This is a genomic window from Streptomyces viridochromogenes (assembly GCF_001270495.1).
GTDB lineage: Bacteria > Actinomycetota > Actinomycetes > Streptomycetales > Streptomycetaceae > Streptomyces > Streptomyces viridochromogenes_A.
The window spans coordinates 1-57671 of sequence record NZ_LGUR01000094.1 but is presented as its reverse complement, the minus strand read 5'-3'; the positions used below and the strand labels follow the sequence as shown (position 1 = coordinate 57671).

General features: G+C 70.5%; 46 protein-coding genes and 1 pseudogene (1 of these 47 running past the window's edge). 23 read left to right on the top strand and 24 right to left on the bottom strand.

Annotation, left to right across the window (positions count from 1 at the left end; all coding sequences use genetic code 11):
* Positions 1 to 475 carry the 5' portion of a protein kinase domain-containing protein gene (locus tag ADK36_RS10305; RefSeq protein WP_053197054.1) on the bottom strand. The gene continues 1172 nt to the left of window position 1, outside the view, so the window shows 475 of its 1647 coding nt (coding positions 1-475); the start codon lies at positions 473 to 475; its stop codon lies beyond the left edge, outside the window.
* 352 nt (positions 476 to 827) lie between these two features.
* Here ADK36_RS10305 and ADK36_RS10300 point away from each other — a divergent pair, with 352 nt between their 5' ends.
* From ADK36_RS10300 to ADK36_RS10285, 4 genes are all read left to right on the top strand, one after another.
* Positions 828 to 2399 (top strand): protein kinase domain-containing protein, encoded by a 1572-nt coding sequence (locus ADK36_RS10300; protein WP_078916193.1) that lies wholly within the window; start codon positions 828 to 830, stop codon positions 2397 to 2399.
* Positions 2400 to 2869: 470 nt separating this feature from the next.
* The gene (pdhA, locus tag ADK36_RS10295) at positions 2870 to 4045 is read left to right on the top strand and encodes a pyruvate dehydrogenase (acetyl-transferring) E1 component subunit alpha (protein ID WP_048581389.1); all 1176 of its coding nucleotides are present in this window, start codon (positions 2870 to 2872) and stop codon (positions 4043 to 4045) included.
* A gap of 1 nt (position 4046) precedes the next feature.
* Positions 4047 to 5024, top strand: coding sequence for an alpha-ketoacid dehydrogenase subunit beta (locus tag ADK36_RS10290; protein WP_048581388.1), 978 nt, complete (start codon positions 4047 to 4049; stop codon positions 5022 to 5024).
* 10 nt (positions 5025 to 5034) lie between these two features.
* Positions 5035 to 6456: a dihydrolipoamide acetyltransferase family protein gene (locus ADK36_RS10285; protein WP_053197052.1), complete on the top strand. Its 1422-nt coding sequence runs from the start codon at positions 5035 to 5037 to the stop codon at positions 6454 to 6456.
* Positions 6457 to 6537: 81 nt separating this feature from the next.
* Here the strand turns inward: ADK36_RS10285 and ADK36_RS10280 are convergent, their stop codons facing one another.
* Together ADK36_RS10280 and ADK36_RS10275 are read right to left on the bottom strand one after the other, a co-directional pair.
* Positions 6538 to 7560 (bottom strand): BRO-N domain-containing protein, encoded by a 1023-nt coding sequence (locus tag ADK36_RS10280; protein ID WP_053197050.1) that lies wholly within the window; start codon positions 7558 to 7560, stop codon positions 6538 to 6540.
* A gap of 217 nt (positions 7561 to 7777) precedes the next feature.
* Positions 7778 to 8656, bottom strand: coding sequence for a D-alanyl-D-alanine carboxypeptidase family protein (locus tag ADK36_RS10275; protein WP_048581385.1), 879 nt, complete (start codon positions 8654 to 8656; stop codon positions 7778 to 7780).
* Positions 8657 to 8887: 231 nt separating this feature from the next.
* Between ADK36_RS10275 and ADK36_RS10270 the strand changes: the two genes are divergently transcribed.
* Positions 8888 to 9559, top strand: a complete 672-nt coding sequence (locus ADK36_RS10270; protein WP_053197113.1) for a GntR family transcriptional regulator — start codon at positions 8888 to 8890, stop codon at positions 9557 to 9559.
* The gene (locus ADK36_RS10265) at positions 9556 to 10851 is read left to right on the top strand and encodes an MFS transporter (RefSeq protein WP_048581384.1); all 1296 of its coding nucleotides are present in this window, start codon (positions 9556 to 9558) and stop codon (positions 10849 to 10851) included. Before ADK36_RS10270 ends, ADK36_RS10265 begins: the two co-directional genes overlap by 4 nt.
* 14 nt (positions 10852 to 10865) lie before the next feature.
* Here the strand turns inward: ADK36_RS10265 and ADK36_RS10260 are convergent, their stop codons facing one another.
* The gene (locus ADK36_RS10260) at positions 10866 to 11645 is read right to left on the bottom strand and encodes an SAM-dependent methyltransferase (RefSeq protein ID WP_053197048.1); all 780 of its coding nucleotides are present in this window, start codon (positions 11643 to 11645) and stop codon (positions 10866 to 10868) included.
* Between the two features lie 86 nt (positions 11646 to 11731).
* Positions 11732 to 12556 (bottom strand): maleylpyruvate isomerase family mycothiol-dependent enzyme, encoded by an 825-nt coding sequence (locus tag ADK36_RS10255; protein WP_048581382.1) that lies wholly within the window; start codon positions 12554 to 12556, stop codon positions 11732 to 11734.
* 194 nt (positions 12557 to 12750) lie between these two features.
* Between ADK36_RS10255 and ADK36_RS10250 the strand changes: the two genes are divergently transcribed.
* Positions 12751 to 13548 carry a carbon-nitrogen family hydrolase gene (locus ADK36_RS10250; protein WP_048581381.1) on the top strand — a complete coding sequence of 266 codons (798 nt, stop codon included), beginning with the start codon at positions 12751 to 12753 and terminating at the stop codon, positions 13546 to 13548.
* 142 nt (positions 13549 to 13690) lie between these two features.
* Here the strand turns inward: ADK36_RS10250 and ADK36_RS10245 are convergent, their stop codons facing one another.
* A complete protein-coding gene (locus tag ADK36_RS10245; protein ID WP_048581380.1) occupies positions 13691 to 14188 on the bottom strand; it encodes an LURP-one-related/scramblase family protein in 498 nt (165 codons plus the stop codon).
* 118 nt (positions 14189 to 14306) lie between these two features.
* Between ADK36_RS10245 and ADK36_RS10240 the strand changes: the two genes are divergently transcribed.
* Positions 14307 to 16151, top strand: coding sequence for an NHL domain-containing thioredoxin family protein (locus ADK36_RS10240; RefSeq protein WP_048581379.1), 1845 nt, complete (start codon positions 14307 to 14309; stop codon positions 16149 to 16151).
* Here the strand turns inward: ADK36_RS10240 and ADK36_RS10235 are convergent.
* The 4 genes from ADK36_RS10235 to ADK36_RS10220 all read right to left on the bottom strand — a co-directional run bounded on the left by ADK36_RS10235 (position 16139) and on the right by ADK36_RS10220 (position 20849).
* Complete coding sequence (locus tag ADK36_RS10235; RefSeq protein WP_048581378.1) at positions 16139 to 16390, bottom strand: DUF6458 family protein; 252 nt, start codon at positions 16388 to 16390, stop codon at positions 16139 to 16141. The two genes, ADK36_RS10240 and ADK36_RS10235, sit on opposite strands and share 13 nt — an antisense overlap.
* Positions 16391 to 16450: 60 nt before the next feature.
* The gene (locus tag ADK36_RS10230) at positions 16451 to 17749 is read right to left on the bottom strand and encodes a M18 family aminopeptidase (protein ID WP_048581377.1); all 1299 of its coding nucleotides are present in this window, start codon (positions 17747 to 17749) and stop codon (positions 16451 to 16453) included.
* Positions 17750 to 18042: 293 nt separating this feature from the next.
* Positions 18043 to 19869: an acyl-CoA dehydrogenase gene (locus ADK36_RS10225; protein WP_048581376.1), complete on the bottom strand. Its 1827-nt coding sequence runs from the start codon at positions 19867 to 19869 to the stop codon at positions 18043 to 18045.
* Positions 19870 to 20003: 134 nt separating this feature from the next.
* Positions 20004 to 20849, bottom strand: a complete 846-nt coding sequence (locus ADK36_RS10220) for an intradiol ring-cleavage dioxygenase (RefSeq protein ID WP_053197046.1) — start codon at positions 20847 to 20849, stop codon at positions 20004 to 20006.
* A gap of 178 nt (positions 20850 to 21027) precedes the next feature.
* Between ADK36_RS10220 and ADK36_RS10215 the strand changes: the two genes are divergently transcribed.
* Positions 21028 to 21504: an SseB family protein gene (locus tag ADK36_RS10215; protein ID WP_048581374.1), complete on the top strand. Its 477-nt coding sequence runs from the start codon at positions 21028 to 21030 to the stop codon at positions 21502 to 21504.
* A gap of 46 nt (positions 21505 to 21550) precedes the next feature.
* Here ADK36_RS10215 and ADK36_RS10210 read toward each other — a convergent pair whose 3' ends face one another.
* Positions 21551 to 22285, bottom strand: coding sequence for a TetR/AcrR family transcriptional regulator C-terminal domain-containing protein (locus ADK36_RS10210; protein WP_053197044.1), 735 nt, complete (start codon positions 22283 to 22285; stop codon positions 21551 to 21553).
* 140 nt (positions 22286 to 22425) lie between these two features.
* Between ADK36_RS10210 and ADK36_RS10205 the strand changes: the two genes are divergently transcribed.
* The 3 genes from ADK36_RS10205 (at position 22426) to ADK36_RS10195 (ending at position 26503) form a co-directional block, all read left to right on the top strand.
* Entirely contained in the window at positions 22426 to 24060 is a 1635-nt protein-coding gene (locus tag ADK36_RS10205; protein ID WP_078942656.1) for an MFS transporter, read from the top strand.
* Positions 24061 to 24250: 190 nt separating this feature from the next.
* Positions 24251 to 25231 (top strand): pirin family protein, encoded by a 981-nt coding sequence (locus ADK36_RS10200; protein ID WP_048581372.1) that lies wholly within the window; start codon positions 24251 to 24253, stop codon positions 25229 to 25231.
* 168 nt (positions 25232 to 25399) lie between these two features.
* Positions 25400 to 26503, top strand: a complete 1104-nt coding sequence (locus tag ADK36_RS10195; RefSeq protein WP_048581371.1) for an AI-2E family transporter — start codon at positions 25400 to 25402, stop codon at positions 26501 to 26503.
* A 426-nt stretch (positions 26504 to 26929) separates the two neighbouring features.
* Here the strand turns inward: ADK36_RS10195 and ADK36_RS10190 are convergent, their stop codons facing one another.
* Complete coding sequence (locus ADK36_RS10190; RefSeq protein ID WP_048581370.1) at positions 26930 to 29098, bottom strand: SpoIIE family protein phosphatase; 2169 nt, start codon at positions 29096 to 29098, stop codon at positions 26930 to 26932.
* A gap of 191 nt (positions 29099 to 29289) precedes the next feature.
* Between ADK36_RS10190 and aspS the strand changes: the two genes are divergently transcribed.
* A complete protein-coding gene (gene aspS / locus ADK36_RS10185) occupies positions 29290 to 31053 on the top strand; it encodes an aspartate--tRNA ligase (protein ID WP_048581369.1) in 1764 nt (587 codons plus the stop codon).
* 289 nt (positions 31054 to 31342) lie between these two features.
* Entirely contained in the window at positions 31343 to 32674 is a 1332-nt protein-coding gene (locus ADK36_RS10180) for an MFS transporter (protein WP_048581368.1), read from the top strand.
* A 54-nt stretch (positions 32675 to 32728) separates the two neighbouring features.
* On the opposite strand, the gene ADK36_RS10175 is transcribed toward ADK36_RS10180, so the two are convergent.
* Entirely contained in the window at positions 32729 to 35851 is a 3123-nt protein-coding gene (locus ADK36_RS10175; RefSeq protein WP_053197042.1) for an FG-GAP repeat domain-containing protein, read from the bottom strand.
* Between the two features lie 130 nt (positions 35852 to 35981).
* Positions 35982 to 36659, bottom strand: a complete 678-nt coding sequence (locus ADK36_RS10170) for a nucleotidyl transferase AbiEii/AbiGii toxin family protein (RefSeq protein ID WP_053197040.1) — start codon at positions 36657 to 36659, stop codon at positions 35982 to 35984.
* 213 nt (positions 36660 to 36872) lie between these two features.
* Here ADK36_RS10170 and ADK36_RS10165 point away from each other — a divergent pair, with 213 nt between their 5' ends.
* On the top strand, positions 36873 to 37220 hold the full coding sequence (locus tag ADK36_RS10165) for a DoxX family protein (RefSeq protein WP_048581364.1): 348 nt from the start codon (positions 36873 to 36875) through the stop codon (positions 37218 to 37220).
* Between the two features lie 59 nt (positions 37221 to 37279).
* Here ADK36_RS10165 and ADK36_RS10160 read toward each other — a convergent pair whose 3' ends face one another.
* Both ADK36_RS10160 and ADK36_RS10155 read right to left on the bottom strand, forming a co-directional pair.
* Entirely contained in the window at positions 37280 to 37645 is a 366-nt protein-coding gene (locus ADK36_RS10160) for a PH domain-containing protein (RefSeq protein ID WP_048581363.1), read from the bottom strand.
* An 85-nt stretch (positions 37646 to 37730) separates the two neighbouring features.
* Complete coding sequence (locus ADK36_RS10155; RefSeq protein ID WP_048581362.1) at positions 37731 to 38207, bottom strand: hypothetical protein; 477 nt, start codon at positions 38205 to 38207, stop codon at positions 37731 to 37733.
* 228 nt (positions 38208 to 38435) lie between these two features.
* Between ADK36_RS10155 and ADK36_RS10150 the strand changes: the two genes are divergently transcribed.
* A complete protein-coding gene (locus tag ADK36_RS10150) occupies positions 38436 to 39788 on the top strand; it encodes a pectate lyase family protein (RefSeq protein ID WP_053197038.1) in 1353 nt (450 codons plus the stop codon).
* Between the two features lie 75 nt (positions 39789 to 39863).
* On the opposite strand, the gene metG is transcribed toward ADK36_RS10150, so the two are convergent.
* Entirely contained in the window at positions 39864 to 41480 is a 1617-nt protein-coding gene (gene metG, locus ADK36_RS10145; RefSeq protein WP_048581360.1) for a methionine--tRNA ligase, read from the bottom strand.
* Positions 41481 to 41564: 84 nt separating this feature from the next.
* On the bottom strand, positions 41565 to 43256 hold the full coding sequence (locus tag ADK36_RS10140) for a VWA domain-containing protein (RefSeq protein ID WP_053197037.1): 1692 nt from the start codon (positions 43254 to 43256) through the stop codon (positions 41565 to 41567).
* Between the two features lie 601 nt (positions 43257 to 43857).
* On the opposite strand from ADK36_RS10140, the gene ADK36_RS50935 reads away from it, so the two are divergent.
* Positions 43858 to 43986, top strand: a complete 129-nt coding sequence (locus ADK36_RS50935; protein WP_267887397.1) for a hypothetical protein — start codon at positions 43858 to 43860, stop codon at positions 43984 to 43986.
* Positions 43987 to 44193: 207 nt separating this feature from the next.
* On the top strand, positions 44194 to 46272 hold the full coding sequence (locus ADK36_RS10135) for a PhoX family protein (protein ID WP_048581358.1): 2079 nt from the start codon (positions 44194 to 44196) through the stop codon (positions 46270 to 46272).
* Between the two features lie 15 nt (positions 46273 to 46287).
* Here the strand turns inward: ADK36_RS10135 and ADK36_RS10130 are convergent, their stop codons facing one another.
* A complete protein-coding gene (locus ADK36_RS10130) occupies positions 46288 to 47232 on the bottom strand; it encodes a LysR family transcriptional regulator (RefSeq protein ID WP_053197035.1) in 945 nt (314 codons plus the stop codon).
* A gap of 172 nt (positions 47233 to 47404) precedes the next feature.
* Here ADK36_RS10130 and snpA point away from each other — a divergent pair, with 172 nt between their 5' ends.
* Positions 47405 to 48058, top strand: a complete 654-nt coding sequence (snpA, locus tag ADK36_RS10125) for a snapalysin (protein ID WP_048581356.1) — start codon at positions 47405 to 47407, stop codon at positions 48056 to 48058.
* A 174-nt stretch (positions 48059 to 48232) separates the two neighbouring features.
* Here snpA and ADK36_RS10120 read toward each other — a convergent pair whose 3' ends face one another.
* Together ADK36_RS10120 and ADK36_RS10115 are read right to left on the bottom strand one after the other, a co-directional pair.
* The gene (locus ADK36_RS10120) at positions 48233 to 50188 is read right to left on the bottom strand and encodes an FUSC family protein (protein ID WP_048581355.1); all 1956 of its coding nucleotides are present in this window, start codon (positions 50186 to 50188) and stop codon (positions 48233 to 48235) included.
* A 40-nt stretch (positions 50189 to 50228) separates the two neighbouring features.
* On the bottom strand, positions 50229 to 51239 hold the full coding sequence (locus ADK36_RS10115; RefSeq protein WP_048581354.1) for an endonuclease/exonuclease/phosphatase family protein: 1011 nt from the start codon (positions 51237 to 51239) through the stop codon (positions 50229 to 50231).
* 183 nt (positions 51240 to 51422) lie between these two features.
* On the opposite strand from ADK36_RS10115, the gene ADK36_RS10110 reads away from it, so the two are divergent.
* Positions 51423 to 51809, top strand: a complete 387-nt coding sequence (locus ADK36_RS10110) for a hypothetical protein (protein WP_048581353.1) — start codon at positions 51423 to 51425, stop codon at positions 51807 to 51809.
* A 21-nt stretch (positions 51810 to 51830) separates the two neighbouring features.
* Here the strand turns inward: ADK36_RS10110 and ADK36_RS10105 are convergent, their stop codons facing one another.
* Entirely contained in the window at positions 51831 to 52622 is a 792-nt protein-coding gene (locus ADK36_RS10105) for an alpha/beta fold hydrolase (protein ID WP_048581352.1), read from the bottom strand.
* A gap of 108 nt (positions 52623 to 52730) precedes the next feature.
* Here ADK36_RS10105 and ADK36_RS10100 point away from each other — a divergent pair, with 108 nt between their 5' ends.
* Complete coding sequence (locus tag ADK36_RS10100; RefSeq protein WP_048581351.1) at positions 52731 to 54062, top strand: PLP-dependent aminotransferase family protein; 1332 nt, start codon at positions 52731 to 52733, stop codon at positions 54060 to 54062.
* Here ADK36_RS10100 and ADK36_RS10095 read toward each other — a convergent pair.
* Together ADK36_RS10095 and ADK36_RS10090 are read right to left on the bottom strand one after the other, a co-directional pair.
* Positions 53965 to 54909 (bottom strand): hypothetical protein, encoded by a 945-nt coding sequence (locus ADK36_RS10095; RefSeq protein WP_053197033.1) that lies wholly within the window; start codon positions 54907 to 54909, stop codon positions 53965 to 53967. The genes ADK36_RS10100 and ADK36_RS10095 overlap by 98 nt on opposite strands.
* A gap of 219 nt (positions 54910 to 55128) precedes the next feature.
* A complete protein-coding gene (locus ADK36_RS10090; RefSeq protein ID WP_048581349.1) occupies positions 55129 to 55593 on the bottom strand; it encodes a hypothetical protein in 465 nt (154 codons plus the stop codon).
* A 109-nt stretch (positions 55594 to 55702) separates the two neighbouring features.
* Here ADK36_RS10090 and ADK36_RS10085 point away from each other — a divergent pair, with 109 nt between their 5' ends.
* Both ADK36_RS10085 and ADK36_RS10080 read left to right on the top strand, forming a co-directional pair.
* Complete coding sequence (locus ADK36_RS10085; RefSeq protein WP_048581348.1) at positions 55703 to 56899, top strand: PP2C family protein-serine/threonine phosphatase; 1197 nt, start codon at positions 55703 to 55705, stop codon at positions 56897 to 56899.
* A 68-nt stretch (positions 56900 to 56967) separates the two neighbouring features.
* Positions 56968 to 57671, top strand: a pseudogene (locus tag ADK36_RS10080) (hypothetical protein); the annotation flags it as partial.

The window sequence follows — 57671 nt, the reverse complement described above, 5'->3', positions numbered from 1 at the left end:
TCATCACGTTGCCCGGCTTGATGTCCCGGTGGACCAGGCCCATCTCGTGGCTGATCTCCAGCGCCGCGAGCACATCCGCGGTGATCTTCAGCGCCTTGTCGGCGGGCATCGCGCCGAACTGCCGTACGTCCGCGTCGAAGACCGAGCTGAGCGGGCGGCCCTCGATGTACTCCATGACGATGTACGGCATCGTCGTGCCGTCGAGATCTTCTTCGCCGGTGTCGAAGACCGAGACGATATTGGTGTGCGTGAGCTTCGCCACGGCCTGGGCCTCGCGGCGGAAGCGCTCGCGGAACGCCTGCTCGCGGCCCAGCTCGGTGTGCAGGGTCTTGACCGCGACCTGCCGGTCGAGCACGGAGTCGTACGCGAGGTGCACCGAGGCCATACCGCCCTCGCCGAGCAAGTCGCGCAGCTGATAGCGGCCGCCGGCCAACGCCCGCCCCGCATACCGGCCCTGCGCGCCGTCCTGGCTCATGTTCTGCGTCCCCCGTAGCCTCTCGGGCGCCTGCGATTGAGGTGGATCGAGTGATCCCGAGTGATCCAATGTGCTATTCCCGGCCAAGTCTGCCCCACGGCACTGACAGGTCAAGCGCGGTGCCCGTTCCGTGACCGTACGCGAAGGGAGCGTCGCGGAAGCGTTACAAGGGTCGTACGGCCGGTGCACAGAATTTGCACGAGTGGACGGGGTACCGGTTTGATGGCCGGTCCGTCTCCTTCCGATTGAGGCGGCCGTCTCGGACCGGCGGCTTGCGCGGAGGCTGTAGCGTGGCCGACGGAGACCGTAACAACACCGCGCGCACCGCGGGCAGAAACGACGGCGAGGACTGATGGCACAGCAGCAGCGCGCTCAGGGCCCGTCCGACCCCGAGGCGGCTGGCGGCGGTATGTCAGACTCGCCGGAAATGTGGGGTAATGGCGGGCTTGTCGGGGACGGCCGTTATCGGCTGACCCGCAGACTCGGCCGGGGCGGCATGGCCGAGGTGTTCGCGGCCGAGGACGTGCGCCTCGGACGCACCGTGGCGGTCAAGCTGCTGCGCTCCGACCTCGCCGAGGACCCGGTGTCCAAGGCCCGCTTCACGCGCGAGGCCCAGTCGGTGGCCGGCCTCAACCACCACGCGATCGTCGCCGTGTACGACTCCGGCGAGGACATCGTCGGCGCCCACAGCGTGCCGTACATCGTGATGGAGATCGTCGAGGGCCGCACCATCCGCGACCTTCTCCTCAACGCCGAGGCGCCCGGCCCCGAGCAGGCCCTGATCATCGTCTCCGGTGTCCTGGAGGCGCTCGCCTACTCGCACCAGCACGGCATCGTGCACCGCGACATCAAGCCCGCCAACGTCATCATCACGCACAACGGCGCCGTGAAGGTGATGGACTTCGGCATCGCCCGCGCCCTGCACGGCGCGCAGTCGACGATGACGCAGACCGGCATGGTCATGGGCACCCCGCAGTACCTCTCGCCCGAGCAGGCGCTCGGCAAGGCGGTCGACCACCGTTCCGACCTGTACGCGACGGGCTGTCTGCTCTACGAACTCCTCGCGCTGCGGCCGCCGTTCACGGGCGAGACCCCGCTGTCGGTGGTCTACCAGCACGTCCAGGACATCCCCACCCCGCCGTCCGAGGTCTCCGACGCCACGCCTCCGGAGCTCGACGGCCTGGTCATGCGCTCGCTCGCCAAGGAGCCGGACGACCGGTTCCAGACGGCCGAGGAGATGCGCGGCCTCGTCCAGTACGGCCTGCAGATGCTGTACGACCAGGGCGGCCACACCGGCACCTGGAACACCGGCCCGGTGGCCGTGCACGAGGGCCGGCACACCCCGTCGGCAGGCTTCGCGAACACGACCGTCATGGGGCACCCGGGCACCCCGGCCTCCGGCACGACCCAGATCCCGCAGCCGATCCTGCCCTCCGGATACGGCGGCGGGGACGACGGCGGCTTCGAGGGCCGTGGCAACAAGGGCAGCGGCCGCGGCAAGCTGTGGATCCTCGCCGTCCTCGCGGTGATCGCCATCGCGGCGGGTGTCGCGCTGGCACTGAACAACGGCGGTGGCGGTGGCGGCGGCGGTGGCGACACCACCCAGACGCCGACCACGTCGCAGACCACCGACGAGGACAAGGCGACCGACGAGGCGACGGACGAGGCGACCCAGGAGCCGACCGACGACGTCACCGACGACGGCACGGGCACGGGCACCGACCCGACCTACCAGCCGACGGAGGATCCCACCTACGAGCCGACCGAGGACCCGACGTTCGAGCCGACCGAGGACCCGACCACGGCCGAGCCGACGGAGGAGCCCACCGAGGAGCCGACTGAGGAGCCCACCGAGGAGCCGACTGAGGAGCCGACGGAGGAGCCGACGGCCCCGACGGGCGGCGCCATCGGCGGCGGCGCCTGAGTGGACACCCCACAGCCCAGCCACGCGCGCGTGCGGCCCGGAAACGGGCTCCACGCGCGCGTGCCGTTTACGGCGGATGGCCGGATCGTTCTGTACGCATAACCTGACTTTTCCACCTTCACGTCCGAGACCAGCGTCACACCACTTCCGTGACCTCTCCCTCGGCGACTCTTCCCGTGACCTGGGTCACCGATATAACGTGCCGTTGTTCCGGCCCCCTGCAAGGCTGTGACCAGGACTTGTTCCGGACTTTCGCGATTTACTTGGATATCCAAGCAAAAACGCAGGTCAGGAGGGGTTTCACAGAAATGTGGAGCACTGGGTAACGTGCCTATTGCAGGGCGCTCGCCGGGGCACCTGTCACGCCTGTCCCCCAACGAGCCGCACCCACCCTGTGCGTCCGTAGGGCTTCAGGTGAGCCGCACTGGCACCCGGCGAACCCGGGTAGCCGGACCGACGGAGGAGCACACGTGACCGTGGAGAGCACTGCCGCGCGAAAGCCGCGACGCAGCGCCGGTACCAAGAGCACGGCCGGCAAGACAACCGCAAGGAAATCGCCAAGCACGGACCCCGAGCTCGTGCAGCTGCTGACGCCCGAGGGCAAGCGCGTCAAGAACGCCGAGTACGACAAGTACGTCGCCGGCATCACCCCCGACGAGCTCCGCGGCCTCTACCGCGACATGGTGCTCACCCGACGCTTCGACGCCGAGGCGACCTCCCTGCAGCGCCAGGGCGAGCTGGGCCTGTGGGCCTCGCTGCTCGGCCAGGAGGCCGCCCAGATCGGCTCCGGCCGGGCCACCCGCGAGGACGACTACGTCTTCCCGACCTACCGAGAGCACGGCGTCGCCTGGTGCCGTGGGGTCGACCCGACGAACCTGCTCGGCATGTTCCGTGGCGTGAACAACGGCGGCTGGGATCCGAACAGCAACAACTTCCAGCTCTACACGATCGTCATCGGTTCCCAGACGCTGCACGCCACGGGCTACGCCATGGGCATCGCCAAGGACGGCGCCGACAGCGCGGTCATCGCCTACTTCGGCGACGGCGCCTCCAGCCAGGGCGACGTCGCGGAGTCCTTCACCTTCTCCGCGGTCTACAACGCCCCCGTGGTGTTCTTCTGCCAGAACAACCAGTGGGCGATCTCCGAGCCGACCGAGAAGCAGACCCGGGTGCCGCTGTACCAGCGCGCCCAGGGCTACGGCTTCCCCGGCGTCCGGGTCGACGGCAACGACGTCCTGGCCTGCCTCGCCGTGACGAAGTGGGCGCTGGAGCGGGCCCGCAGCGGCGAGGGACCGACGCTGGTCGAGGCGTACACGTACCGCATGGGTGCCCACACCACCTCCGACGACCCCAGCCGCTACCGCGGTGACGAGGAGCGTATGGCCTGGGAGGCGAAGGACCCGATCCTGCGCCTTCGCGCCTATCTCGAGGCCTCAAACCACGCGGACGAGGGATTTTTCGCGGAACTGGAGCGCGAGAGCGAGGCGTTGGGCAAACGAGTGCGCGAGGCGGTCCGAGCCATGCCGGACCCGGACCACTTCGCCATCTTCGAGAACGTGTACGCGGACGGGCATGCGCTCGTCGACGAGGAGCGCGCCCAGTTCGCCGCCTACCAGGCGTCGTTCACGGACGTAGAGGGGGCCTGACATGGCGGACAAGATGGCTCTGGCCAAGGCGATCAACGAGTCGCTGCGCCGCGCCCTGGACACGGACCCCAAGGTCCTCATCATGGGCGAGGACGTCGGCAAGCTCGGCGGCGTCTTCCGGGTGACGGACGGCCTCCAGAAGGACTTCGGCGAGAGCCGGGTCATCGACACCCCGCTCGCGGAGTCCGGCATCGTCGGCACGGCGATCGGTCTCGCCCTGCGCGGCTACCGTCCGGTCGTGGAGATCCAGTTCGACGGCTTCGTCTTCCCGGCGTACGACCAGATCGTCACGCAGCTGGCGAAGATGCACGCGCGCTCGCTGGGCAAGGTCAAGCTCCCGATCGTCGTCCGCATCCCCTACGGCGGCGGCATCGGCGCCGTGGAGCACCACTCGGAGTCCCCCGAGGCGCTCTTCGCGCACGTGGCCGGCCTGAAGGTCGTCAGCCCGTCCAACCCGTCGGACGCGTACTGGATGATGCAGCAGGCCATCCAGAGCGACGACCCGGTGATCTTCTTCGAGCCGAAGCGGCGCTACTGGGACAAGGCCGAGGTCAACACCGACGCGATCCCGGGCCCGCTGCACAAGGCGCGGGTCGTCCGGGAGGGCTCGGACCTCACCCTGGCCGCCTACGGCCCGATGGTGAAGCTCTGCCAGGAGGTCGCCGACGCGGCCGCCGAGGAGGGCAGGAACCTGGAGGTCCTGGACCTGCGCTCGGTCTCCCCGATCGACTTCGACTCGATCCAGGCCTCCGTCGAGAAGACCCGCCGTCTGGTCGTGGTCCACGAGGCCCCGGTGTTCTTCGGCTCGGGCGCGGAGATCGCCGCCCGGATCACGGAGCGCTGCTTCTACCACCTGGAGGCCCCGGTGCTGCGGGTGGGCGGCTATCACGCCCCGTATCCGCCGGCGCGTCTGGAGGAGGAGTACCTGCCGGGCCTGGACCGGGTACTCGACGCCGTCGACCGTGCCCTGGCGTACTGAGGAGAGGGTCGTGACGACGATGACGGAAGCGTCCGTGCGCGAGTTCAAGATGCCCGACGTGGGCGAGGGACTCACCGAGGCCGAGATCCTCAAGTGGTACGTCCAGCCGGGCGACACGGTCACCGACGGCCAGGTGGTGTGCGAGGTCGAGACCGCCAAGGCGGCCGTCGAACTGCCCATCCCGTACGACGGGGTGGTCCGCGAGCTGCACTTCCCCGAGGGCACGACGGTGGACGTCGGTACGGCGATCATCGCGGTGGACCTGGCGGGCGGGGCAGCCCCTGCCGTCGAGGCGCCGGCCCAGGCCCAGGTCCGGGCGCCGGCCGAGACGGAGCCGGAGGAGGCCAAGCCCCAGGGCCGCCAGCCGGTGCTGGTCGGCTACGGCGTGGCCGCGTCCTCGACGAAGCGCCGCCCGCGCAAGGGGGCCGACGTGCCACGCCAGGAGCCCTCCCCGTCGGTGCAGGCCCTCCAGTCCGAGCTGAACGGCCACGGCCCCGCCGCTGCGGTGACGCCTCCCCGGCCGCTGGCGAAGCCTCCGGTGCGCAAGCTGGCGAAGGACCTGGGTGTCGACCTGACGACGGTCACCCCGACCGGCCCCGACGGCATCATCACGCGTGAGGACGTCCACGCGGCGGTGGCCCCGCAGGCCCCGGCCGCCGAGCCGGTGCCCCAGGCCGCCCCGGTCGCCGCGCCCGCCGCCACTCCGGCGCCGGTGGCCTCGTACGACACGGCCCGCGAGACCCGTATCCCGGTGAAGGGCGTCCGCAAGGCGACGGCGGCGGCGATGGTCGGCTCGGCGTTCACGGCACCGCATGTCACGGAGTTCGTGACGGTGGACGTGACGCGCACGATGAAGCTGGTCGAGGAGCTCAAGGAGGACAAGGAGTTCGCGGGCCTGCGCGTGAACCCCCTGCTGCTCATCTCCAAGGCCCTGCTGGTCGCGATCAAGCGGAACCCGGACGTCAACGCGTCCTGGGACGAGGCGGCCCAGGAGATCGTGCAGAAGCACTACGTCAACCTGGGCATCGCGGCGGCGACCCCCCGCGGTCTGATCGTCCCGAACATCAAGGACGCCCACGCCAAGACGCTGCCGCAGCTGGCCGAGGCGCTCGGCGAACTGGTGTCGACGGCACGGGACGGCAAGACGACTCCCGCCGCGATGCAGGGCGGCACGGTCACCATCACCAACGTCGGCGTCTTCGGCGTCGACACCGGCACCCCGATCCTCAACCCCGGTGAGTCCGCGATCCTCGCGGTCGGCGCGATCAAGCTCCAGCCGTGGGTCCACAAGGGCAAGGTGAAGCCGCGCCAGGTCACGACGCTGGCGCTCAGCTTTGACCACCGGCTGGTGGACGGGGAGCTGGGTTCCAAGGTCCTGGCGGACGTGGCGGCGATCCTGGAACAGCCGAAGCGGCTGATCACTTGGGCGTGACGGCGCTGGGCGGTATAGGTTGAAAGCAGAAGGGACGGCCGCAAGTTTCGGTTGCGGCCGCCCCTTCTGCAGTGAAGCCGGTCAGGAGTGCTCGAGCGCGTAGATCGGTTCCCCGTCCTCGCTGGCGCCGCGGGGGTGGATACAGGCGTGCTTGCGCAGCAGCCGCAGGCACTCGTTGACACGGTGCACCGACAGTCCCGTACGGGCCGCGATCGACGCGAGCGGCTGACGCAGCTCGCCGTGCTCGACCAGTACCGGCGCGATCACCACCGCCACCGCCCAGACGTCCGACGTCACGGACAGTCGCTGCCGCCAGTCGGCCAGCAAGGTTTCGGTGGTCGGGTGCCCGGCCTCGGTTGCGGCGGGTTTCGGACGGTCGAGGGCCAGGACGTCGAGCCGGTTGGCGATTCGGTCCATGGCCTGGGCGATTGCTTGCAGCGCGGTGAGGGTGGCGCGCTGCGTTTCCACCATCTCCCGTTGCATTGCCACCATCTGGCGCTGCGTCTCCGCCATTCCCCGTTGCGTCTGCGCCATCTCACGTTGCAGGGAGAGTGACTTGTGCTGGGCGTCGGCGAATTGTTCGTCGGCCTGAAGATTGCGTTCCTCAAGTCGGACGATGGCCTCGACGACCTGTTCCGGCATCGCGTACGCGATCGGAGCACCCGGCTCGGCGGGCTGCACCTCGGCTTCCTCAAGGGTGTAGGAACCCTCGCGCTGAACGGTTTCGATCACCTCGGCGGCCCACTGCTTGAAGGGCAGGCAGGAGGGCTTCGTGCAGGCGTTGACCAGGAGGATCAGACCCTGGAGAGAGATGACGTTCAGGTCTCGACGCCACTCTCTACCTGCGGGAATGCTGAGACCGTAAGCTCCACTTACGGTCTCAAGAATGTCTCGGTGCTCATCTGGGACATGGTCGGAGAGCGCCTGCCGAGAGTTGGTGTGCCCCAACTGCTTGCACACGTCCACCGCCGGGAACCAGTGCGCCCCGTCCGGCATGGTCAGCCGTCGTACGCGGGCCCCCGTAGCGGCGTACACGAAGTCGCTGACATCGATCGCATCTTGCTGTGCTCGCGGATTGGGCTGGTGCTTGCTGGGTTCGATCATGTGAACCACCTCCGCCGTGGACGGTAAGGCGGAGGAAATGGAACATACCAACCCACGCAAGAATGTTCACGATTGCGAGGGAAAAGATCACGGATTGCGCTACCGGATGTCATCGGCAGGTGTATGACGTGGCGCTTCGCCTGTGCGGACCCTGAACCGGATGACGAGGGGGCTCACCGCGTTCGGTCGCGGTGAGCCCCCTTGTGGTGGGCAGGCGTCAGCTGATCTTGGCGTAGCCGTAGTTGATGAGCTTCTTCACGTCCGACGTGCGGCTGGCCTCGTTGGGAGCGGTGAGGACGGCGCCCATCACCGACTCGCCGCTCTTCGTGGCGGCGAAGACGAGGCAGTACTTGGCCTCGGTGCCGGAGCCGGTCTTGATGCCGAGCGTGCCGTTCCAGCCGAGCAGCGTGTTGGTGTTGTTCCACGCCGCCATCGTGCGGGTGGCACCCGTCTTCGTGATCGTCTTCGCCGTGTACGACTTGGTCTTCACGACGGTCTTGAACGTGGAGCTCTTCATCGCGCTGCGGGCGAGCTTGGTCAGGTCGCGCGGCGTCGAGTAGTTGGAGCCGTTGCTTATGCCGTCGAACGAATCGAAGTGCGTGTTCGTCATGCCCAGGCTCTTGGCCATGGTGTTCATCTTGCCGATGAAGTTCTTGGTGCGGGCCGAGACCGTCGAGCCGGAACCGAACTTGTCGGCGAGGCTCATCGCGGCGTCACAGCCCGACTTGAGCATCATCCCGTACAGCAGCTGACGGACGGTGACCTTGTCGCCGACGATCAGGTTGGCCGACGAGGCGCCCTTGGACACGATGTAGTTGCTGACCTCCTTCCTGATCGTGACCTTGGTGTCCAGGTTCAGGTTCGACTGTGAGAGCACGACCTTCGCGGTCATGATCTTGGTGGTGGAGGCGGTGAGCCTCTTCGTGTCCGCGGCCTTGGTGAACAGGGTCTTGCCGTTCGCGCTGTTCATCAGGAACCCGCCCTTGGCGGTGATCGAGGGCGTGGTGACAGCCTGCGCGGGAGCCGCGGTGATGGCTCCGGAGGCGAGGACCGCGCCGGTCGTGAGTACGACGGCTGCGGCTCTACGGACACGCATGCCCTTTATGGCGGTGATCAACTGAAATACCCCGATTACGTCGAATGCCCCGAAAGTGCGGCCGAGTTGGAGGGGAAAGAAAGTGGGGCCGCACGTGTGTGACACGTAATTAGCACAGAAGGTTGTGCAACGCCTGGGGTGGATGTTGCTTCTTTGCCGGAAGATTCCGCTGTGAGGTCCGCATGCTGGAATGTCCACGCCATGCGTACGTGTTGTATCTATGCTGTGGGCATGCCTTCCGCACCGCCCGTACCGCCCGCACCCCTCAAGCAGCCCCCCGCCGCCGACCGCGTCTACACCCACGTCAAGCAGGGCGTCCTGGACCGGCGTTACGAGGGCGGGACCCTTCTCACGGAGGGCGAGCTCGCCGAGGCCGTCGGAGTCTCGCGGACCCCGGTACGGGAGGCTCTGCTGCGGCTGGAGGTCGAAGGGCTGATCAAGCTCTACCCGAAGAAGGGCGCACTGGTCCTGCCGGTCTCCGCGCAGGAGATCAAGGACGTGGTGGAGACCCGGATGCTCGTCGAGGAGCACGCGGCGCGCAAGGCCGTGCCCGCGATCCCCGGGCTCATCGAGCGCCTTGAGGAGCTGCTCGCGCAGCAGAAGGCACAGGCCGCGGCCGGTGATCTCGCCGGAGCAGCCGTCACCGACCGCTGCTTCCACGCGGAGATCGTCCGCAGCGGCGGCAACGAGATCCTGTCGCGGCTGTACGACCAGCTGCGCGACCGGCAACTGCGCATGGGCGTCGCCGTCCTGCACTCCCACCCCGACCGGATCGCCAAGACCCTGGTCGAGCACGAGGAGATCCTTCAGGCGCTGCGCTCCGGGGACGCCGAAGCGGCCGTCGCGCTGGTCCACCGGCACATCGGCTGGTTCTCGCACCTGGCGCGGGGTGAGGAGCGATGAGGGCCTCCGCGTTGCCGGGTGACCCACCGGGCGGCCGCCGCGCCGTCGCCGTCTGGGGCATCGGCGTCTCGGTCTACTTCGTCGCCGTCATCTTCCGTACGTCTCTCGGGGTCGCCGGTCTCGACGCCGCGGACCGCTTCGACGTGAACGCCTCGGCCCTGTCGACCTTCTCGATCCTCCAGCTGCTCGTCTACGCGGGCATGCAGATACCCGTCGGCCTGCTCGTCGACCGGCTCGGCACCAAGAAGGTGCTGGGCCTGGGTGTGGTGCTGTTCACAGCGGGCCAACTGGGCTTCGCCTTCTCCCCGTCGTACGGCATGGCCCTCGCCTCGCGCGCCCTGCTGGGCTGCGGCGACGCGATGACGTTCATCAGTGTGCTGCGGCTGGGCAGCCGCTGGTTCCCGGCCCGGCGCGGTCCGCTGATCGCCCAGCTCGCGGGCCTCGCGGGCATGGCGGGCAACCTCGTCTCCACGCTCGTGCTGGCACGGCTGCTGCACGGGGTGGGCTGGACGGCGGCGTTCGCGGGCAGCGCGGGCGCGGGTGCCGTGGTGTTCGTGTTGCTGCTGCTGTTCCTGAAGGACCACCCCGAGGGGCACGAGCCGGAGCCGCTGCCTCACCAGGGTGCGGCGTACGTACGACGCCAGATCGCCGCCTCCTGGCGGGAGCCGGGCACGCGGCTGGGGCTGTGGGTGCACTTCACGACCCAGTTCCCGGCGATGGTGTTCCTGCTGCTGTGGGGGATGCCGTTCCTGGTGGAGGCGCAGGGCTTGTCCCGGGCGACGGCCGGTGAACTGCTCACGCTCGTCGTCCTGTCGAACATGGTGGTGGGTCTGGTCTACGGCCAGGTCGTCGCCCGGCACCACGAGGCGCGACTGCCGCTGGCGCTGGGCACGGTGGGGGCGACGGCGGTCCTGTGGGCGACGACGCTGGCCTGGCCCGCCGACACCGCGCCGATGTGGCTGCTGATCGTGCTGTGCACGGTGCTCGGCGCGTGCGGGCCGGCCTCGATGCTCGGCTTCGACTTCGCGCGCCCGGCGAATCCGCCGGAGCGGCAGGGGACGGCGTCCGGGATCACCAACATGGGCGGCTTCGTGGCCTCGATGACGACGCTGTTCGCGATCGGCGTGCTGCTGGACGCGACCGGGGACGACTACGCCGTCGCCTTCTCGGTGGTGTTCGTCCTGCAGGCGCTGGGCGTGAGCCAGATTCTTCGGCTGCGTAAGCGGGCGGCGCGCAGGGAGCGTGAACGGCTGGTCGCGAGCCGGGTGGAGACGGTGCACGTCCCCGCCTGAGCCGGCACCCGGCACTACAAGGCCGGGACGAGTGTGAGATACGCGAGTCCCAGTACGCCGCGGTAGCTCATCCACTGGGCGCGGTGGCGGTCCAGACGGTCGCGGGTCTCCGGGGCCAGAGGGTGATCGGGATGCCGGGCCAACCACACCTCCACGTCCGCCTGGTACGCGGACTCGAACTCCTCCCACTCGTCGGGGTTCGCCGTCTCGGTCCACTCCGGGCGGAAACCGGCGGCTACGGCGAGGTCGAGCAGGGTGGCGAGGTCATGGTGGTCGGTGGCTGAGGCTTCCGGCCACATGCCCTTGAGTTCGGCGGGGGTCGGGGTGCGTTGCCAGAAGCCCTCGCCCAGCAGGACGCGGCCGTTGTCGGTGACGAGGCCGCGTAGGGCGCGGAGGGCCTCGGTGGTGTGCTGGGGCGGCTCGGCTGTGCTCAGGGCATGGCTGGCTCCGAGGCAGAGGACCAGGTCGGCGGGGCCGCGGGAGGTCGCGATGGCGGACTCCTCGACGAACTCGGCTCTGTGCGCCAGACCCCTGGCCTCGGCGTTGCGGCGGCCTCGGGCGAGGTCTTCGGCGTTGAGGTCGATGCCGACGCCGGTCGCTTCGGGGACGGCGGTCAGGATGCGCAGCATCAGTTCGCCCCAGCCGCAGCCGATGTCCAGGACGGTGGTGGGGCCGGTGTGGGCGAGGCGGTGGACGAGGCTTTGTGCCCGGGGCTCGGACAGGGGGCCGTGGAAGGTGAGCCGGGTCAGGCGCGGCGGGTGGCCGGCTGGGGCGGCGGTGCGGGTGTCGGTCACGGCGGGACGTTAACCGGGTGTGCGGAGTGGGCGACAGCGGTTTTCGCCCCCCGCCGCCCCTACCCGTCCCACCCGGGCTGAGTGGCTTACGACGTCACCGTGAAGTTCCGCAGGATCGCCGCCGTCAGGTCCGTGTCGCCCTCCGCCTTCACGCGGTCCGCCGCCGCCTCCGGTGTGACGCGGCCGCAGGCGAGGCGGACGTAGGTTTCCCAGTCGAGGGTGAGGGTGGCGGCGGGGCCCAGGGCGGGGGCCGTTTCGAGGGTGCCGCGGCCCTGGATGTCGATGCGGATCGTGCGGAGGAACTCGATCGGGCCGTGGACGTCGAGGACGATCGCCGAGCTGCGGGGGGCGTCGGCCTTGGCGGCGACGACCTCGGGCAGCTTGCCGAGCAGGACGTCGCGGGCCACGTGCGCGCCGGGGGAGTCGAGGTTGCCGGGGCGGCCGAGGGCGGCGCGCAGGTCCTGTTCGTGGACCCAGATGTCGAAGGCGTGGGCTCGCATCGACTCTTCGAGGGTGAGCTCCGCGCCGAGCGGGCCGCGGACCTTCGTGCCGGGATCGCGGGACTCGTTCCGCAGCTGGCGGTTGCGGCGGATGACCGTGTACTCCAGCTCGGACGTCATCTCCGGTGCCGTGTGGTGACGGCGGACGTCGACCTGCATCTCCGTGTAGCGCTGCTGGTCGTTGGTGACGTGGAAGAGGTCGCGCGGGAGCGTGTGGATGGGGCGCGGGTCGCCGAGCATCTCGCAGTCCAGGCCGATGACATGAGACACGACGTCGCGGACCGACCAGCCGGGGCAGGGCGTACGCCGATTCCACTCGCCCTCCGCAAGCGGCGTCACCAGCTCGGATATCGCTTCGATGGAGTGGGTCCAGGCGTCGGCGTAGGGCTGGAGGGTGGGATGCAGACTCACGGAACGGGACCCCTCGGCGGTCGGTACACGGGCGGTTTGCGGCGGCGTTGCCAGTGGGAGGTGGCGGCTGTCGGCGGGTGTCTTGAAACGCTAAGTTACGCTGCTGTCAGGCACCCCGGCAGTGCTTTCGTGTGACGATCGTAGGCCCGTAGGGAAGCCCGTGTGGACCGCTCGAATGCCAGGACGGTGGTAGTGTGCGCGCCTCTTTGCTCCAGATCGACGTCAATGAGGGCGAATCAGTCGAATCACGCCGGGTGAGAGTCGCCTCGCTGGTACGGGAACAGGCCGGGTCCGCCGACCTCGTGGTCCTGCCCGAGCTGTGGACCACCGGCGCCTTCGCCTACGAGGAGTTCGGCAGCGAGGCCGAGCCGCTCGAAGGACCGACGTACGAGGCGATGGCGAAGGCGGCGAGCGACGCGGGCGTCTGGCTGCACGCGGGCTCGATCCCCGAGCGAGACCCTGAGGGCCCCCTCTACAACACGTCCCTCGTCTTCTCCCCTTCCGGTGATCTGGTCGCCGCCTACCGCAAGATCCATCGGTTCGGCTTCGACAAGGGCGAGGCCGTGCTGATGGGCGCGGGCGAGGAACTGGTGACGGTGCGCCTGCCGGAGACCACGATCGGCGTGGCCACCTGTTACGACCTCCGCTTCCCCGAGTTGTTCCGCGGTCTCGTCGACGCCGGCGCCGAGACCCTGATCGTCCCGGCGGGCTGGCCGGAACGCCGCCGGGCGCACTGGACGCTGTTGGCTCAGGCGCGGGCGGTGGAGAACCAGGCGTTCGTGCTCGCCTGTGGAACGGCCGGGACGCACGCGGGAGTTCCGCAGGCCGGTCACTCGATCGTGGTGGATCCGTGGGGCGAGGTGCTGGCGCAGGCCGGCGCGGGGGAGCAGGTCCTCTCGGTGGAGTTCGACCCGGGGAAGGTCGCGGTGACGCGGGATCAGTTCCCGGCGCTCAAGGACCGGGTGCTGGGGCTGGCGGCGCCGCGCCGCTGAGGGCGGGTGGTGCGGTGGCGTGGTGACAGGGCGGCGGGTGACGCGCGGGGGTGTGCCGCGCGGTGCCCCCGAGAGGCCCAGCCGACTCAGCCGACCCCCAGTCGTCCCCGGTAGCCGATCTCAGTCGCCTCCCCAGCCGGCCTCAGTCGTCCTTCCGCTCCTTCTCCGCCAGGTGGATCACACACACCGCCACCGCGATGAGCAGTGCCGGATCCGCGTCGTCCCGGACGACGTCCACGCCGTAGGTCTCCCGCACGTGCAGCCACCGCCGGGAGACCACGGCCAGCAACTCGCCGTCGTACTCGACGGCGAACTCCCGGTCGAGGATCTTGCCGCTGACGTCGAGTTCCGTGCTGCCGTCCGCCAGGGACACCCGGTAGTGGTTGCGCAGCAGGGACAGCCGTTTGCGGCGGATCGTGGCGAGCGGTTCGCCGTCCCGCTCGATCACCATCGTGTCGCGCAGGGCGAGCATCTTCTGGTGGATGTCGATGAGGACGCACCCCTGGGTGTCCTTCAGCTCGAAGGTGTCCCGCAGCCGCATCGCCTTGCCGTCGACGAGGAACACCTTGTTGCCCCGGTCGTCCTCGATCCAGTAGTCGTCACCGAAGCCGAGGAGCCGGTCGCGTACGAGGAATCTCATGACACGAGGCGTTCCCCGCCGCCCGCTCCGCGACGCCGTGTGTAGGCCGACGGGCTGAGCCCCGTCCCGCAGGGCAGGCGCCGAGCTGACTGTCAGTGCCCGGTGGCACCCTTGGGGCATGAACGACTCCGCGCCTCGTCGCGTCCGCGTCCGCGCCCCCGAGCTGATCGGCAAGGGCGGCTGGCTGAACACGGGCGGCCGCCCGTACGGCCTCGCCGACCTGCGGGGACGCATCGTGATCCTGGACTTCTGGACGTTCTGCTGCATCAACTGCCTGCATGTCCTCGACGAGCTCAGAGAGCTGGAGGAGAAGCACCAGGACACCGTGGTCGTCATCGGCGTGCACTCGCCGAAGTTCGTGCACGAGGCCGAGCATCAGGCGGTCGTCGACGCGGTGGAGCGGTACGGCGTGGAGCATCCCGTGCTCGACGACCCCGAGCTCGCCACCTGGAAGCAGTACGCGGTGCGGGCCTGGCCGACGCTCGTCGTGATCGACCCGGAGGGCTACGTCGTCGCGCAGCACGCCGGTGAGGGACATGTGCACGCCATCGAGCGGCTGGTGGGCGAGCTGGAGGCCGAGCACGAGGCCAAGGGCACCCTGCGGCGCGGCGACGGGCCGTACGTGGCGCCGGAGCCGGAGCCGACGGTGCTGCGCTTCCCGGGCAAGGCGCTGCTGCTGCCCTCCGGGAACCTCCTGGTCAGTGACACCACCCGGCATCAGCTGGTGGAGCTGGAGCCGGACGGGGAGACGGTCGTGCGGCGGATCGGCCAGGGCAGTCGTGGCGCCACGGACGGCTCCCCGGACCGAGCGCGGTTCCAGGAGCCGCAGGGGCTGGCCCTCCTGCCGGACGGGACCGTGGCGGTCGCCGACACGGTGAACCACCTGATCCGGCGGTTCCATCCCGGAACGGGCCGGACCACGACCGTCGCGGGGACGGGTTTGCAGTGGATGCAGGGAGAGGCCACCTCGGGCTCCGGGAGGGACGTCAAACTCTCCTCACCCTGGGACGTGGCCTGGTGGAACGACAGACTCTGGATCGCCATGGCCGGCGTTCACCAACTGTGGGCGTACGACCCGGCCGACGACACCGTGTCCATCACCGCCGGCACCACCAATGAGGGCCTCGTCGACGGCCCCGCGGCCGAGGCATGGTTCGCCCAGCCGTCCGGCCTCGCCGTCTCCCCCGACGGGGAGCACCTCTGGCTCGCCGACTCCGAGACGTCGGCCCTGCGCCGGGTGGACCGGGACGGCACCGTCCACACCGCCGTCGGCACCGGACTCTTCGACTTCGGGCACCGTGACGGGGCCGCCGAACAGGCCCTGCTGCAGCACCCGTTGGGGGTGACGGCCCTGCCCGACGGCTCGGTCGCGGTCAGCGACACGTACAACCACGCCCTGCGTCGCTACGATCCCGCGACCGGCGAGGTCACCACCCTGGCCACGGATCTGCGGGAGCCGTCGGACGCGGTGCTCGTCGGGGACGACATCGTGGTGGTCGAATCGGCGCGGCACCGGCTGACGCGGCTGCGGCTGCCGGAGGAGGCCGTGCGGGTGGCGGCGGTCGCCCATCGCACGCGGCGTGCCGCCACCGAAGTCGCCCCGGGCAGAATCCAGTTGGACGTCATCTTCGAGGCTCCGCCGGGGCAGAAGCTGGACACGCGGTACGGTCCGTCGACCCGTCTCCTGGTCTCCGCCACCCCGCCCGAGCTGCTGCTCGCCGGTGCGGGCGCGGACGCCGAACTCGCCCGCACCCTGGAGCTCGATCCGGCTGTCCCCGAGGGCGTTCTGCATGTCTCCGCGATGGCGGCGTCCTGCGACGACGACCCGCTCAACGAGTACCCGGCGTGCCATGTCCACCAGCAGGACTGGGGCGTGCCGGTCCGCCTGACCGGGACCGGCACGGACCGGCTGCCGCTGGTGCTGGCCGGGATGGACAGCGGGACGGAGGCTCAGACGCCGTAGCCGTCGCTGTACCCGTCACGCCGGTGGTGGTGGGGCTCCTCGCCGACGACCGGCGTCGCGGGCGGTACCACCACGCGCCTGCGCCTGGCGATGCTGCTGAACGTCGTGACGCCGATCAGCCCGACGATCATCAGGATGATCCCGACCAGGTCGAGATTGACTCCCTCCATGTCCCAGTCGGTCGCGAACGTGAGAATGGCTCCCGCGGCGATGAGGATGATGCATCCGCCGAGGCCCATAGGTGTCGCCTCCCTGGTCCGGTGGTTCCGGTCGGAGGCGGGTACCCCACCCGTCCCGGACTACCCCTCCAGGAACGCCACCAGCGAGTTCGCCAGCAGATGCGGGTCGTCCGCGCCGCACAACTCCCGTGCGCTGTGCATCGAGAGGATCGCCACGCCGATGTCGACGGTCTTGATGCCGTGCCTGGCCGCGGTGATCGGGCCGATCGTCGTGCCGCAGGGCATCGAGTTGTTGGAGACGAAGGACTGGAAGGGGACGTTGGCCTTCTCGCAGGCCGCCGCCCAGACCGCGCGGCCCGAACCGTCGGTGGCGTAGCGGTTGTTGACGTTGACCTTGAGGATCGGCCCGCCGTTGACGCGCGGGTGGTGCGTCGGGTCGTGGCGCTCCGCGTAGTTGGGGTGGACCGCGTGGCCCGTGTCGGAGGAGAGACAGACGGTGCCCGCGAAGGCACGTGCCTTGTCCTCGTACGATCCCCCGCGCGCGAACACCGAGCGCTCCAGGACGCCGCCCAGCAGCGGCCCGTCGGCACCGGTGTCGCTCTGCGAGCCGTTCTCCTCGTGGTCGAAGGCGGCCAGCACCGGGATGGACGGCAGTCCGGCGCCCGAGCCGGCCACCGCGGTCAGCGCCGCCGCGCCCGCGTGCACGGACAGCAGGTTGTCCATCCGCGGGCCCGCGACCAGCTCCTTGTCCCGGCCCAGGTACGCCGGCGGCTCCACGGAGTGCACCATCAGGTCCCAGCCGGTGACCTCGCCCGCCTCCAGCCCGGCCGTCTCCTCCAGGAAGGCGATCAGGTCGCCGTCGCGCACGTCGTTGCCGAGGCCCCAGATGGGCTGAAGGTGCCGCTGCTTGTCGAGCTTGAGCCCCTCCGCCGACACGGAACGGTCCAGGTGGATGGCGAGTTGCGGGACCCGCAGCAGCGGACGGTCCACGTTCACCAGCCGCGTCGTGCCGTCCCGCAGGGTCAGCCGGCCCGCCAGGCCCAGGTCGCGGTCGAGCCAGGAGTTGAGCAGGGGGCCGCCGTAGATCTCCACGGCCACCTGCCGCCAGCCGTGCGCCCCGGTGTCCGGCAGCGGCTTCACCCGCAGGTTCGGGGAGTCCGTGTGCGCGCCGAGGATCCGGAACGGCGTGTGGGCCGCCGCGCCCTCGGGGACGTACCAGGCCACGATCGCGCCACCGCGCAGCACGTACTTGCCGCCGCTCGTCCCGTCCCAGGCGTCCGTCTCCGCGACCTGCCTGAAGCCGGCCTTCTCCAGCCGCTCGGCGGTGTTCGCCACGGCGTGGTACGGCGACGGGCTCGCCGCCAGGAAGGACATGAGGTCGTCGGTGTGGCCGCGATCGAAGCGGGGGGGTGCGCTCATGGGGTTCACCTTAACGACGTACGAGGGCCCGCTCCCGGTGAAGGGGAGCGGGCCCTCGTAAGGGCGATGTGGATTGTCCGTGAGTGACTGGAACGGGCCCGACGGGTGGCTGGAACGGGCGGGACGGGTGGCTGGAACGAGCACCGGTGGCTGGAGCGCTGGCGGTCTCGGCGGGTTGGCTGCCGTGTCCCGGCCGGTGCGGCGGTGGTCCCGGCCGGTAGATCCCCGCGTCCCGGCCGGTAGATCCCCGCGTCCCGGCCGGTAGGCCCCCGCCCCTGCCCCCCGGCGTCCCGCTAGAACGCGGCCTCGTCCAGCTCCATCAGGTCCAGGTCGATGCCCTCGGCGAGCTTGCGGGCACAGGTGACGCCCGGGAGGACGTTGGCCGCGAAGAACTTCGCCGCCGCGATCTTGCCCGCGTAGAACGCCTTGTCCTTCGCCGACGCCGTCTCCAGCTTCTCGGCGGCGACCGCGGCACCCTTGAGCAGCAGGTAGCCGACGACGACGTCACCGGAGGCCAGCAGCAGGCGGGTGGTGTTCAGACCGACCTTGTAGATGTTCTTGACGTCCTGCTCGGTGGCCGCGAGGTCGGTCAGCATCAGGCCGACGATCGCCTCCAGCTCCACGGCCGCCTTCGCGAGGTACTCGCGGGCCGCGCCGAGCTCCTCGCCGCCCTCGCCGAGCGCCAGGAACTTCTTGATGTCCTCGGCGAGCGAGTTCAGCGCGGCACCCTGGTTGCGGACGATCTTCCGGAAGAAGAAGTCCTGGCCCTGGATCGCGGTCGTGCCCTCGTACAGGGTGTCGATCTTGGCGTCGCGGATGTACTGCTCGATCGGGTACTCCTGGAGGAACCCGGAGCCACCGAAGGTCTGCAGCGACTGGGCGAGCTGCTCGTAGCCCTTCTCGGAGCCGTAGCCCTTCACGATCGGCAGCAGCAGGTCGTTGAGGGCCTCCAGCGCGGAGGCGTCCTCGCCCGCGGCCTCCTTGACCTGGATCTCGTCCTGGAGGGAGGCCGTGTACAGCACCAGCGCGCGCATGCCCTCCGCGTACGCCTTCTGCGTCATCAGGGAGCGGCGCACGTCCGGGTGGTGCGTGATGGTGACCTTGGGGGCGGTCTTGTCGCCGAAGGCCGCGAGGTCGGAACCCTGGACGCGCTCCTTGGCGTACTCAAGGGCGTTGAGGTAGCCGGTCGACAGCGTCGAGATGGCCTTCGTGCCGACCATCATCCGCGCGAACTCGATGATCCGGAACATCTGGCGGATGCCGTCGTGCTTGTCGCCGATCAGCCAGCCCTTGGCGGGGTGCTGGTCGCCGAACGTCATCTCGCAGGTGTTGGAGGCCTTGAGCCCCATCTTGTGCTCGACGTTCGTCGCGTACACGCCGTTGCGCTCGCCCAGCTCGCCGGTCTCGAAGTCGAAGAGGTACTTCGGGACGAGGAAGAGGGACAGCCCCTTGGTGCCCGGACCGGCACCTTCCGGCCGCGCGAGCACGTAGTGAAGGATGTTCTCCTCCATGTCGTGCTCACCGGACGTGATGAAGCGCTTCACGCCCTCGATGTGCCAGGAGCCGTCCTCCTGCTGGATCGCCTTGGTGCGGCCGGCGCCGACGTCCGAGCCGGCGTCCGGCTCGGTGAGGACCATGGTGGAGCCCCACGTCTTCTCGACCGCGATCTGGGCGATCTTCTTCTGTACGTCGTTGCCCTCGTCGTAGAGGATGCCGGCGAACGCCGGGCCGGAGGCGTACATCCACACGGCCGGGTTCGAGCCGAGCAGCAGTTCCGCGTACGCCCAGATCAGGGAGCGCGGGGAGGTGGTGCCGCCGATCTCCTCGGGCAGGCCCAGCCGCCAGTACTCGGAGTCCATGAAGGCCTTGTAGCTCTTCTTGAAGGACGCCGGGACCGGCGCGGTGTTCGTCTCGGGGTCGAAGACCGGAGGGTTGCGGTCGGCGTCCGCGAAGGACTCCGCCAGCTCGTTCTCGGCGAGGCGGGTCAGCTCCTCCAGGATGCTTTTCGCGGTCTCGGTGTCCATCTCCTCGAACGGGCCGGTGCCGTACAGCTTGTCGCGTCCCAGTACTTCGAAGAGGTTGAACTCGATGTCGCGGAGATTCGACTTGTAGTGCCCCATGGCGACGGCTCCGTTAGAGAGATCGGCGAGGCACCGGGTGTGCATCCTCGCGCTAGTTCACGTACCAACAAGTAGCTACGATGATGCTACCCGCGAGTAATAAGACGCAACCCCGATCCGCAATCTGTGACAGGTCACACCGGAACCGTCAGTGTCGCGGTGTAGCCGTCGGCCACGCTGCCCTTCATCGCCGCCATCTGCTGGTCGTAGCCGTCCCTGAAGATGCCGTCCGTCTCCAGGGACAGCCGGCTGAGGTTCGACACGCTCCGGCTGTAGCCGTCCGAGGCGTACACCGTGTCGCAGACGTCCTTCGGGAACGCGAGCTGCGAGGTGTTGGTGAGGGAGGTCGCCGCCGTGGCGTCGGCCAGACTGCCGTAGACCTCGAAGTGGATGTGTGGCCAACGGCCCTCGTAGCAGCCGGGGAAGATGCTCTTGAACGTGACCCGGCCCCGGTCGTCGGCCTCCTGGACGCCGCGCAGATAGTTCTCGTCGGTGACGCCCTCCGAGTACAGGGAGTAGCCGCCCTCCCGGTCGCAGTGCCAGAGGTAGACGGCGGCGCCCTTCTTCGGCGTCCCGCAGCCGGAGGCGGCGTCGACGACCGTCAGCGTGACGGTCAGGGGCACGCCGTCGGCGGTGCCGCCCGCGGAGTCGCCGAAGCTCTTGGTGATGTCGCTGCGGACGACGCCGCTCTCCTTGAGGACGTTCACGCCGTTCGAGCCGTCGCCGGGGAAGGGCCCGGCGGTCTCGTCCGGGATGGTGGCGCACTCGGCGCCCGAGGAGTCGGCGGCGGAGGACGACGAGGCTGAGGAGGGCGAGGAGCCGGACGCCGAGGTCGTCCCGTCCTCCGAGGTGCAGCCCACCAGCGGGACCAGACCCGCCCCGGCCAGCAGCCGGATCATCCGGCGGCGGGCGAGCACGGGAAGGTCGTACGAGAGCCCTCTGTCGTGCTCATGGACCTCGTCGTCGTGGTCGCGGTGCATGGCTGTCCCCTCGCTGGAGCGGTCCTGTCTGCGGTGGTCCCTCGCTGGGACAAACGCTATGAGCGGCAGCTCCGGGAAACCAGGACGGCGGCTGTCAAGTCACTGTCGAGTCGCTGTCGATCTGCCATCGCACCCGTACCGGCCCGCCGCCCCGGCCGCTCTCGGTACTCTTGCGCCCATGTACGGCTACGACCAGAACGTCGGCGCACAGCAGCAGTACGCCCCGCCGCAGCAGCCCATGGCCGGCGGTGTCGGCGGATACGGCCAGCAGCCGCCGCTCTACCCCGAGCCGTCCCCGCCCTCGCTCGCGGACGCGGTGCGGGCCTTCACCACCGGGCAGATGGCCGCGGAGGACTTCCAGCAGGTCTTCGCGACGTCGAAGGTCTACTGCCCGCGCGGCGACAACCCGGGGTTCCTCGCGCTCCACAACACCCAGCAGCCGGTGATCCCGATGTTCACCTCGCTGAAGGAGCTGCGCCGGTACGCGGGCAAGGAGTCCAAGTACTTCGTCATCACCGGCGCCGAGGTGATCGACCTGCTCCCGACCGGCTACGGCTTCGTCCTCGACATGGAGGGCGAGCACCGCATGGTCTTCGACGCGAAGGCCGTGGAGCAGATGGTCGAGTTCGCGATGCGCCGGATGTACGGCGGCTAGGACGCTTACGCCAGGTCCCTTGCGCCAGGTCCCTTACGCCCGTCCTTCACGCCTCCAGCCGCAGCGCCAGCCCGTCGAGGACCACGTCCAGGCCGTAGGCGAACTTCTCGTCGCGCAGGGCCACGGGGTCCACGGTCGCCGAGACGGCGTCGGCATAGCCCTCGGCCAGGTGCTCGTGGACCGCGGCGGCCTGCTGGGCGGCGGGCATCAGGCGGGCGATGAAGTCGGCCTCGGTCTCGCCGGAGCGGGCGACCGTGATGAGCCAGGCGGCCTCCGTGGTGCTCATGCCGATCACGTACGACAGGAGCGTGTCGATCGGGCCGGACGGCTTCGCGAACCCGGCGGAAGTGAACAGCGCGGCCAGGCGCTCGGAGAACGACATGAGGTTGGGGCCGAGATAGGCGAGGCCCGCCTGGCCGAGGACCGAGGACAGCCAGGGGTGGCGTAGGGCCGTCGCACGGAAGGAGCCGGCCGCCTCGGCGGCGGCCGCCCGCCATTCGGGGCTGTCCGCCGGCGGTACGTGGGTCTCGGCGGCGACCTCGTCGACGGCCAGCTCCATCAGCTCGTCCTTGGTCGCCACGTGCCGGTAGAGAGAGGCCGCACCGGCGTTCAGGCGGGTGGCCAGCTTGCGCATGCTGAGCGCCTCCACGCCCTCGGCGTCCAGCATGACGACCGCCTCGCGCACGATCGTGGCGCGGCTGAGCGTCGGCTGGTCGGCCTCGCGCCGGGGGCGGGCCCAGACGGAGGGGATGGGGCTCTGCTTCGTCGGTTTGGCGGCCATCGGCACTCCTTCGCGTTCATGTCTCTGCGTACATCGTTCGCATCGAGCGTACAGGAATCGGTAGTTGCGAACACTGTTCCAATGTGCGTACAGTGTTCGCAACGAAGGAACGGTGTTCACGAAGCCGGAGGGGAACCGTCATGGATGTCAGGGGAAAACGCGATCCACGCCGCTGGTGGATCCTGATCGTGCTCTGCCTGAGCACACTCGTGCTGGTCGTCGACGGCATGGCGCTGACCGTCGCGGTGCCCGCGATGACCGAGGACATCGGGGCGAGCGCCCAGGACACCCAGTGGATCCTGGACTCCTACATCCTGGTCTTCGCCGGCCTCCTGCTCACCTCCGGCAGCCTGGGCGACCGGTTCGGACGCCGGAAGGTGATGCTGATCGGGCTGCTGCTCTTCGGGGCGGCCTCGCTGGCCGCGACCTGGTGCACCAGCCCCGGCGAGGTGATCGCCGCCCGGGTCGCGATGGGTGTCGGCGGGGCGCTGATCATGCCGTCCACCCTGTCGATCCTCATCACCGTCTTCGACGAGGAGGAGCGCGGCAAGGCGATGGCCGCCTGGAGCTCGGTGTCGATGCTCGGCCTGGTCGGCAGCCCCGTGCTGGGCGGCGTACTGATCGAGCACTTCTCCTGGCAGTCGATCTTCTTCATCAATGTGCCGATCGTGGCGCTCGCCGTCGTCGCCGGTCTGACGCTGATGCCGGAGTCCAAGGCGCCCTGGCAGAAGGCGGACCCGCTGGGTGCGGTGCTGTCGGCGGTCGGGATGACGGCCCTGGTCTGGTGGATCATCGAGCTGCCGCAGCACGGGGCGCTCGGCGGACGGTCCACGGTGACCCTGGTGGTGGCGCTCGCCTCCCTGGCCGGGTTCGTGATCTGGGAGAACGTCACCAAGTCCCCCATGGTTCCGCTGGTCCTGTTCAGGCACCGCAACTTCAGCGGTGGCTCGCTCTCGCTGGCACTCGTCCAGATCGGCAACGGCGGTCTGCTGCTTGTCCTCACGCAGTACCTCCAGTTCGTGCTCGGCTACTCGCCCCTGGAGGCGGGCCTCGCCTTCCTGCCGCTGGCGATCACGGCCCTGCTCGGCAACGGCGTGGGCGTCAAGCTCGCCGCGAAGTACGGCAACCGGTGGGTGATCCTCGCGGGGATGCTGGTGATGGTGGCCTGCTTCGCCCTGCTGGCCACGGTCTCGGCGGACTCCGGCTTCACGGTCCCGGCGGTGGCGCTCGGTCTCCTCGGCCTCGGCGCGGGTCTGGCGATGCCGGCCGCGGTCGCCGCGCTGATGGGCACCATCCCCGAGGAAAAGGCGGGCGTCGGCTCCGCCCTGAACGACACCATCCAGCAGGCCGGCACCGCGCTGGGCATCGCGATCCTGGGCTCGCTGCTGTCGAGCGGCTACGCGGACCGGATGCCCGAGGGGGCGCCGGAGGAGGCGAAGCACTCGATCGCCGGGGCGGTGACCGGTGGTGACGCCGGTCTGGTCGCGGCGGCCCGTGAGGCCTTCACCGCCTCGATGTCCACCACCTTCACGGTCAGCGCGATCGGTGTCCTGGCGGCGGCGCTGCTGGCGACCCTGGTGATGCGGGACGACCGGCGGCGGCCCGCGGACGAGCGGAGCCGGCCTGCGGACGATCAGAGCCAGCCCCCGGTCGCGGAGCACCTGCCCCCGGTCGCGGAGCACCTGCCCCCCGTCGCGGAGCACCTGCCCGCTGCCGCCGAGCACCTGCCCACGGCGGACCGTACCGCCGAGAAGCAGCCCGAAGCGGCCGTCTGACCACGCCGTACCGGCTCTTCCTGGCACACTGAGCCGCCCCCGAAACACCGGGTCCTTGTGACGAAGGCCGGCACCCACCCGGGTGCCGGCCTTCGGCTGTGCCCGGAGGGAATGTCCTGCGGGTCCGGCCCGTTGAGGGTGGCAGAAAGTTCAATGCTCAACTAAACTGGCCGCACAAGGAGGTACCGACATGCCTGCAGTGACCGTCGAGAACCCGCTGACGCTGCCCCGTGTCGCCGCGCCCGCGGAGGCCGTGGCCCGTCCCGTGCTCGCCGTCACGACCGCGCCGAGCGGTTTCGAGGGTGAGGGCTTCCCGGTGCGCCGAGCGTTCGCCGGGATCAACTACCGCTACCTGGACCCGTTCATCATGATGGACCAGATGGGCGAGGTGGACTACGCGCCGGGCGAGCCCAAGGGCACCCCCTGGCACCCGCACCGCGGCTTCGAGACCGTCACCTACATCATCGACGGGATCTTCGACCACCAGGACTCCAACGGCGGCGGTGGCACCATCACCAACGGCGACACCCAGTGGATGACGGCCGGCAGCGGCCTCCTCCACATCGAGGCCCCGCCGGAGTCCCTGGTCATGTCCGGCGGTCTCTTCCACGGCCTCCAGCTGTGGGTGAACCTCCCGGCCAGGGACAAGATGATGGCGCCGCGCTACCAGGACATCCGCGGCGGCAACGTCCAGCTGCTCACCACCCCCGACGGCGGCGCGCTGCTGCGCGTCATCGCGGGCGAGCTGGACGGCCACGCCGGTCCCGGCATCACGCACACCCCGATCACGATGATCCACGCGACCCTCGCCCCGGGCGCGGAGATCACCCTGCCGTGGCGCGAGGACTTCAACGGCCTCGCCTACGTCCTGGCGGGCCGGGGCACGGTCGGTGCGGAACGCCGTCCGGTCGAGCTGGGCCAGACGGCGGTCTTCGGCGACGGCGGCTCGCTGACCGTCCGCGCCGACGAGAAGCAGGACTCCCACACGCCGGACCTGGAGGTCGTCCTCCTGGGCGGGCAGCCGATCCGTGAGCCGATGGCCCACTACGGCCCCTTCGTCATGAACACGCGTGAGGAGCTCCAGCAGGCCTTCGACGACTTCCAGAAGGGCCGGCTGGGGACGATCCCGGCGGTGCACGGGATGAGCGAGAGCGGGCTGTCCGAGGCCTGACCCCGTCGGCCCCTCGCCGGCGCCCGCCAGGCCCCGCCTGCCCCCGGTCCTGGTCCGACGAGGCCCGGAGCCGCGCCCTGTGGTGCGGCTCCGGGCCTTTCGGCACCCGTCACCCACCCGGTCCGCCCGCGCACGACAGCCCCGCCCGGTCCGTGATCCGCTGGAACCGTGCAGGCCCCCAACCCGCTGCTCCCCGACCCCGTCCGGCGGCTCGCCGCCTGGTGTGTCGTCCTGTTGCTCGTCGCCGGGGTCGTCTACGTCGGCATCCGGCTGGCCGTGGAGTTCAGTACGGCGGTCGTGCCCGTGCTGCTCGCGCTGCTCGGGACGGCGCTGCTCGGGCCGTTGCACCGGCGGCTGGTGAAGGCCAAGGTGAACCGGTCCGTCGCCGCCGGGCTCACCTGCGTCGCCGTCGTGGCCGTCGTCGGTGGGGCCGTGTACATCGTCGTCGCCGCGATCGTCGAGACCGGCGACCAGATCATCGCCGCGCTCAAGCAGGCGGCCGAGGATCTCGCCGACCACTTCGGGGCCGCCGGGACCTCGCTGGACGACGTCGCCTCCAATGCCCGGGAGCTGCTCACCAAGTTCGGCGGGACGGCCGCCTCAGGTGTCATCAGCGGGGTCAGCGTCGTGGGCGAGGCCATCGCCATGGCCGTACTCGCGCTGCTGCTCGTCTTCTTCTTCCTGCGGGACTCCGACCGGGCCGCCGACGCCTTGCGGTCCGTCGTTCCGGGTCGGTCCGGGGAGGTCGTGGAGGCCATGGCCCGGCGGGCGTTCCAGGCCGTGGAGGGGTTCATGCGGGGGACCACCTTCGTCGCCCTCATCGACGCCGTCTGCATCACCGTCGGGCTGCTGGTCCTCGACGTTCCGGGCGCTGTCGGGCTGGGCGCGCTCGTCTTCGTCGGCGCCTACATCCCTTACCTGGGTGCGTTTCTGTCGGGGGCGGTCGCCGTGCTGGTCGCGCTCGCCGACCGGGGGTTCGTGATCGCGCTGTGGGTGCTGGCCATCGTCCTCGCCGTACAGGTCCTGGAAGGGCATGTGCTGACACCCATGATCCAGAGCCGGACCGTGCAGATGCACCCGGCCGTCGTCATGGTCGCGATCACCGCGGGGGCGTCCGTGGCCGGAATCCTCGGCATGCTCCTCGCCGTCCCGCTCACCGCGGCCGCCTTCGGCGTCGTCAACGAACTGAGGGAGCGATACGCCGCCCCGGACCCCCCGGTGCCACCCGGGCCGCCCTCGACCCCGCAGCCCACGGCACCGCCCGCCTCGTGAAGCCCGAACCACGGCCCTCCGCCGCCCTTGGCCCTGCCGCAGGCCCGCGCCCCGAGGGCTGGGCGCCGGTGGCTCGGTCGGTATCTGGGGTGTCCGGGGCGGCTCCCGGGCCGCCGTGGGTCCTGGCGTGGGGCAGGGGCGCGGTGTTGTGCGGGGAATTGGGGCGCTAGGGGGCCCTGGGAGTCAGCAGAGCCCGTCGCCTCGCCCGGCTTCTCGGCGTCCTCGGCCTCGTGGAGCTGGGACGCCCTGTTCTTCGCCTCGCCGTATGGGCCCGCGCCCCGGGCTGGGCGTCGGTGGCTCGGTCGGTATCTGGGTTCGCCGGGCTCGCGGCCAGTCGCGGATCCTGGCCAGGGTCAGGGTCAGGGCCAGGCCACGGTCAGGGCTACGGCCAGGGCGCGGCGGCGCGTCGGCGAACGGGCCGGGGCGTTACGCGGGTTCGGAGTCCGCAGGGTCGGCGGCGCTCGCCGGATTGTCGGTGCCCTCCGCCTCGTAGAGCTCGAACCAGATGCTCTTGCCCTCGCCCCGTGGGTCCACGCCCCATGCCTGAGCCAGTAGCTCGATCAGGATCAGGCCCCGCCCGGACGAAGCCAGTTCTCCGGGGCGGCGTTTGTGCGGCAGGGCGTCGCTGGTGTCCGTCACCTCGACGCGGATCCGGCGGTCGCCCGAAGTGCCGCGGACCTCGGCGAGGAGCAGGGCGTCGGCGTCGGTGTGGACGAGAACGTTGGTGAGCGTCTCGGACAGGAGCAGGACCGCCGAGTCCACCTGGTCCTCGGAGGCCCAGTCGTGCAGCAGCTCCCGCAGCTGCTGCCGGGCCACCGCGACCCGCTCCGGCTCGTCCTGCGCCACCGTGAGCATGGTGCGCCGGATCGTCGGCCGGACGGCCACCGTGCCGCCGCAGCCGCAGCCCTCCCCCTCCCGGCACAGCAGCAGTACCGCTATGTCGTCCTCGCGCCGATCGGCGAGCGGGCCGGTGGTGTGGTGGGAGGACGGGCCGTGGACGGCCTGGACGAGGGCGTCGGCGAGCGCCTCCAGGTCGCCGTCGTGGTCCTCCAGGATCGTGCGGATGCGCTTCCAGCCGGTCTCCAGGTCGTGGCCGCCGGTCTCGATCAGGCCGTCCGTGCAGATCAGCATGGTCTCGCCGGGTTCCAGGGCGATCCGGGTCGTCGGGTAGTCGGCGTCCGGGTCGATGCCGAGCGGGAGGCCGCCCGCCGTCGGACGCGACAGCACCGTGCCGTCGGTCATGCGGATCGCCGGGTCCGGATGGCCGGCGCGGGCGATGTCCAGCAGGCCGGTCGCGGGGTCGACCTCGACGTACAGACAGGTCGCGAAGCGCAGCTCGGACGGGTCCTCGTCGAGGGAGCCGAACGTCATGCCGTGCAGAAAGCGTGAGGCGCGGGAGAGGACGGCGTCGGGGCGATGGCCCTCGGAGGCGTAGGCGCGCAGGGCGATGCGCAGCTGGCCCATCAGGCCCGCCGCGCGGACGTCATGGCCCTGGACGTCACCGATGACGAGGGCGAACCGGCCGTTGGGCAGCGGGATCATGTCGTACCAGTCGCCGCCGACCTGGAGCCCGCCGCCGGTCGGGACATAGCGCGCGGCCACGCTCATGCCCGGTATCTCGGGGCCCAGCTGGGGCAGCATCGAGCGCTGGAGGCCGTCCGTCAGCTCCCGCGCGGACTCCGCGGCCTCGGCGCGCGAGAGGGCCTGGGCGAGCATGCGGGCCACCGTCGTGAGCACGGACCGCTCGTCGGGCGTGAAGGCGACCGGATAGGTGAACGCCGCCATCCAGGCGCCCATCGTGCGGCCGGCCACGGTCAGCGGCAGGAACGCCCAGGACTGCCGGTTGAAGTGCGCGGCGAGCGGCCAGGTGAGCGGGTAGCGGTCCTTGTACTGCTCGGGCGTGGAGAGGTAGACGGCACGGCCGGTGCGGACCACCTCGGCGGCCGGGTAGTCGGTGTCCAGGGCCATGTGCGAGAAGGGGCTCTCGTCGCCGGGCTGATGGCCGTGGTGGCCGGTGATCGTCAGCCGGTCACCCGTCACGCCGAACACCGCGAGGCCGTCCGGTGAGAACCCCGGCATCGACAGCCCGGCCGCGACCCGCAGCACCTCCGCCGTCGACCGCGCCTCGGCCAGCGCCCGGCCCGCGTCCAGCAGGAACGCCTCCCGCGAGCGCCGCCAGTCACCGGTGACCGCCGTACGCCCGGCCGGGGTCCCCGGCGTCGGTTCGGTGACCTCCTGGAGGGAGCCGGTCACCTCGTACGACCGTTTCGCGCGGTCGAAGACGGCGTGGAAGCGGCTCCGGCCGACCCGGATGACCCGGCCCCGCTCGTCCATGATCCGCACCCGTGCCTCGCCGAGAGTGCCCTCGGCCACGGCGAGCTGGATCACCCCGCTGATCTCGTTCCAGTCGACCGGGTGCAGGCGGGAGCGCACCTGGGCCTGGCTGAGCGTGGCCTGTTCAGGGGGCAGCCCGAGCAGCCGTGCCGCCTCCGCGTCGACCGTGACCAGTCCCGTGGCGGTGTTCCAATGCCACAGTCCGGTCGCGAGGGCGGCGAGAACCTCCCCCACGGCGGGCAGGGGCTCACCAGTGCGCATTGCCCCACTGTAAGAAGAGGTGATCGCAGACTGCCACCGAAGCTGTACGGGGCATCCGGTCGGAGGGGGTCACGGGTGGGCCCATGGGCACGGCGAAATGGTGGGGAGCCGATCTTGGGGTCCCCGGTACCCTTGGGGGAAGTTTCACGTGAAACACGCCCCCCGATCCGCGAAGACTGGATGAAACGACGATGCATCGGTACAGGTCCCACACCTGCGGCGAGCTCCGCTCCTCTGACGTCGGCACCGACGTCCGACTGAGTGGCTGGCTGCACAATCGGCGCGACCTGGGCGGCATCCTCTTCATCGATCTGCGCGATCACTACGGCATCACGCAGCTCGTCGCCCGTCCCGGCACGCCCGCGTACGAGGCCCTGGACAAGCTGACCAAGGAATCGACGGTCCGCGTCGACGGCAAGGTCGTCTCCCGCGGCACCGAGAACGTCAACCCGGAGCTGCCGACCGGTGAGGTCGAGGTCGAGGTCGGCGAGGTCGAGCTGCTCGGCGCCGCGGCCCCGCTCCCCTTCACGATCAACACCGAGGACGGGGTCAACGAGGAGCGGCGCCTGGAGTACCGCTTCCTGGACCTGCGCCGCGAGCGCATGCACCGCAACATCCTGCTGCGTACGTCGGTGATCAGCGCCATTCGCCACAAGATGACGGCGCTGGGCTTCAACGAGATGGCGACGCCGATCCTGTCCGCGACCTCCCCCGAGGGCGCCCGTGACTTCGTCGTCCCCTCCCGCCTGAACCCGGGCAAGTTCTACGCCCTGCCGCAGGCGCCGCAGCAGTTCAAGCAGCTGCTGATGATCTCCGGCTTCGACCGCTACTTCCAGATCGCGCCCTGCTTCCGCGACGAGGACGCGCGCGCGGACCGCTCGCCGGGCGAGTTCTACCAGCTCGACGTCGAGATGAGCTTCGTCGAGCAGGAGGACGTCTTCCGGCCGATCGAGCAGCTCATGACCGAGCTGTTCGAGGAGTTCGGGAGCGGCCGCCATGTCACGTCCCCGTTCCCGCGGATCCCGTTCCGCGAGGCGATGCTGAAGTACGGCTCGGACAAGCCGGACCTGCGCGCCCAGCTGGAGCTCGTCGACATCACCGACATCTTCGAGGGCTCGGAGTTCAAGGCGTTCGCCGGCAAGCACGTGCGTGCGCTGCCGGTGCCGGACGTCTCCGCGCAGCCCCGGAAGTTCTTCGACCAGCTCGGTGACTTCGCGGTCTCGCAGGGCGCGAAGGGCCTGGCCTGGGTGCGGGTGGCCGAGGACGGCTCGCTGTCCGGCCCGATCGCCAAGTTCCTCACCGAGGAGAACGTCGCCGAGCTGACCAAGCGCCTCTCGCTGGCCGCCGGTCACGCCGTGTTCTTCGGCGCGGGCGAGTTCGACGAGGTCTCGAAGATCATGGGCGCGGTGCGGGTCGAGGCCGCCAAGCGTGCCGGGCACTTCGAGGAGGGCGTCTTCCGGTTCTGCTGGATCGTCGACTTCCCGATGTACGAGAAGGACGAGGAGACCGGCGCGATCGACTTCTCGCACAACCCGTTCTCCATGCCGCAGGGCGGCCTTGAGGCCCTGGAGACCCAGGACCCGCTGGACATCCTGGGCTGGCAGTACGACATCGTCTGCAACGGCGTCGAGCTGTCCTCCGGCGCGATCCGGAACCACGAGCCGGAGATCATGCTCAAGGCCTTCGAGATCGCGGGCTACGACCGCGACACGGTCGAGGAGAAGTTCGCCGGCATGCTGCGCGCCCTCCGGTTCGGCGCCCCGCCGCACGGTGGCATCGCGCCGGGCGTCGACCGCATCGTCATGCTGCTCGCCGACGAGCCGAACATCCGCGAGACGATCGCCTTCCCGCTCAACGGCAACGCCCAGGACCTGATGATGGGCGCGCCGACGGAGCTGGAGGAGGCGCGGCTGAAGGAGCTGCACCTGTCGGTGCGCAAGCCGCAGCCGAAGTAGGTGTTTGAGGTCTTCGCAGAGCCGTAGGTGGCTCGGAACCGGTGCCGGTTCCGAGCCACTTTCGTTTACGGCGCAATGGGCGTCGACCCCGAGGCCACCAACACCGGTACCTGACCGGCGGATGTACGAGGTGCGGGGCGGATGTGTGCACACACGTCCGCCCCGTATTCACATGTATGGACATCCGCTCAAGCCGTTGACCCTGAAGAGATGCCTCCGTAACGTTCCCCGGGCCCGCGTACGTGATTCTGGTTCAAGTATGTGTACGACCGACCTAGGGGAGACAACGATGTCGGAAGCCGCCCAGGCGTCGGTGATACCCGACGCCGAACGCCGCGCGGTAGGCAAGTTCCTGCGCCGGATGCTGCCGATCCTCGTGCTGATGCTGCTGGTCAACCAGATGGACCGGACGAACGTCGGCTTCGTCCAGGACGAGCTCAGGGCCGATGTCGGGGTCAGCGCGACCGCGTACGGACTCGGCGCGGGGCTGTTCTTCATCGGGTACGCCCTGTTCGAGGTGCCCAGCAACATGCTCCTGGAGCGGTTCGGCGCCCGGGTCTGGCTGACCCGCATCATGATCACCTGGGGTGCGGTGATCGTGGCGATGTGCTTCATCCACAACGTGTGGATGTTCTACGGCCTGCGCTTCCTGCTCGGCGTCGCGGAGGCCGGGTTCTTCCCCGGTGTGCTCCTCTACTTCACCCAGTGGCTGCCCGACTCCAGCCGGGGCCGGGCCAGCGCGATCTTCCTGGGCGGTTCGGCCACGGCGTACATCGTGACCGGGCCCATCACGGGCGCGCTGCTGGAGCTGCACGGGGCGGGCGGGATCGCCGGCTGGCGCTGGATGTTCGCGCTGGAGGGGGCCTTCTCGATCCTGGTCGGATTCATCGCCGGGTTCTTCCTCGTCTCCCGTATCCAGGACGCCCGTTGGCTCACCCAGGAGGAGAAGGACGCGCTCAGCGAGGCGGTCGCCCGGGACAAGGAGGCACGTGACCGTGCCCCCAGGACGTCCCGGCTGAAGCTGATCCTGCACCCCCAGGTAGCCCTGCTGACCTCGGTGTTCTTCGCGATGGCCCTCACCGGGTACGCGATCACCTTCTGGCTGCCGAGCCTGGTCGACGACATCGGCGGGCTCTCGCCCTTCCAGGTCGGCCTGCTCACGGCCGTACCGTGGATCTGTGCGGTGATCGCGATGTACACGATGGCCCACTTCACCGACCGCGCCCCGGACCGCCGCCCGTACCTGGCGATCGCCCTCGTCCTGTCCGCGGTCGGCACCTTCCTGGCCACCCTCGGCTCCCCCTGGTTCGGCCTCGCCGCGCTCACTCTGGCCGCGGTCGGCGGGAAGTGCGCGGCCACCTTGTTCTGGCCGATGGCCCAGTCGGGGCTTGACCTGAGGATCGCGGCGCCGGGGCTCGCCCTGGTCAACTCCATAGGAAACCTCGGCGGTTTCGTCTCACCGACCCTCTTCGGCTACCTCCAGGACACCACGGGCAGCACCAACGGGGGCCTGTACACCCTCTCCGCGGCCTCCGTCCTCGCGGTGTGCGGCGTGGCGTTCATCCACCGGACGCGGACAGCCGCAGCGTCGGTCCCGGAGACGGCCTCGACACGAGCGTGAACGCGGAAGGGGGGGCGGCCCCGAAGGGCACGCCCCCCTCCATCAAACGCACTGTCAGGTCAGGGACTTGTAGCCGCTCCACCCGCTCGCGATCTGGGTTCGCGAGCCGAACGACCCCTTCCCGTCACCGCTGTTGCGCCAGACGTTGCCGCTGGTGTCGCGGGAGACGAGGTCCGGGCGGCCGTCGTCCGTGATGTCGCCGAGACCGACGACGGCGTTGTAGCTGCCGCCCCAGTTCGCGAACACCTTCGCGCGGGCGGCGAAGGTGCCGTCGCCCTTGCCGTTGTAGCGCCACAGGGTGTTCGCGGTGTCCTGGGCGAGGAGGTCGGGCCTGCCGTCGCCCGTGATGTCGCCGACGCCGACGATCTTCTTGTAGCCCTTCCAGTTGTCGTAGAGCTTGACGCGGGCCGCCAGCTTGCCGGTGCTGGTGCCCTTGTAGAGGTAGACCGTGCCGGTGGAGGCATGGCGGGCGATCAGGTCCGGGCGGCCGTCACCGCTGATGTCACCCGGCGAGGTCAGCACGTTGTACTGCGTCCAGCCGCTGGTCGCGAGGGTCGTGTACGACGTCGACGGCTTGACCGCGGCATTGCAGCCCGGCTTGTACAGGCGCAGCGCGCCGCTGCTGTACCGCACGAGGACGTCGTTGCAGCGGTCGCCGCTCAGGTCGCCGAAGGGGACGGCCGTGATGGTGGTCGCCCAACCGGTGCCGGTGTACTTGTCGCCGAACTTGCCCGTGCCGGTGCCGCTGTGGAAGGTCAGGCCGCCGGAGGAGTTCAGGGTGAGCAGGTCGCCGCGGCCGTCGGGGCCGTCGGGGCTGACGAAGTCGCGGCGGACCGGCGCTCCGCGCTGGAGGAAGGCCTCGCCGGTGGTGACCGTGTTCTCCGTGGCGGCGGCGAGGCCGGTCGCCTTCAGGGTCCACTTGAACCAGCCGTTGGGGAAGTAACTCCCGTCGGCCGTCTTGCCGTTCCAGGACACCGACAGCCGGTCCGGGGTCGCGCCGCCGGTGAGCGTGCGGGTGGCCTTGCCGGTCGCGCCGCTCTGCACGGAGGTGAGGGTGAGCGACCAGGAGGTGACCGGGCGGGACAGCACCCAGTCCGCCTCGAAGGGCACGTTCGGGGCCGCGTAGCTGCCGGCCGACGTCTCGAAGGCCGTCACGGCGGACGGCGCGATGCCGGTGGTCGTGACGTGGGTGCGCTCGTAGTCGTCGAACCAGGCGACCAGGCCGGTGTACTCGTCGACCGTCCAGCGATAACGGCGGTCCGCCGTCAGGCCGTTGGCCGCCAGGTCGGAGGCGATCACCCGGGTGCTCCCGGTGGCCGACTCGGTGAGGACCAGGGTGTGGGCGGCGTGGTCGTGGCGGACGGTGAAGCCGTCGCCGAGCAGCACGTCACCGGGGGCGACCGCCCTCGACGTACCGGCCTTGGCGTCGTACACCCCGGCCGAGTCCGTCCCGCAGGCCCAGTACACCCAGCGGCCCGCCGCCTGCAGTTCGCTCGGCACACAGGCCAGGCCCGGCACGGTCACCGTGGAGAGCGTCTTCGCCAGCGGGATGCTGTACGAGGTGAGCTTGCCGGCGGTGGTGGTGGCGCTCCAGAGGGTCGAGCCGTTCAGGGCGGCTGCGCGGACGGTCCGCTTCAGCTTCTGGCCCTGGCCGAACTCGCCCACGTACTGCGCCGGGGTGGTGCCGCCGGAGTTGTAGACGGCGTAGTCGTCGGAGACGTCCACGATCGCGCCGCCCCTGCCGCCGAAGTCCAGGTAGTGGCCGCCGATGGCCTTGAGTCGGTCGTCGCCGAGCCCTTCGCCCTCGTCGGTGCCGCCGTTCGTGTCCAGGTAGACGTCCTCGGCGGAGAGGTTGCCCCACAGCGCCGCACAGCTGGTGCCCGCGTACGGGCAGACCGGTTCGTACATCGAGCCGCTCGCCGTGGCGGCGGACGCCGTCAGGGCGGTGGAGCCGTCGGTGGTGAGGGTGCGTACCGAAGTGGTGTCCGTGGTGGTACTGGCCGGGTCGTCCTCGGCGACGCGCAGGCTGCCGCGGCTGAGCGCGATGCCCGTCTTGGCGTTCTCCACCGCCGGGGCCTGCCGGACCTTCTCCAGCTTCAACGTGCCGTCCTCGGCCTGGCCGACCCGCTGCACCCACCAGTCGGTGGCGTCGGTGCCGCCCGTGACGAGGGCGCCGCCGTCACCGGTCTCCAGCGCGTACTCGCCGGCGCTCGTCAGCAGGGTCTGCTGCACCGAGGGGTCGGTGACGCTGACCGCGAGCAGCTTGGAGCCGAGCTCACGGGAGGACAGCGGCAGCAGCAGCCAGTCGCCGACCAGGACCGGGTCACCGTCGAGCGCGCCGGGGTGCGCGGGCAGCTTGACGAGCTGCTCGGCGGCGCTGAGGTCGGCGCGGGACTTCAGGTGCAGCTCGGCGGTGCCCTCCTGGTACCAGCCGATGCGGTCCTCGCTCATCACGTAGTGCGAGGCGTAGGTGGCGTCGGCGAACACATCGGTGTTCACGGCCGAGGTGACGTCGATGTAGCCGATCCTGCTGGTGTCGACCGACCAGAGCACGCCCGAGGAGTCCGCGGCGAGGACGTCGTCGCCCCCCACGGCCGTCGGGTCACCGGTCACCTTGCGGGCCTGCCACTCGCCGTCGACCTTGTCGATCAGGGAGAAGCTGGTGACGACCGTGTCCCCGGCCAGGGCCCGGTAGTAGCCGTGCGTGGTGGAGCCGGGCCAGCTCAGGTTCCTGGCCGTGCCCGTGGCCGGGTCCCAGAGGGTGACGGTCGAGGACGTCACCGACGACGACGGCAGGGCGACCAGGTCGCCGTCCGACCCGTACCAGGCCGGACGGCACTCGGAGTCGATGTAGTAGCAGGTCGAGGACGGGGCGTAGACGCTGCCGTCGGCCTTCTCGACGGTGACGGTCCGACCCGTCGCGTAGTCGGTCCACTGCATTCCGGCCCTGCCGGTCTGCCGGTGCAGGAAGCCGCTGTCGCCGGCCACGTAGGGGCGGTCGGCGCGCGGCGTGGTGGTGCTGGGGTCGGCCAGCGTGATCGCGGTGGTGGCGGCTTCGGCCGCTTCCGCGGAGCCGCCACCCTCCGACAGGACTACGACGGACGCGGCCGCGACGGCGAGCGCGAGCGAGGAGACGGCGGCGGTCAGCCCGCCCCGTCTCGGGGCGTGTCTGCCCACGTGGTGTTCCCTCCCCTACGAGGGCCCGTGCCCTCGCACAAGTGGCCGGATCTTATCAGGGGTTTATGCCGGGCAGTGGGCGCGTTCGCGCAGGTGAAGGAGGTGGGGCGGGGCGGCCTTCAGGGGATCGTCACTCCCCGTCCGCCGGCGGCCTGAGTGCCTCCTCCTCCAACAGCCGCTCCGCGATGTCGTCCGCCCACGCCAGCGTCCACCGGCGGAGCACCGGCACCGACTCCGGGTCCAGGCCGCCCGCGACGAACTCCCGGTCGTCCCACAGCTCCGTGGCCTCCAGGCGGGACTGGAGGTCCGCCAGGTCGAACTCGTCCCAGGCGTGGCGGCGGCCCAGTTCCTCCAGGTCGGGGTAGCTCCAGTGGGCCGCGGCCAGATAGACGTCCGCGAGGTCGCGCACGGCGCCGCGGTCGCTCAGGGCCCGGACCTTCGTGCCGATGAGGTCCTCCAGGGACAGGGCCGGGCCGAGGCCGGTCGGTGCCGCGGGCCGCCAGAAGGTCTCCTTCAGCAGGTCCACGGCGCGCTCCGCACCCGTGTCGGGGTCCGTGACGAGCAGCCGGGCGGAGAGCGGGTCGGCGTCCAGGGGGCGCACCCGCCAGCCGCGTTCCGTCAGCCCGTAGCGGACCATCGCCGCGATCTGGTCCATGGGCTCGGGGTGTTCGGTCGCCAGCTCCAGCGACCACACGTGCCGGGCGGTCAGACCGTGCGCCCGCACGGCGCAGTCGCCGGCCAGGACGAGTGGGTAGCGGGCGCCGACGGCGAGGACGTCGGACAGGAGGTCGCGGTGCGGGGGCAGCATGGTGGCCCCGATTATCGCGGTCAGGTCCGGGATGGACGTGCCGCCGACATGCCGCCCTTCGGCGTACCCGAAAGACGCGTGGCCCTCGCCGTCACACTCTCCCGCCGCCCGGCGTCAGTCCTGTGACAGGGACGGATGACGCGGACACCGTCGCTCCGCCGCCCCACCGCCCGTCGCACCCGATTTCACTCTCCACGCACCGAGGAGCCCGCCATGAACGTCGCCCACATCGTCGTCACCGCCCTGGCCGCCGCGATGGCCGGATTCTCGGCCACCGTGCTGCTGATGCGCGCCGAGTGGATCGTGCGGGCGCTCACCGACTACCGGGTGCCCAGCTCGTGGTGGACCTGGCTCGGGCTGGCCAAGGGCGCGGGCGCCGTGGGCCTGCTGGTCGGCCTCTTCGTGCCGGTGATCGGGGTGCTGGCCGGGATCGGGCTGGTCCTCTACTTCGCCGGGGCCGCCGTGACCGTGGCCAGGGCCCGCTGGTACGCACACATCCCGTACCCGCTCGTCTACGCCGCCCCCGTCGTCGGCGCCCTGGCGCTCGGCCTCGCCGCCTGACATCGGGGCGAGGCGAGGCCCTGCTTCTCTACTTCCCGGCTTCCTGCTTCCCGGCTTCCCTACTTCGCCACGAACTGCGTGAGGATCGCCTGCACCTCGTAGATGTCGACGCCCTTGGTGAACGTCTTCTGGATCGGCGTCGCCGACCCCGAGAGCCAGATCTTCAGCTCGGCGTCCAGGTCGAAGGTGCCGGCGGTCTCGACCGCGAAGTGCGTGATGCTGCGGTACGGGATGGAGTGGTACTCCACCTTCTTGCCGGTGATGCCCTGCTTGTCGACCAGGATCAGCCGGCGGTCGGTGAACAGGATGGTGTCCCGTATCAGCAGGTACGCCGCGTGCACCTGCTCCCCGTGCCCCAGCAGCCGCGCGTAGTCCTGCTGTGCCTGCCCCTGGTCGATGGTGTGCGCGTTCCCGAAGAGTGCCATGAATGGATCCCCCCACTTGATGGCGTTGCGTGATCTTCGCAATGTACAGCGCCACGGGGGCGTCCAGGCATAGAGGCCCAAACGATCAGGTGTCGTACGAACCGTCCCAGGGCGCACCGAAGCCCAGGTGGTCCGGATACAGCTCGGCCCACGCCTCACCGTCGTCCTCCCCGGTCACCAGGCCGAACAGGACCCCGTCGAAGGTGAGTTGGAAGGGACGGATCGCGATGTCCGTGTACGTACGGCGGGGGAGACTGCGCAGCAGGGTCGCGAGGTGGGCGCGGGCGCGGGCGAGCACCGAGTCGGGGCCCTGCGGGGCGCGCTGCTGCTCGGCCCAGGTGCCCGCGCACCAGATCTCCGAGTCGCGGTACCTGCCCTCGGAGTCGAAGGTGTGCAGGACCGAATAGAGGCGTTTGTGCTCTTCCCAGCCGGTGTCGAGGTCGAACCCCTTGGGGAAGGCGTAGATGACCGACCCCATGAACTGCCCGTCTGCGTAACAGCCGATCGCCTCGGTCCGGCCGTGCGGCTCGTAGGCGATCGGGATGACCTCAGGGACTGCCATGGCGGAAACCATACGGTCGTGAAGGGGGACATGGTGGCGGTGGGGGGCGATCGATGCCAACCCAATGGGCAACATCCCCGTGATGTCCGCGACTTGAGCACCGGTCAGCCAAAAAATCCACGGCAACCTTTCCGATCTCCGCGACCACGAAGGAATCGGAAGCCCGCTCACGCGGGCCCGCTCGCCGGCGCGCGAGCCTCACCGAAGCACATACGTAAGGACTCATTCGTGGCATCCGCTTCCCCCCGCCCCACCCACCGCCGTTCCCTCCGCAAGCGCCGCACCGTCATCGTCACCGCCGCCGTCCTGGCCGCCGGTACCGGTGCCGGTGTCTTAGTGCTGAACGCGAACGCCGGTCCGGTCGACCTGTACCACCAGTCCCTGCCCGCGAAGGACGGCTGGGCGGCCTCGGGCTCCGGTACGACGGGCGGCGCGAAGGCCGACTCCGCGCATGTGTTCACCGTCAGCACCCGGGCGCAGCTCGTGAAGGCGCTCGGGTCGGTCTCCGACACCACGCCCCGGATCATCAAGGTCAAGGGCACCATCGACGCCAACACCAGCGACGCCGGCAAGAAGCTGACCTGCGCCGACTACGCCGCCGGCACCGGCTACTCGCTCTCCGCCTACCTCAAGGCATACGACCCGGCGACCTACGGCAAGAAGGCGCCGTCCGGGACGCAGGAGAACGCCCGCAAGACCGCCGCGGACAAGCAGAAGAAGAACATCGTCTTCCGGGTGCCCGCCAACACCACCATCGTGGGCGTCCCGGGCACGAACGCCGGCATCAAGGGCGGCAGCCTCCAGGTGCAGAACGTGAAGAACGTCATCGTCCGCAACCTCACCTTCGCCGACACCCAGGACTGCTTCCCGCAGTGGGACCCGACCGACGGCTCGTCCGGCGAGTGGAACTCAAACTACGACTCCGTCACCCTGCGCGGCGCGACCAACGTCTGGGCCGACCACAACACGTTCACGGACGCGCCGACCTTCGACAGCTCCGAGAAGTCGTACTTCGGCCGCAAGTACCAGGCCCACGACGGCGCCCTCGACATCACCAACGGCTCCGACCTGGTGACCGTCGAGCGCAACGTGTTCAGCAACCACGACAAGACGATGCTGATCGGCAGCAGCGACACCGACAGCACCGGCAAGCTGCGCGTCACCATCCACCACAACGTGTGGAAGGGGATCGTGCAGCGCGCGCCGCTGGCCCGGATCGGCCAGATCCACCTCTACAACAACGTCTACGACACGGCCACGCTCAACGGCTACGCCCCGAAGTACAGCATCGACTCCCGCGCCAAGGCCCAGGTCGTCGCCGAGCACAACGCCTGGAAACTCCCGTCCGGCGCCAAGCCCGCCAAGCTGCTCAGCGGCGACGGCACCGGCTCGATCGCCGGCGGCGGCAACCTCGTCAACGGCACGACGACCGACCTCGTGGCCGCCTACAACGCCGCGAGCTCGAAGAAGATCAAGACGACGGTGAACTGGAAGCCGACGCTCACTGCGGGGCTCCAGACGTCGGCGAGGAACCTGGCGGCGGAGCTGGCGACCACCGCGGGGGCCGGCGTCCTCAAGTGACCGGGGAGGCACACGGGGCAGGGCCCGGGAAAGTTCCTTCCCGGGCCCTGCCCTGCCGTACTGCCCCGTGCGTTACTACGCCGTCGGCTTCTCCTCCAGGCGCGGGAAGAGGACAGCGCCCTTCGTGACCGTGGTACCGGCCGGGAGTCCGCCCCAGTCGCCGGCCTCCTGGACCTTCTGGTCCGCGAGGGAGCCGAGGGACGACTCCGCGCCCAGGGAGTCCCAGAGCTTCTGGGAGGTCTCCGGCATGACCGGGTTCAACAGGACCGCGACGGCACGCAGGGACTCCGCGGCGGTGTAGAGGATGGTCGCGAGCCGGGCGCGGCCCTGCTCGCTGTCGTCCTTGGCGACCTTCCAGGGCTCCTGCTCGGTGATGTAGCCGTTGACCTGCTTGACGAAGTCGAAGACCGCCAGGATGCCGCCCTGGAAGTCCAGCTCCTCACCGATCTTCCGGTCGGCCTCCGCGACCGCCTTGGCCAGACCGTCGTGGATCGCCTTCTCGGCGTCGCCGTCGGCCGCCGAAGCCGGCAGCTCGCCGCCGAAGTACTTGCCGACCATGGCCGCCACGCGGGAGGCGAGATTGCCGTAGTCGTTCGCCAGCTCGCTGGTGTAGCGGGCGGAGAAGTCCTCCCAGGAGAACGAGCCGTCCTGGCCGAAGGCGATCGCGCGCAGGAAGTACCAGCGGTACGCGTCCACGCCGAAATGCGAGGTCAGGTCCTGCGGCTTGATGCCGGTCAGGTTGGACTTGCTCATCTTCTCGCCGCCGACCATCAGCCAGCCGTTGGCCGCGATCCTGCCCGGCAGCGGGAGGCCGTTCGCCATCAGCATGGCCGGCCAGATGATCGCGTGGAAGCGGAGGATGTCCTTGCCGACGAGGTGGACGTCCGCGGGGAAGGTCGACTCGAACTTCTCCGGGTTCTCGTTGTAGCCGACCGCCGTGGCGTAGTTCAGCAGCGCGTCGATCCAGACGTAGATGACGTGCTTGTCGTCCCACGGGATCGGAATGCCCCAGTCGAACGTCGAGCGGGAGATGGAGAGATCCTGAAGCCCCTGCTTCACGAAGTTCACGACCTCGTTGCGCGCGGACTCGGGCTGGATGAAGTCCGGGTTGGCCTCGTAGTGGGCGAGCAGCTTGTCGGTGTACTCGCTCAGCTTGAAGAAGTAGTTCTCCTCCTGGAGGAGTTCCACTGGCTTCTTGTGGATCGGGCACAGCTTCTGACCCGCGTACTCGCCCTCGCCGTCGAGGAGCTCACCGGGGAGCTTGTACTCCTCGCAGCCGACGCAGTACGGGCCCTCGTAGCTGCTCTTGTAGATCTCGTTCTTGTCGTACAGGTCCTGGACGAACTCCTGCACACGGTCGGTGTGCCGCTTCTGCGTGGTGCGGATGAAGTCGTCGTTCGCGATCTCCAGGTGCTCCCAGAGGGGCTTCCATGCCTCCTCCACGAGCTTGTCGCACCACTCCTGCGGAGACACTCCGTTGGCGTTCGCGGTGCGCATGATCTTCTGACCGTGCTCGTCCGTGCCGGTGAGGTACCACACCTTCTCGCCACGCTGACGGTGCCAGCGGGAGAGCACGTCGCCTGCGACGGTCGTATAGGCGTGGCCCAGGTGAGGAGCGTCGTTGACGTAATAAATGGGGGTGGTGACGTAGAACGCCTTTCCACCCTGCTTCTCGGATCCAGTGGCCGCCATGGTCGAAATCCTACTGGTCCCGTGAAGATCGACTCACACGCGTTTCGGGGGGTGGACCGCCGTCCACCCCCCGGGCGTCGCTGTTTACGGACGCCAGTTCGCCAGGATGCCCTCGTAGACCTCCGCGTCCGTGAGCTCCTTCGGGGTCTCGCCGGCCAGGAAGTGGGACGTGTTGGCCAGCTTCAGCTTGCGGAGGTAGTCGAAGGCCTTGTTCTCCGGGTCACCGAAGGCGACGAAGGAGAAGAAGACGGTGGGGTGCTTCTTCGCCGCGTCGGTCAGGGCCTGGGTGGCGGGGGTCTTCGCGTCGGGGGCGCCGTCGGTCTGGAAGACGACCAGGGCGGGGGTGCCGGGTGCTTCCTTGGCGTGGTGGGCGAGGACGTCCTCCACGGCGACGTGGTAGCTGGTACGTCCCATGCGGCCGAGGCCCGCGTGCAGGTCGTCGATCTTGTTCTCGTGGTCGGGGAGGGTGAGCTCGCCGGTGCCGTCCACCTCCGTGGAGAAGAAGGTGACGTGGACCTTGGTGGACTCGGGGTCCAGGTGGGCGGCGAGGGCGAGGGTCTGCTCGGCGAGGGCCTGGGCGGAGCCGTCCTTGTAGTACGGGCGCATGCTCGCGGAGCGGTCGAGGACGAGGTAGACCTTGGCTCGGGTGGTGGCGAGGTCGAGCTTGGTGAGGGTCGTGCCGGCGGAGTTGTAGGCGGTGAGGAGGCCCGCGGGGAGGTGGGGGGCCGTGGGCTTGGCCTCGCCTTCGACCGCGGGGGTGACCGTGGCCGGGGAGGCCTCGGCTTCGCCTTCGGCCTCCGGGTTCCCACTCGCACCACCCGTGCTGCTTTCGTCGTCGGCTGCGAGTGGCCCCTGTGGGGCTTCCCCACCGTCGGCGGCCGCGGGCTCGTGGGGGGCGGTCTCCTCGTCCACGGGCTCGGGCGTGACCTCGGCGGCCGGCTCGGCAACGGGCTCGGGCTCCGGCGTCGCTTCGGGGGCGACCTCGGCGACCGGCTCCGGTGCCGCTTCCGCAGCCGCGGCAACCGGGGTGGTCTCCTCGGTGACGGGCGCCTCCGCGGCAGGCTCGGCGGCAGCCGACTCGGCCTCGACCTCGGCGGCGGGCTCCTCGGCAGTCGGCTCCTCTACGACCGGCTCCTCGACCGCCGGCGTCTCCGCGACAGGCTCGTCAGCCGCCGGTTCCTCGGCGACCGGTACCTCCGCCTCGGCCTCCTCGACCACCGCCGTCTCCGCCACCGGCGCTTCCGTCACGGGCTCGTCGGCCACCGGAGCTTCCGTCGCGGGCTCCTCGACCGCAGGCTCCTCAGCCACCGAGGCTTCCGTCGCCGCCGTCTCCGTCACGGGCTCCTCGGCCACCGGCGCTTCCGTCGCGGGCTCCTCGACCGCAGGCTCCTCAGCCACCGGAGCTTCCGTCACCGGAGCTTCCTCCGTCGCCTTCGCCACCGCATCCGGCTCCGGCTCCGGCTCCGCCGCCTTCGGCACCGTGACGTTGTCGAACGCGGCCGAGACCAGCTCGTGTTCTCCGTCCTCCGCCTGTTCGGTTCCGTCGGACTTGTCGAGCTTGTCGGCGTTGTCGGCCTGCGGGGCCGGCTCCGGCCTCGTCGTCTCTTCCGGTACCCGCGGCTCCGGCACCTGCGCGGTGGCCGTCGGCTGCGGTTCCGGGGACGGGGACGGGACTGTGACCTGCGGTTCCGGCGCGGGAGTCGCACCCTCTGCTTCGGCGGTACGCCCCTTGCGTGACCGGCCGAACGCGTTCCGCAGGAGAGTGAGAATGCCCATGTGCGCAACCCTTCGCGTGAGTTGATGCCCGTAGATCCCTGGCCAGGACGGACACGTAAGGTTAGCGGCCCCGGGTGGTGATCTTGGGGAGGGGCTGTCACGGGAAGGCGTCTTCGTCAAGGTCCCCGTCGCGCCAGGTGAATCCCTCGCCCTTTCCACGCGTGATCGTTTGCAGTCGCGTAAGGAAGGTGGCCATCACGTGACGCGCGGGCAATTACTTCGTCAAGCGCGATCAGTAATTCTCGATCATGTGGTTTGGGGTGCGGTGGGTGATTTTCCGGAGTTCCTTTTGGGGTGAGTGAGGCAGGAAAACGGTAAAGGTGCGACCAAAGGGGCGATTTGTGTCTACTGGTGGAAGGTTGACGCCTATTTGCTCGATCGCTGACGCTCATGACTCGTTCGGTCTGGGAGCGTTCCCGCTGGTCTCAGGACTCAGCTGTGCGGGCGCCCGACCGCCACCTCCCGTATTGGAGAGAGGGCATGAGTGCCAGCGTCTTGGTCGGGCGCGTACCCGGAAGAAGTCGTGCGAAGCTGACCCTCTCCGTCGCCCTTACGGTCCTCTGTGCGATCGTCCTGACCCTGCTCGGGCCGTTCGGAGTGGGTGGACGACGCGTCCACCCGGCCGTACCCGACCATCCGCGACACCGAGACCGGCAACACCTACGACTTCAGCACGCTCAGCCACGCCGCGGTGGTCCTCGCCCTGGTTCTCCTGTGGACGAAGTCCTGACGGGCGCGCGACGCCTTTGGTCCTTGGGCCTCCTTTGCGTCCCGCGGAGGGCCCTGCCCGCGGTGTGCGCCGCGGGCAGGGCCTCAACTGTCGTACGGATACCTCTAGTTCACCTTCAGTTCACCCGACGGCCCCGCTCCCGCACAAACGTGCCCCTACCGTCCCCCACGCTGCACTAAAGGGGAAGCAAGGGGAGAACAAAACACCATGCGCATTCCGTTGCCGATCGTCCGAACGAACAGTGATTCGCACTCTGCTGGGCGATCCGCCCTGACCTGCCGGTTCCGGTGTGGTGACGCCTGTTTCCACGAGGTGCCCAACACCACCACGAACCCGTACGTCGGTGACGTCATCGCCGAAGCCGTCAGCCGCCGTACGACGCTGCGCGCCGCCGCCGTCGTCACCGCGGCCGCCGCCGTGAGCGGCACCGTCACCGTGGCCGCGCCGCAGGCGGACGCCGCCGAGGCCGCCGCCGTGGGTGAGAAGACCGGCGGTACCTTCTCGCGCGGTGCCCGTGGCCTGCGCTTCAGCCCCGTCGCGCCGAACACCGCCGACACCGTGACCATCCCGGGCGGCTACGCGCAGAACATCGTCATCCGCTGGGGCGAGCCCATCCTGCGCGGCGCCCCCGCCTTCGACCCGGAGAACCAGACCGGCGAGGCCCAGGCCAAGCAGTTCGGGTACAACAACGACTTCCTTGCTCTCCTTCCGCTGCCGGGTGAGCGCAACCGGCAGATCCTCGTCGCCAATCACGAGTACACCGACGAAGTGCTCATGTTCCGTGGCTACGACGCCGCCAACCCGACGAAGCAGCAGGTCGAGGTCGCCTGGGCCGCGCACGGGCTCTCCGCCGTCGTCGTCGAGGGGGACCGGCGCAGCGGGAAGCTCACCGCCGTGCCGCGGCACCCGCTCAACCGGCGTGTGACCGCCACCACCGAGTTCAAGGTCACCGGGCCCGCCGCCGGCTCCGACCTGCTGAAGACCTCCGCCGACCCGACCGGCACCAAGGTCCTCGGCACGCTCAACAACTGCTCCGGCGGCGTCACCCCGTGGGGCACCACGCTGCACGGCGAGGAGAACTTCAACCAGTACTTCGCCAACGCCACCCGCGCGACCGACAAGCGGTACGGCCTCGGCACCGGCGCGAGCGAGCGCAAGTGGGAGCGGTTCGACAAGCGGTTCGACGTCGCCCAGGAGCCGAACGAGTCGCACCGGTTCGGGTTCGTCGTCGAGCTCGACCCGTACGACCCCACCTCCAAGCCGCGCAAGCGCACCGCACTCGGGCGCTTCAAGCACGAGGGGGCCACGGTTCGGCTGACCGAGGACGGGCGCCCCGTCGTCTACTCCGGTGACGACGAGCGCTTCGACTACTTCTACAAGTTCATCGGCAGCAAGCGGATGAAGAAGGGCCAGTCACGGGCCGTGCGGGAGCACAACCTCTCGCTGCTCGACGAGGGGACGCTCTACGTCGCCAAGCTCACCGGTGACTCGCCCGCCATCGAGATCGACGGCACCGGCAAGCTTCCGGCCGACGGCGAGTTCGACGGCAGCGGTGAGTGGATCCCGTTGGCCACCGCCACCGCCGACGGTGCCGTCTCGCACGTCGAGGGCATGACCGCCGACGAGGTCTTCGTCTTCACGCGGCTCGCCGGTGACAAGGTCGGCGCCACCAAGATGGACCGGCCCGAGGACATCGAGCCCAACCCGCACACCGGCAAGGTGTACGTCGCCCTCACCAACAACACCAACCGCGGTGTCGGGTCGAACGCCAAGGCCGACGAGGCCAACCCGCGCAACGCCAACAAGCACGGCCAGGTCCTGGAGCTGACCGAGCGCTGGAACCGCGCCGACAGCAAGAAGTTCGCCTGGACGCTGTTCCTGGTGGCGGGCGACCCGGAGGACCCGGCCACCTACTTCGCCGGGTTCCCGAAGGAGGACGTCTCCCCGATCTCCTGCCCGGACAACGTCGCCTTCGACTCGTACGGCAACCTGTGGATCTCCACCGACGGCAACCAGCTCGGCTCGCACGACGGCCTCTTCGGGGTCGCTACGCGCGGTGAACGGCGTGGTGAGCTCAAGCAGTTCCTCACCGTGCCCAAGGGCGCGGAGACCTGCGGACCGCTCATCCAGGACCGCCGGGTGCTCGTCGCCGTGCAGCACCCGGGCGAGATCGACGGCGCGACGGCCGAGAAGCCGCTGAGCGCCTGGCCGGACGGGGCGGGGAAGATCAACCGGCCGGCGGTCGTGGCGGTCTGGCGCAAGGACGGCTGCGACATCGGCGTCTGACCCCACGGACACCGGTCACGGGAGTGCTGGGACCGGCGGTTGCCGCTCGCCGTCGTGTTCCAGCCATTCCCGGTACGCCGGTGCCTGCCGCGCCGCCTCCCAGTACGCCTCCTCCAGCGCGGGGTAGACGCCGTCCAGGTCCGTCCCCGTACGGGCCGCGAGGAGCAGCCGTACGCCGAGCGGGTCGCCGCACAGGCGCCGTACCGCCATGGTGGGGCTGTCGGCGTGGGTCGGCTGGCAGACGGCGACCACCTCACCGGTGGCGACCAGGGCGTCGGCCGTGTAGTAGTCGCCGTGCAGGACCTGGGGGCTGACCCCGGCCGCGCGGAACATCCGCTGCACGGCGTCCCACTCGCCGTCCACCGTCGGGTCGACCATCCAGCGGTCGTCGGCCAGGTCGAAGAGGGTGACCTCCGCCTTCGCCGCGGCCGGGTGGTCGGTCGGCAGAGACACGAACTGCGGCTCCCGCTCCATCAACACGCGTAGCCGGAGTTCGGACGGGATGCGCAGGGGGGAGCCCTCCACCTCGTGCACGAAGGCGACGTCCAGCTGGCCGTCGGCGACCATGCGGAGCAGGGCGTTCGGGGAGACGTTCATATGGAGGGTCGGGTCCTGGCCGTGGCCGCGCAGCCGGCGCAGCCAGCCCGCGAGGGCCTTGCTCGCCGTCGAACCGACCCGCAGCTCCGGACCGCCCATCGCGGCCGCCCGCGCCTCGGCGACCAGGGCACGCATATCGGCCACCAGCGGGCGGGCGCGGCTGAGGACCAGACGGCCCAGCGGGGTGGGACGGCAGCCGGATCTCGCGCGCACGAACAGCGCGCCGCCCAGTTCCTGCTCGATCCGCCGCAGTTGCGTGCTGAGCGATGGCTGGGCGACGCCCAGCTGGCGGGCGGCCCGGTGCAGACTGCCGGTGTCGGCTATGGCGCACAGCGCGCGGAGGTGTCTGACCTCAAGGTCCATGCCCTCGGAGACTAAAGCGGAACAACGGGTTTCACCAGCCGCACAAATCCCCCCGGACCCCTGCCAATTGGGACCCCGATAGGGCCGTGCTATCACCGATTGCCATCATCACAGCGGCCTCACAGGCGCCGACACTCGCCTTGACGACTCACCCCCCACCTAGGAGTCATCAATGCGTATGTCCAAGTCCCTGTCCGCCCGTACGGCGATGGCGGTCGGCCTCGGTGTCGCGGCCCTCGGTCTCGGTACGGCGGCTCCGGCGACGGCGGCCCCCGTCCACGCCGGATACGTCGCCAAGTCCGCTGAGTCCGACTCCAGTCGGGCGTTCTTCGAGGCGGTCCTGAAGTCCGTCGCCGAGAAGCGCGCCGCGAATCCGAGCGCCGCTGCCGTCACCGTCACCTACGACGCCTCCGCGGCGCCGACGTTCAGCGCGCAGATAGCCCGCAGCACCGAGATATGGAACGGTGCCGTGTCCAACGTCAAGCTCCAGCAGGGCTCGAACGCCGACTTCACCTACCGCGAGGGCAATGACTCACGCGGCTCCTATGCCTCGACCGACGGTCACGGCAACGGCTATATCTTCCTCGACTACCAGCAGAACAAGGAGTACGACTCGACTCGCGTCACCGCGCACGAGACGGGGCATGTGCTGGGGCTGCCGGACCACTACGAGGGGCCGTGCAGTGAGCTGATGTCGGGGGGCGGGCCTGGCCCGTCCTGCACGAATTCCGTCCCGGATGCGAACGAGAGGGCCCGCGTGGATCAGCTGTGGGCCAACGGGTTCGCTGCCGCGATGGACAAGGCGTTGGAGAAGGTCGGCCGATAGGTCTGCCCCGGTTCCACCCCCCACATGGCGCGGTCGCCCTCCTGCACGGGGCGGCCGCGCCGGCTTTTGGGGCGCCTGATAGCTCGGGTGGCTTGGCTCTGCGGGCGGCTGCCGGTTGGGTGTGGTTGATCGCGCAGTTCCCCGCGCCCCTGGGATGTTGCCGCCCAGGCAGCCCTAATGAGGCGAGGCGATTGCTCTTGCCGCTGCCACCTCCTGGCGCAGGGGCTCCAGGACGCTGCCTGATGGGCCGGTGAGGTCCGTGCGGACCTCGTACAGGGTCTCGGCCTTCCGGACTCCCTCCGCCAGCTCCCGCAGCTGGAGGGCTACCTGGGTCACCTCGGCTGCCGACGGGGGAGCTGAGCCGTGCTTCACGCTTACCCGGGCCGCTGTCGTCGCGTCGACGATGCGTTCCACGGCGACGACCAGGGGCCACCAGGCGGCGGCGCGGCGGCCGGTGGGCGGGGGTTCGGTCAGGGCGCGCTGGAACTCGGTGCGGATACCGGAGAGGTTGCGGTAGAGGCGGCGGCGCATGCGGGCGCGGGCCGGGGGGTCGACGGCGTCGGGGCCGAAGGCGCCCTCCACATAGCGGGCCGTGTCCTCCACCGCGTCCGCGAGCCGGTCGCCGACCCGGGTGTGCCAGCTCTCCGGCCAGAGGAGGTATCCGGCGATCAGGGCGATGGCGCAGCCCATCAGGGAGTCGACCAGGCGGGGCAGGAGCAGTGCGGTGCCCTGGCGGTTCAGGACGTCGGACAGGAGCAGGATCACCGGGGTGATGGCGGCCGTCTGGTAGCCGTAGCCGCGCGGGGTGAGGGCCGGGACGAGGGGGGCGAGGAGGAACAGCACCGGTACGTCCCACCAGCCGCGCGGCACCTCCGCGAGCACCGCCGCCGCGATCACCAGCCCGGCGACCGTGCCGAGGGCGCGCAGCAGGGCGCGGGAGAACACGGAGCCGAAGTCGGGCTTGAGGACGAAGGTGATGGTGAGGGCGACCCAGTAGGAGCGGGGGACCGGGATGATCGACACCAGGGTCTGGGCCAGCCCGATGCACAGGGCGAGGCGCAGGCCGTAGCGCCAGGAGGCGGCGGAGAGCGTCACGTTGCGCAGGGCGCGGGCGGCGCGGATGCTGAGCGCGGCCGGGCGGCCGAGGCGGTCGTCGATGCCGCGTGGGTCGACGTCCGGGGTGGTCACGACGTCGGCGGCGTGGCGCAGGGCGTGGTCGACCGCGCGGGCCGTCTCGGTGGCCGGGGTGGGGAGCTTCAGGGCGGTCGGGCCGGTGGAGCCGGTCTCCACGGCGTCGGCGAGATGCCGTACGGCCTGTGGGACCTCGGGCGGGAGGGGGTGGCCGCTGAGGCGGGCGGCGGGGGCCGCCTCCACGACCGGGGTGATGGCGTTCAACTGGGCCAGCAGGCGGGTGAGTTCGGGACTGCGGCCGTGATGGCGGGCGCGGTGCGCGAGGATGATGTCGTACGACTGGTTCAGGGACTGGGTGACGGCGTGCCGGGCGTCGTCGTACGCCAGGGTGCTGCCGGTGCCGCTCCCTCCTCCGGCCGCCAGCAGTTCGGCGACCTTGCGGTAGGTGTCCGCGACCGCCGCTCGCTCCGGCACCCCCGACCTGAGCGGCCAGGCGAGCAGCGCGAGGAGCAGGACGAGCAGGCCGCCGCCGGACATCAGCAGCGGTGCCAGCCACCAGTCGCCCGGCATCGGAAGGCCCGCGCCGACCACGCAGGTCAGCAGCAGGACCAGGCCCGCCGCGGAGGCGACCGCGCCGATCGTCGAGATCATCCCGGAGACCAGCGCGACGCCGGTGACGGCGGCGACGGCGGCCCAGCCGTGGCCGTACACCGCGGCACCGAGGGTGACGCCGACGGCGCCGAAGAGCTGGGGGATCGCGATGGTGGGGATGCGGACGCGGTAGGCGGCGGCGGTGTCGCTGATGACGCCGTTGAGGGCGCCCATCGAGGCGAGGGCGCCGTAGAAGGGGCGGTCGACGGCCAGTCCGATGGCCAGCGGGAGGGCGATCGCGATCGCGGCGCGGACCGCGGCGGGCCGGTTGACGGGGGCCGGCTGGGCCCGGAGGTTCCGCACCAGCCAGTCGGGAGGTGTGAGGCCGATGGGGAACTCGCGGGGCATGCGCCCATTATGAGCACCCCTGTTCAGCGCGTCGTCGGCCTCATCCGCGCTGGTGAAGCGTGACGTCGACGAGCAGGGCGCGGTGGTCGGTGCCCGCCAGGTCGAGGAAGCGGGCGGCGCGGGCGGAGAGGCCGGTGGAGAGGAGCACGTGGTCGATCTGCGCCCCGAAGGCCGGGGTGGTGTCGGCCGGCCAGCTGGGCGTGCGGTCGTGGCCGGTGAGCCGGGCGGCGTCGCGCAGGTCGGTGTCGAGGATGCGGCGGAAGGCGGCGTGGTCCTGGGAGGCGTTGAAGTCGCCGGCGACGATGAGGGGCGACCTCGTGTCCGCCACGGCGAAGTCCCGCAGCTCACCGAGTTCCCGGCGCCACAGGTCGACGTGTCCGGGCAGCGGCGGCATGGGGTGCGCGAGCTGGAGCCGTACGGCATGTCCGCGTACGTCGGCGACGGCGCCGGGCATGGCCATGGTGCCGGTGACTGTGTCGGCGGGTCCGGCGGGGTCGAGCGGGAAGCGGCTGAGGATCACCGATCCCGCGGAGCCCGCGGCCACCTGTGCCGCCCGGTGCGGATAGTCGGTGCCGAGGGCCTTCCTGAGCCTGGCGTCGCAGGTGTACTCGCACTCCTGGACGAACACGAGGTCCGGCTTCTCGCGACGGACGGCGGCGACGAGGGCGTCGGTCGCCTGTCCGAACTCGACGTTCGAGGTCAGCACCCGGAAGGAGACGAGCGGACGGCCGCCGGGCTGACCGGTCTTCCCGTACGGCTCGATGAACCACGCCAGCAGCCCGAGCAGGACGACGGCCCACACGACGCCGAACCACCAGCGCGCGTACAGGGCGAGCAGCAGCCCGAAGCCGGTCGGCACGAGCAGCCACGGCAGGAAGGCGAGGAACTGCGGGACGGGGGTGATGCCGTCGGTGTCGGCGACCCGGCAGCCGACGACCACGCCGACCCCCAGGAACAGCAGCCCGGCGGCCCATGCGCCAACCCGCCGCCCGGCCCGCCGCCCGGTCCTGCCGTCCGGGGGTGCCGTCCACTCGGCAGCCGCAGTGTCCAAGTCCCGGCCTTCCGCTCGTGAGTGGTGTCGTGGGTGGTCTCGTGGGTGGGATGCCCGAATCCTCCCTCAAAGACGGGGGTCGCGGGGCGAAGGTTGCGTCGGGTGGGACGGGTCCCGGGGATGCGCGCGCATGATGTGGCGCCGGTCATCGAGTGGGAGAGGGAGAATCGAGATGACGCAGTCATGATCACTCGGAGTGGGCTCGTCTGTTTCTGGATCGGCACACTGCTGATCCTGAGCTGCACGACGGCGTCGCTGTGGGTGTCCGGGACGCAGCTCGGCCGGTACCCGACCTGGCAGGTGGCTGCCGGCTTCGGCGCCGGCTCCCTGGTCCTGTGCCTGGTCCTGCTGGCGAACAGGTATCGAGGCCAACGACAACTCCTGGCGGGAGTGTGGCAGTCGATATCCCTCATCGATGTCACCGTCATGCTCGCCCTGCTGGCCAACTGGGGTTTCGTCGCGCTTCGACTGACCGGGGAGGACGGCCGGGCCTGGCACGCGGTACCGATCGGCCTGTACTTCGTCGGCATCACGCTCATCTACATGCTGGGCGACTATCCGCCCGAGTGAGCACCCGTCAGTGAGCACCCGTCATCCGTCCACCGCCACCAGGAACTCCCCCAGCGCCTCGTTGAACTCCCCCGGCCGCTCCAGGTTCGGCATGTGTGCCGCCCCCTCGATGACCCGCAGTGTCGAGTCGGGGAGTGCGGCGTGCATCGCCTCCGCGTCCGACACGGGGGTGTAGGCGTCGTCGGCGCCGACGACGACCAGGGCGGGGACCGTGACCCTGGTCAGCAGGTCGCGGTAGTCGGGGCGTTCGGCGCGGCCGCGCAGGGCTGCCGCGGCGCCCTCGGGCGGTGTCGCCGTCATCATGCGGTGGACGTGGGCCTTGACCTGGGCGTCGGCGTACGGCGCGACCATCTTCTCCAGTACCTCGCCGGCGTATCCGCGCATGCCCTCGCGCAGCAGCCGGTCCGCCATGGCGCCCCGCGCCCGCTTGCCCTCCGCCGTCTCCGCCGCCGGGAAGGTGTCCGCGAGGACCAGGCCCCGGATGCGGCCGGGGAAGCGGGCGTAGCACTCCATGACGATCTGGCCGCCCATCGACAGGCCCGCCAGCACGAAGGTCTCCACCTTCAGGTCGTCCAGCAGGGCCTCGATGTCCCGGGCGAAGGCGGAGAGCGGGGTGACGCCGGGTACGACCGGGGAGGCGCCGTAGCCGCGCAGGTCGGGGGCGATGACGCGGCGGGTGGCGGAGAAGGTCTCGATCTGCGGGGCCCACATCGTGCGGTCGAAGGGGTGGCCGTGGACGAGGACAAGAGGGGTCGCGGCCGCAGCCGAAGCCGTATCGACGCCTTTGTCCTCGTATGCGAGGAAGGGGCTCATGTGGACGACCCTAGATCGGCCCAACTGCTCGGTGCAATAAGATCTTTGCCCTCGGTGCAATCCGGGGAAGCCGCGTCTGGGGGAGCTCGTGAACCGGATGGATGACTGATGGACGACTACCGGCGTCTCGCCGACCGCTTGGCCGACGACATCGCCGCCGGGCGGCTCAAGCCCGGTGAACGCCTGCCCCCGCAGCGGGCGTTCGCGCGGCGGCGCGGGATCGCCGGGTCCACGGCGGGGCGGGTGTACGCCGAACTCGTGCGGCGGGGCCTGGTCGTCGGCGAGGTCGGCCGCGGGACCTTCGTGCGGGCCGCGCCGGCGGGTACCGGGCGGGCGCTGGTCGAGGCCGCGACCGCGGCGCCGGTCAACCTGGAACTCAACTACCCCTCCGCGCCCGGCCAGTCGGAGCTCCTCGCCCCGGCTCTCGCCCCGCTGCTGCGTCCCGACGTCCTGACCGAGGCCCTGAGCCCGGCCGCGGCCACCGGCACACCCGAGGCCCGTCAGGCGGCGGCCGCCCTCCTCGCCACCCCGGGCTGGCGCCCCGTCCCCGACCGCGTCCTGTTCACCGGCAACGCCCGCCAGGCCGTCGCCGCCACCCTCGCCTCCCTGGTCCGGCCCGGCGGCCGGGTCGGCGTCGAGGCGCTGACGTACCCCGTGGTCAAGGAGATCGCCGCCCGGCTGGGCATCACCCTGGTGCCGCTGGCCACCGACGAGGAGGGCCCACGTCCGGAGTCCGTCGCCGCCGTCCACCGCACGGCGCCCCTGGCCGCGCTGTACCTCCAGCCGACCCTGCACAACCCGACGTCGGTGACGACCAGCCCCGAACGCAGACGTCAACTGGCATTCACGGCAAGTGACTTGAACATCCCGGTCGTGGAGGACCGCATCTGGTCCTTCCTCACGGACGACGACCCCCTCGCCGTCCACGCGCCCGGCCTCACCCATGTCGTCGACGGCCTCTCCAAGCGCGTCGCCCCCGGTCTCACCGTCGGCTTCGTCGTCGTACCGGAGGAGCGCGTCGAGGCGGTGGCGGCGGCCGTCCGGTCCGGCGGGTGGAGCGCGGGGCGGTTCGCGGTGGCGGCGGCCGTGCGGTGGGTCGAGGACGGGACGGTGGAGCGGCTGGTCACGGCGAAGCGGGCGGACGCGGCGCGTCGGCAGCGCATCGCCGAGGAGGAGTTGCGCGGGTTCACCGTCCGGTCCGACCCGCGCGCCTATCACGTCTGGTGGGAGCTGCCCGCCCCCTGGCGCGCGGACACCTTCACGGCAGCCGCGGCCGCGCGGGGCGTCGCGGTGACGCCGGGGCCCGCCTTCGCGGTCGATCCGAGCCGCACCCCGGACGCGGTCAGGCTCGGGCTCGGTTCGGTTCCCGGGCCGGATCTGCGGTGGGCGTTGCGCAGACTCGCCGGTGTTGTGCGAGGAGGTGCGCCAGGCGGCAGGTGAGGGCGACCGTCAGGCCGAGGACGATCAGGAGCCAGGACACGTTGCGCAGGGTCGCCGTCAGGGCGTCGTAGATCGCGCCCGCGGCCGGGCGGTGGGCCGGGTCCGGCAGGTCGGCCAGGGTGAGCCGGCGGCCGATCGCGACCGCGAGGAGCAGGAAGGCGCCGCCGAGGGCCGAGCCCAGGGCGGTCGCCGTGACCGCGCGGCGGCGGCAGGCGGCGACCGCGATGCCGGCGGAGGCGAGCACCGCCGCCGCGACGGGCAGCCAGAAGCCGGCGACTTCGAGCACCTCGTACCCCTTCCTGAGGCGGTGCACCTCATGGGCCGGGAGCAGCGCGACCTCGGTGTGCTCGACCGGGATGTGGTGCGCCAACGGGACGTGACTGTCGGTGAGCTGGCGCTTGATCTGCGCGGTGACCGGCGCGAGGTCGACGGTGACCGCGCGCTCCCGTCCGTCCTGAAGGGCACTCAGCACGGCGTCGTGCACCACCCGGTTGCCCGCTTCCCACGCCGTACGGAAGGCCTCGGTCCGGGTGAAGGAACGCACCGCGTCCTGCGCGAAGGGCCGCACGGTGTCCGGCTCGGGCGGCTCGGGTGACTCGGGGGACGTCGGCGACGCCGCGGACGCCTTCATCCGGTGGTCGATCTCCCGCATGATCCCGGCCCCGACCGTGTCCGCGACCGCGCCCTGCACGGCCGGATCGGCGGCGAGCGGCGCCATCGCGGTGATGTAGCGACCGGTGTCCGCCAGCCCGTACGTCACCCACGCCGCCAGCGCGCCGAACGGCACGAGGAGACACGACAGCGCGATCAGCGCTGCCGACAGGGCGTTCCGCAGCCGGGTGAGCACCCTTTCAGGCAAGGGGCACGGGGGTGTGGACGCCAGCCCCGTGCCTGCATACGGCCGCACGATTCCGCTCTCCGGTGGAGCGTTCACCCGAACGGGTGTCTCATGGATATGCGAGGTCCGCGGTCAGCCCCGCACCTCGGGTGGGTGGATGAAGGGGAACGGGCCGGCCCCGGCGCGCCATCGGCGGCCGGGGCCGACCCGTCTACCCACGTCCGTCCGTCAGGCGATACGGCGGCCCTGGGCGTCCTCGTGCGTGTAGTAGCGGTAGAACAGCACGACGAAGCAGACCGCGCCGATCGCGAGCCCCATGAGCGAGGACTTGAGGACCGACGCGTCGGTCTGGCTGTACAGGAACCCGAACGTGCCGCCCGCGAAGGTGCCCCACATGAGCGCGTGGACCTCGCGGATCACGCGTGCGGCGACGTACCGGACGGCGACGTAGAGCGCCATGAACGCGATCGCGGTGACGAAGCCGAAGAGCAGGTTCCAGCCCGTGATCTCGCCGCCGGAGCGCCGGTTCGCCGCGGCCCAGTAGCCGTAGACGAGCCCCATGACGACCGGTACGGCCACGCTCATCACGCGGTGCGTCCGCGCGCTGAACACATCGGGCAGGCCCCTCGTGCCGGCCGTGCCCGTTCGCGCCGTCCCCGTCCGTCCGCCGGGCGCGGGTGCCGCATGAGCCATGAGAGCACTCCTCTCTCCTCGCCCCGCCATCCAGGGCACACCTGAAGCGGGCCGCTGGCAAGTCGGTACCCGGATGCGGCTCGCTGATCGGCGTGTTTGGCTGAGGCCCATGAGGGCCGTCAGCGGCGGGGAGGCCGGCCCGCGGCGCGAGGGCGCCCGCCGGCCGGAGCTGCTGCGCGTACGCGGCCGCAGTGTCGCCTGGGTGCCGCCGCTGCTGCTGCTCGTCGGCATCGTGTCGGTCGACTTCAGGACCAGCAGCGACTTCCGGATCCTGTCCTGGATCGTGTTGGTGCCCGGTATCGCCGCCGCGATCTGCGGGGTGTGGGGGACGGCCGCGTTCGCGGTGCTCGCGCCCGCCACCTACCTCGCCGCGGACGCCGCCCTGCCGCACGAGTACCAGGCCGGCATCCCCGACCTCGTCCTCGCCGGCATCGGCGGCGTCCTCGCCACGCTGGCCTGCGTGGTCCGGGTACGCGGTGAGCAGCGCATGCTGCACATCCAGGACGTCGCCGAGACCATCCGCCGCACCGTGCTGCGCCCGCTGCCACCGGGCTGGGGCGGCCTGGAGCACGCGGCGGTGTATCTCGCCGCCGACAGCGAGGCCAGGGTCGGCGGCGACTTCTACGACATCCAGACCGGCCTGTACGGCACCCGCGTCATCCTCGGCGACGTCCAGGGCAAGGGGCTGGGGGCGGTGGAGGCGGCGGCCGCGCTGCTCGGCACGTTCCGCGAGGCCGGCTACCACGAGCCGGACCTGACGACGGTCGCCCAACGCCTGGAGGTGCGCATGCAACGGCACATCCGCATGCGCGAGGCCCTCGGCAGTGAGGACGGCGACCGGTTCGCCACCGCCGTGCTGCTCGGTTTCCCCGAGGACGAGCGGGAGGCGCTGGAGGCCGTGCTCCTCGGCCACGACTGCCCGCTCGTCGTCGGCCCCGACGGCGTACGGTCCCTGCCGCCCGGCCACGGTCTCCCCCTCGGCCTCGGCGAACTCGACCCCGCCGACGGCCCGCCGCCCGTGCACCGGGTGCCCCTCCGCCCCGGCGAGACCCTGCTCCTGACCACGGACGGCGTGACCGAGGCCCGCAACGGCGACGACGTCTTCTACCCGCTCGCCACCGAGGTCGCCGCCGCCGTCGGCGCCGACCCGGACCTCGCCCGGCCCCGGCGACTGGTCGCCTTCGTGCGGGACGGCACGTTGCGGCACTGCGACGGGCATCTGGCCGACGACACGACGGTGTTCGCGGTGCGGCGGAGGAGAACTGGTGTGGGGAATACGGACGGAATCGGGCGTAAAGAGTCCTGAGATCCCGCTTTGCAGCCGCAGCGGTTACGGTGCTGCCTACGTGATCGACGGGGGATGGGGAGGGACCGATGCCCGGAACCGTGCTGCTGCTGGCCGCCGCCCCGGCGGGCAAGGGCTGTCTGGTGGACGCCGCCTCCGTGCTCCCCGTCCTCGCCGCCGTGCCGCCGACGGTGCTGTCCGGCACGGACACGGCGAACGTCGTGGAACTCGCCGACCCCCTGGAACCGCAGGCCGTCCTCACCCGCCTGCGCGCCGCCGCGGCCTCCCCGGCCCCGCTCACCGTCTTCGTCACGGGCCAGCTCCACCTCGACCGCCGCCAGCACCTGCCCCACCTCGCGCTGGCCCGGACGACACCGTCGACCGTCCGCTACACCGGCTTTCCCTGGCACTGGTTCCGTGAGGAACTGCGCCTGCGCGCACCGGGTTCGACATCCCTCCTCCTCGACCTGCACGCCGACGCCGAGACCTGGCAGTGGCTGGGCGCGCACCCCCTCGACTCGGGGCGCAACAGCGCGGTCTACGGCCGCATCGCGCCGCCGCCGAGTCGCCGTACGGTGGCGGGCCCGGCGTATATGAAGGCCGTGGCGACGCTCCTCCGCAGCGGCCACCGGCCCCCTCTCGACCAGCTCCACCAGCAGGCCCTGACACGCATCTCCCGCGAGGGCGGTCTCGGCACCGACATAGTGCTGACGGCATACGCCCCGCCCCAGCTCCCCCACCGCCTGTGCTTGCCGGGCGAAACCGCTGTCCTTGGGGTCCCGGGCGAGGGCGG

Bases quoted from the DNA above. Each gene is read 5' to 3' on its own strand.
- ADK36_RS10110 (WP_048581353.1), top strand. From the start codon at position 51,423: ATGATCACTCGGAGTGGGCTCGTCTGTTTCTGGATCGGCACACTGCTG.
- ADK36_RS10105 (WP_048581352.1), bottom strand. From the start codon at position 52,622: ATGAGCCCCTTCCTCGCATACGAGGACAAAGGCGTCGATACGGCTTCG.
- ADK36_RS10170 (WP_053197040.1), bottom strand. From the start codon at position 36,659: ATGCTGCCCCCGCACCGCGACCTCCTGTCCGACGTCCTCGCCGTCGGC.
- aspS (WP_048581369.1), top strand. From the start codon at position 29,290: ATGCATCGGTACAGGTCCCACACCTGCGGCGAGCTCCGCTCCTCTGAC.
- ADK36_RS10235 (WP_048581378.1), bottom strand. From the start codon at position 16,390: ATGGGCCTCGGCGGATGCATCATCCTCATCGCCGCGGGAGCCATTCTC.
- ADK36_RS10275 (WP_048581385.1), bottom strand. From the start codon at position 8,656: ATGCGTGTCCGTAGAGCCGCAGCCGTCGTACTCACGACCGGCGCGGTC.
- ADK36_RS10245 (WP_048581380.1), bottom strand. From the start codon at position 14,188: ATGAGATTCCTCGTACGCGACCGGCTCCTCGGCTTCGGTGACGACTAC.
- ADK36_RS10225 (WP_048581376.1), bottom strand. From the start codon at position 19,869: ATGGGGCACTACAAGTCGAATCTCCGCGACATCGAGTTCAACCTCTTC.
- ADK36_RS10230 (WP_048581377.1), bottom strand. From the start codon at position 17,749: ATGAGCGCACCCCCCCGCTTCGATCGCGGCCACACCGACGACCTCATG.
- ADK36_RS10265 (WP_048581384.1), top strand. From the start codon at position 9,556: ATGAGGGCCTCCGCGTTGCCGGGTGACCCACCGGGCGGCCGCCGCGCC.
- ADK36_RS10090 (WP_048581349.1), bottom strand. From the start codon at position 55,593: ATGGCTCATGCGGCACCCGCGCCCGGCGGACGGACGGGGACGGCGCGA.
- ADK36_RS10220 (WP_053197046.1), bottom strand. From the start codon at position 20,849: ATGCACCGCGACCACGACGACGAGGTCCATGAGCACGACAGAGGGCTC.
- ADK36_RS10130 (WP_053197035.1), bottom strand. From the start codon at position 47,232: ATGGACCTTGAGGTCAGACACCTCCGCGCGCTGTGCGCCATAGCCGAC.
- ADK36_RS10160 (WP_048581363.1), bottom strand. From the start codon at position 37,645: ATGGCACTCTTCGGGAACGCGCACACCATCGACCAGGGGCAGGCACAG.
- ADK36_RS10270 (WP_053197113.1), top strand. From the start codon at position 8,888: ATGCCTTCCGCACCGCCCGTACCGCCCGCACCCCTCAAGCAGCCCCCC.
- ADK36_RS10140 (WP_053197037.1), bottom strand. From the start codon at position 43,256: ATGGGCATTCTCACTCTCCTGCGGAACGCGTTCGGCCGGTCACGCAAG.
- ADK36_RS10210 (WP_053197044.1), bottom strand. From the start codon at position 22,285: ATGGCCGCCAAACCGACGAAGCAGAGCCCCATCCCCTCCGTCTGGGCC.
- ADK36_RS10085 (WP_048581348.1), top strand. From the start codon at position 55,703: ATGAGGGCCGTCAGCGGCGGGGAGGCCGGCCCGCGGCGCGAGGGCGCC.
- ADK36_RS10135 (WP_048581358.1), top strand. From the start codon at position 44,194: ATGCGCATTCCGTTGCCGATCGTCCGAACGAACAGTGATTCGCACTCT.
- metG (WP_048581360.1), bottom strand. From the start codon at position 41,480: ATGGCGGCCACTGGATCCGAGAAGCAGGGTGGAAAGGCGTTCTACGTC.
- ADK36_RS10165 (WP_048581364.1), top strand. From the start codon at position 36,873: ATGAACGTCGCCCACATCGTCGTCACCGCCCTGGCCGCCGCGATGGCC.
- ADK36_RS10215 (WP_048581374.1), top strand. From the start codon at position 21,028: ATGTACGGCTACGACCAGAACGTCGGCGCACAGCAGCAGTACGCCCCG.
- ADK36_RS10300 (WP_078916193.1), top strand. From the start codon at position 828: ATGGCACAGCAGCAGCGCGCTCAGGGCCCGTCCGACCCCGAGGCGGCT.
- ADK36_RS10155 (WP_048581362.1), bottom strand. From the start codon at position 38,207: ATGGCAGTCCCTGAGGTCATCCCGATCGCCTACGAGCCGCACGGCCGG.
- ADK36_RS10200 (WP_048581372.1), top strand. From the start codon at position 24,251: ATGCCTGCAGTGACCGTCGAGAACCCGCTGACGCTGCCCCGTGTCGCC.
- snpA (WP_048581356.1), top strand. From the start codon at position 47,405: ATGCGTATGTCCAAGTCCCTGTCCGCCCGTACGGCGATGGCGGTCGGC.
- ADK36_RS10120 (WP_048581355.1), bottom strand. From the start codon at position 50,188: ATGCCCCGCGAGTTCCCCATCGGCCTCACACCTCCCGACTGGCTGGTG.
- ADK36_RS10290 (WP_048581388.1), top strand. From the start codon at position 4,047: ATGGCGGACAAGATGGCTCTGGCCAAGGCGATCAACGAGTCGCTGCGC.
- ADK36_RS10180 (WP_048581368.1), top strand. From the start codon at position 31,343: ATGTCGGAAGCCGCCCAGGCGTCGGTGATACCCGACGCCGAACGCCGC.
- ADK36_RS10190 (WP_048581370.1), bottom strand. From the start codon at position 29,098: ATGCGCACTGGTGAGCCCCTGCCCGCCGTGGGGGAGGTTCTCGCCGCC.
- ADK36_RS10205 (WP_078942656.1), top strand. From the start codon at position 22,426: ATGGATGTCAGGGGAAAACGCGATCCACGCCGCTGGTGGATCCTGATC.
- ADK36_RS10280 (WP_053197050.1), bottom strand. From the start codon at position 7,560: ATGATCGAACCCAGCAAGCACCAGCCCAATCCGCGAGCACAGCAAGAT.
- ADK36_RS10100 (WP_048581351.1), top strand. From the start codon at position 52,731: ATGGACGACTACCGGCGTCTCGCCGACCGCTTGGCCGACGACATCGCC.
- ADK36_RS10240 (WP_048581379.1), top strand. From the start codon at position 14,307: ATGAACGACTCCGCGCCTCGTCGCGTCCGCGTCCGCGCCCCCGAGCTG.